General features: G+C 50.4%; 44 protein-coding genes and 2 pseudogenes. 16 read left to right on the top strand and 30 right to left on the bottom strand.

Annotated features, from left to right (window positions below):
* Nucleotides 1–338 precede the first annotated feature (338 nt).
* Genes B5F07_RS17500 through B5F07_RS17490 form a run of 3 tightly spaced genes read right to left on the bottom strand, consistent with a single transcriptional unit; the run spans nucleotide 339 to nucleotide 5,994 of the window.
* A complete protein-coding gene (locus B5F07_RS17500) occupies nucleotides 339–1,922 on the bottom strand; it encodes a sulfatase-like hydrolase/transferase (protein ID WP_087162495.1) in 1,584 nt (527 codons plus the stop codon).
* A 36-nt stretch (nucleotides 1,923–1,958) separates the two neighbouring features.
* Entirely contained in the window at nucleotides 1,959–4,463 is a 2,505-nt protein-coding gene (locus B5F07_RS17495) for a glycoside hydrolase family 2 TIM barrel-domain containing protein (RefSeq protein ID WP_087162494.1), read from the bottom strand.
* A 13-nt stretch (nucleotides 4,464–4,476) separates the two neighbouring features.
* The gene (locus B5F07_RS17490; RefSeq protein WP_087162493.1) at nucleotides 4,477–5,994 is read right to left on the bottom strand and encodes an MFS transporter; all 1,518 of its coding nucleotides are present in this window, start codon (nucleotides 5,992–5,994) and stop codon (nucleotides 4,477–4,479) included.
* Between the two features lie 212 nt (nucleotides 5,995–6,206).
* Between B5F07_RS17490 and B5F07_RS17485 the strand changes: the two genes are divergently transcribed.
* Nucleotides 6,207–7,289: a helix-turn-helix domain-containing protein gene (locus B5F07_RS17485; RefSeq protein ID WP_087162492.1), complete on the top strand. Its 1,083-nt coding sequence runs from the start codon at nucleotides 6,207–6,209 to the stop codon at nucleotides 7,287–7,289.
* A 10-nt stretch (nucleotides 7,290–7,299) separates the two neighbouring features.
* Here B5F07_RS17485 and B5F07_RS17480 read toward each other — a convergent pair whose 3' ends face one another.
* Together B5F07_RS17480 and B5F07_RS17475 are read right to left on the bottom strand one after the other, a co-directional pair.
* Entirely contained in the window at nucleotides 7,300–8,775 is a 1,476-nt protein-coding gene (locus tag B5F07_RS17480; RefSeq protein ID WP_162613163.1) for a family 43 glycosylhydrolase, read from the bottom strand.
* A 123-nt stretch (nucleotides 8,776–8,898) separates the two neighbouring features.
* Nucleotides 8,899–10,548 carry a GH39 family glycosyl hydrolase gene (locus B5F07_RS17475; RefSeq protein WP_087162490.1) on the bottom strand — a complete coding sequence of 550 codons (1,650 nt, stop codon included), beginning with the start codon at nucleotides 10,546–10,548 and terminating at the stop codon, nucleotides 8,899–8,901.
* Between the two features lie 44 nt (nucleotides 10,549–10,592).
* Between B5F07_RS17475 and B5F07_RS23735 the strand changes: the two are divergent.
* Nucleotides 10,593–10,700 (top strand): annotated as a pseudogene (locus B5F07_RS23735) (hypothetical protein); the annotation flags it as partial.
* 34 nt (nucleotides 10,701–10,734) lie between these two features.
* Here the strand turns inward: B5F07_RS23735 and B5F07_RS17470 are convergent.
* Nucleotides 10,735–11,454: pseudogene (locus tag B5F07_RS17470) on the bottom strand (alpha/beta hydrolase); the annotation flags it as partial.
* Between the two features lie 303 nt (nucleotides 11,455–11,757).
* Here B5F07_RS17470 and B5F07_RS17465 point away from each other — a divergent pair.
* Nucleotides 11,758–12,501, top strand: a complete 744-nt coding sequence (locus B5F07_RS17465; protein ID WP_087162488.1) for an Rpn family recombination-promoting nuclease/putative transposase — start codon at nucleotides 11,758–11,760, stop codon at nucleotides 12,499–12,501.
* A gap of 108 nt (nucleotides 12,502–12,609) precedes the next feature.
* Here the strand turns inward: B5F07_RS17465 and galE are convergent, their stop codons facing one another.
* The 3 genes from galE to B5F07_RS17450 all read right to left on the bottom strand — a co-directional run bounded on the left by galE (nucleotide 12,610) and on the right by B5F07_RS17450 (nucleotide 15,847).
* Nucleotides 12,610–13,626 carry a UDP-glucose 4-epimerase GalE gene (gene galE / locus B5F07_RS17460; RefSeq protein ID WP_087162487.1) on the bottom strand — a complete coding sequence of 339 codons (1,017 nt, stop codon included), beginning with the start codon at nucleotides 13,624–13,626 and terminating at the stop codon, nucleotides 12,610–12,612.
* A gap of 181 nt (nucleotides 13,627–13,807) precedes the next feature.
* Nucleotides 13,808–14,920: a phosphotransferase enzyme family protein gene (locus tag B5F07_RS17455; RefSeq protein ID WP_087162486.1), complete on the bottom strand. Its 1,113-nt coding sequence runs from the start codon at nucleotides 14,918–14,920 to the stop codon at nucleotides 13,808–13,810.
* A gap of 3 nt (nucleotides 14,921–14,923) precedes the next feature.
* Nucleotides 14,924–15,847 carry a nucleotidyltransferase family protein gene (locus tag B5F07_RS17450; protein WP_087162501.1) on the bottom strand — a complete coding sequence of 308 codons (924 nt, stop codon included), beginning with the start codon at nucleotides 15,845–15,847 and terminating at the stop codon, nucleotides 14,924–14,926.
* A gap of 269 nt (nucleotides 15,848–16,116) precedes the next feature.
* Here B5F07_RS17450 and B5F07_RS17445 point away from each other — a divergent pair, with 269 nt between their 5' ends.
* Nucleotides 16,117–17,070 (top strand): AraC family transcriptional regulator, encoded by a 954-nt coding sequence (locus B5F07_RS17445; RefSeq protein ID WP_087162500.1) that lies wholly within the window; start codon nucleotides 16,117–16,119, stop codon nucleotides 17,068–17,070.
* Nucleotides 17,071–17,145: 75 nt separating this feature from the next.
* Here the strand turns inward: B5F07_RS17445 and B5F07_RS17440 are convergent, their stop codons facing one another.
* The gene (locus B5F07_RS17440; RefSeq protein ID WP_087162499.1) at nucleotides 17,146–17,934 is read right to left on the bottom strand and encodes a sulfite exporter TauE/SafE family protein; all 789 of its coding nucleotides are present in this window, start codon (nucleotides 17,932–17,934) and stop codon (nucleotides 17,146–17,148) included.
* Between the two features lie 253 nt (nucleotides 17,935–18,187).
* On the opposite strand from B5F07_RS17440, the gene B5F07_RS17435 reads away from it, so the two are divergent.
* Both B5F07_RS17435 and B5F07_RS17430 read left to right on the top strand, forming a co-directional pair.
* A complete protein-coding gene (locus tag B5F07_RS17435; protein ID WP_087162498.1) occupies nucleotides 18,188–19,690 on the top strand; it encodes an arylsulfatase in 1,503 nt (500 codons plus the stop codon).
* A 213-nt stretch (nucleotides 19,691–19,903) separates the two neighbouring features.
* Nucleotides 19,904–20,728 carry an AraC family transcriptional regulator gene (locus B5F07_RS17430; protein WP_087162485.1) on the top strand — a complete coding sequence of 275 codons (825 nt, stop codon included), beginning with the start codon at nucleotides 19,904–19,906 and terminating at the stop codon, nucleotides 20,726–20,728.
* Nucleotides 20,729–20,747: 19 nt separating this feature from the next.
* Here the strand turns inward: B5F07_RS17430 and gnpA are convergent, their stop codons facing one another.
* From gnpA to B5F07_RS17400, 6 genes are all read right to left on the bottom strand, one after another.
* Complete coding sequence (gene gnpA, locus B5F07_RS17425; RefSeq protein ID WP_242972569.1) at nucleotides 20,748–22,910, bottom strand: 1,3-beta-galactosyl-N-acetylhexosamine phosphorylase; 2,163 nt, start codon at nucleotides 22,908–22,910, stop codon at nucleotides 20,748–20,750.
* A gap of 112 nt (nucleotides 22,911–23,022) precedes the next feature.
* On the bottom strand, nucleotides 23,023–23,901 hold the full coding sequence (locus B5F07_RS17420; protein WP_087162484.1) for a carbohydrate ABC transporter permease: 879 nt from the start codon (nucleotides 23,899–23,901) through the stop codon (nucleotides 23,023–23,025).
* Nucleotides 23,902–23,921: 20 nt separating this feature from the next.
* Nucleotides 23,922–24,815, bottom strand: a complete 894-nt coding sequence (locus B5F07_RS17415; protein ID WP_087162483.1) for a carbohydrate ABC transporter permease — start codon at nucleotides 24,813–24,815, stop codon at nucleotides 23,922–23,924.
* 70 nt (nucleotides 24,816–24,885) lie between these two features.
* Nucleotides 24,886–26,169 carry an ABC transporter substrate-binding protein gene (locus tag B5F07_RS17410; protein ID WP_087162482.1) on the bottom strand — a complete coding sequence of 428 codons (1,284 nt, stop codon included), beginning with the start codon at nucleotides 26,167–26,169 and terminating at the stop codon, nucleotides 24,886–24,888.
* Between the two features lie 229 nt (nucleotides 26,170–26,398).
* Nucleotides 26,399–27,523 (bottom strand): anaerobic sulfatase maturase, encoded by a 1,125-nt coding sequence (locus B5F07_RS17405; protein ID WP_087162481.1) that lies wholly within the window; start codon nucleotides 27,521–27,523, stop codon nucleotides 26,399–26,401.
* Nucleotides 27,524–27,624: 101 nt separating this feature from the next.
* Nucleotides 27,625–27,834 carry a hypothetical protein gene (locus B5F07_RS17400; RefSeq protein WP_087162480.1) on the bottom strand — a complete coding sequence of 70 codons (210 nt, stop codon included), beginning with the start codon at nucleotides 27,832–27,834 and terminating at the stop codon, nucleotides 27,625–27,627.
* 102 nt (nucleotides 27,835–27,936) lie between these two features.
* On the opposite strand from B5F07_RS17400, the gene B5F07_RS17395 reads away from it, so the two are divergent.
* Complete coding sequence (locus B5F07_RS17395; RefSeq protein WP_087162479.1) at nucleotides 27,937–29,484, top strand: MerR family transcriptional regulator; 1,548 nt, start codon at nucleotides 27,937–27,939, stop codon at nucleotides 29,482–29,484.
* A gap of 108 nt (nucleotides 29,485–29,592) precedes the next feature.
* On the opposite strand, the gene eno is transcribed toward B5F07_RS17395, so the two are convergent.
* The 6 genes from eno to B5F07_RS17365 all read right to left on the bottom strand — a co-directional run bounded on the left by eno (nucleotide 29,593) and on the right by B5F07_RS17365 (nucleotide 39,719).
* Entirely contained in the window at nucleotides 29,593–30,888 is a 1,296-nt protein-coding gene (gene eno, locus B5F07_RS17390) for a phosphopyruvate hydratase (protein WP_087162496.1), read from the bottom strand.
* Nucleotides 30,889–31,156: 268 nt separating this feature from the next.
* Nucleotides 31,157–32,266: a family 43 glycosylhydrolase gene (locus B5F07_RS17385; RefSeq protein WP_087162478.1), complete on the bottom strand. Its 1,110-nt coding sequence runs from the start codon at nucleotides 32,264–32,266 to the stop codon at nucleotides 31,157–31,159.
* Nucleotides 32,267–32,352: 86 nt separating this feature from the next.
* Nucleotides 32,353–34,995: a family 78 glycoside hydrolase catalytic domain gene (locus tag B5F07_RS17380; RefSeq protein WP_087162477.1), complete on the bottom strand. Its 2,643-nt coding sequence runs from the start codon at nucleotides 34,993–34,995 to the stop codon at nucleotides 32,353–32,355.
* A gap of 56 nt (nucleotides 34,996–35,051) precedes the next feature.
* Complete coding sequence (locus B5F07_RS17375; RefSeq protein ID WP_087162476.1) at nucleotides 35,052–36,686, bottom strand: glycoside hydrolase family 3 C-terminal domain-containing protein; 1,635 nt, start codon at nucleotides 36,684–36,686, stop codon at nucleotides 35,052–35,054.
* On the bottom strand, nucleotides 36,617–37,306 hold the full coding sequence (locus B5F07_RS17370) for an MFS transporter (RefSeq protein WP_087162475.1): 690 nt from the start codon (nucleotides 37,304–37,306) through the stop codon (nucleotides 36,617–36,619). Before B5F07_RS17370 ends, B5F07_RS17375 begins: the two co-directional genes overlap by 70 nt.
* 16 nt (nucleotides 37,307–37,322) lie before the next feature.
* Complete coding sequence (locus tag B5F07_RS17365) at nucleotides 37,323–39,719, bottom strand: glycoside hydrolase family 2 TIM barrel-domain containing protein (RefSeq protein ID WP_087162474.1); 2,397 nt, start codon at nucleotides 39,717–39,719, stop codon at nucleotides 37,323–37,325.
* Nucleotides 39,720–39,995: 276 nt separating this feature from the next.
* Between B5F07_RS17365 and B5F07_RS17360 the strand changes: the two genes are divergently transcribed.
* Nucleotides 39,996–41,069, top strand: a complete 1,074-nt coding sequence (locus B5F07_RS17360) for a helix-turn-helix transcriptional regulator (RefSeq protein ID WP_162613162.1) — start codon at nucleotides 39,996–39,998, stop codon at nucleotides 41,067–41,069.
* A 16-nt stretch (nucleotides 41,070–41,085) separates the two neighbouring features.
* Here the strand turns inward: B5F07_RS17360 and B5F07_RS17355 are convergent, their stop codons facing one another.
* Together B5F07_RS17355 and B5F07_RS17350 are read right to left on the bottom strand one after the other, a co-directional pair.
* Nucleotides 41,086–41,733, bottom strand: coding sequence for a flavin reductase family protein (locus tag B5F07_RS17355; RefSeq protein WP_087162472.1), 648 nt, complete (start codon nucleotides 41,731–41,733; stop codon nucleotides 41,086–41,088).
* 11 nt (nucleotides 41,734–41,744) lie between these two features.
* The gene (locus B5F07_RS17350) at nucleotides 41,745–43,391 is read right to left on the bottom strand and encodes a putative manganese-dependent inorganic diphosphatase (protein ID WP_087162471.1); all 1,647 of its coding nucleotides are present in this window, start codon (nucleotides 43,389–43,391) and stop codon (nucleotides 41,745–41,747) included.
* 183 nt (nucleotides 43,392–43,574) lie between these two features.
* Here B5F07_RS17350 and B5F07_RS17345 point away from each other — a divergent pair, with 183 nt between their 5' ends.
* Nucleotides 43,575–44,321, top strand: coding sequence for a S1 RNA-binding domain-containing protein (locus B5F07_RS17345; protein WP_087162470.1), 747 nt, complete (start codon nucleotides 43,575–43,577; stop codon nucleotides 44,319–44,321).
* Between the two features lie 137 nt (nucleotides 44,322–44,458).
* On the opposite strand, the gene B5F07_RS17340 is transcribed toward B5F07_RS17345, so the two are convergent.
* The 5 genes from B5F07_RS17340 to B5F07_RS17320 form a co-directional block, all read right to left on the bottom strand.
* A complete protein-coding gene (locus B5F07_RS17340; protein ID WP_087162469.1) occupies nucleotides 44,459–44,740 on the bottom strand; it encodes a DUF2325 domain-containing protein in 282 nt (93 codons plus the stop codon).
* A 127-nt stretch (nucleotides 44,741–44,867) separates the two neighbouring features.
* Nucleotides 44,868–45,440, bottom strand: coding sequence for an ATP-binding cassette domain-containing protein (locus B5F07_RS17335; protein WP_087162468.1), 573 nt, complete (start codon nucleotides 45,438–45,440; stop codon nucleotides 44,868–44,870).
* A gap of 19 nt (nucleotides 45,441–45,459) precedes the next feature.
* Nucleotides 45,460–46,245 (bottom strand): ABC transporter permease, encoded by a 786-nt coding sequence (locus tag B5F07_RS17330; RefSeq protein WP_087162467.1) that lies wholly within the window; start codon nucleotides 46,243–46,245, stop codon nucleotides 45,460–45,462.
* The gene (locus tag B5F07_RS17325; protein ID WP_087162466.1) at nucleotides 46,223–47,281 is read right to left on the bottom strand and encodes an ABC transporter substrate-binding protein; all 1,059 of its coding nucleotides are present in this window, start codon (nucleotides 47,279–47,281) and stop codon (nucleotides 46,223–46,225) included. Before B5F07_RS17325 ends, B5F07_RS17330 begins: the two co-directional genes overlap by 23 nt.
* A 203-nt stretch (nucleotides 47,282–47,484) precedes the next feature.
* On the bottom strand, nucleotides 47,485–49,746 hold the full coding sequence (locus tag B5F07_RS17320; protein WP_087162465.1) for a beta-glucosidase: 2,262 nt from the start codon (nucleotides 49,744–49,746) through the stop codon (nucleotides 47,485–47,487).
* A gap of 185 nt (nucleotides 49,747–49,931) precedes the next feature.
* Between B5F07_RS17320 and B5F07_RS17315 the strand changes: the two genes are divergently transcribed.
* A complete protein-coding gene (locus tag B5F07_RS17315) occupies nucleotides 49,932–51,209 on the top strand; it encodes a helix-turn-helix transcriptional regulator (RefSeq protein ID WP_087162464.1) in 1,278 nt (425 codons plus the stop codon).
* A 141-nt stretch (nucleotides 51,210–51,350) separates the two neighbouring features.
* Nucleotides 51,351–51,920: a flavin reductase family protein gene (locus tag B5F07_RS17310; protein ID WP_087162463.1), complete on the top strand. Its 570-nt coding sequence runs from the start codon at nucleotides 51,351–51,353 to the stop codon at nucleotides 51,918–51,920.
* A 140-nt stretch (nucleotides 51,921–52,060) separates the two neighbouring features.
* Here B5F07_RS17310 and B5F07_RS17305 read toward each other — a convergent pair whose 3' ends face one another.
* Complete coding sequence (locus tag B5F07_RS17305; RefSeq protein WP_087162462.1) at nucleotides 52,061–53,770, bottom strand: AAA family ATPase; 1,710 nt, start codon at nucleotides 53,768–53,770, stop codon at nucleotides 52,061–52,063.
* Between the two features lie 232 nt (nucleotides 53,771–54,002).
* On the opposite strand from B5F07_RS17305, the gene B5F07_RS17300 reads away from it, so the two are divergent.
* Genes B5F07_RS17300 through B5F07_RS17280 form a run of 5 tightly spaced genes read left to right on the top strand, consistent with a single transcriptional unit; the run spans nucleotide 54,003 to nucleotide 57,531 of the window.
* Nucleotides 54,003–54,854 carry an ABC transporter ATP-binding protein gene (locus tag B5F07_RS17300; protein WP_087162461.1) on the top strand — a complete coding sequence of 284 codons (852 nt, stop codon included), beginning with the start codon at nucleotides 54,003–54,005 and terminating at the stop codon, nucleotides 54,852–54,854.
* On the top strand, nucleotides 54,851–55,654 hold the full coding sequence (locus B5F07_RS17295; protein ID WP_087162460.1) for an ABC transporter permease: 804 nt from the start codon (nucleotides 54,851–54,853) through the stop codon (nucleotides 55,652–55,654). The genes B5F07_RS17300 and B5F07_RS17295 overlap by 4 nt, the downstream gene beginning before the upstream one ends.
* A complete protein-coding gene (locus B5F07_RS17290; protein ID WP_087162459.1) occupies nucleotides 55,645–56,019 on the top strand; it encodes a GntR family transcriptional regulator in 375 nt (124 codons plus the stop codon). The genes B5F07_RS17295 and B5F07_RS17290 overlap by 10 nt, the downstream gene beginning before the upstream one ends.
* Nucleotides 56,020–56,023: 4 nt before the next feature.
* Entirely contained in the window at nucleotides 56,024–56,887 is an 864-nt protein-coding gene (locus B5F07_RS17285; protein WP_087162458.1) for an ABC transporter ATP-binding protein, read from the top strand.
* Nucleotides 56,884–57,531: an ABC-2 transporter permease gene (locus B5F07_RS17280; protein ID WP_087162457.1), complete on the top strand. Its 648-nt coding sequence runs from the start codon at nucleotides 56,884–56,886 to the stop codon at nucleotides 57,529–57,531. Before B5F07_RS17285 ends, B5F07_RS17280 begins: the two co-directional genes overlap by 4 nt.
* Nucleotides 57,532–57,671 lie beyond the last annotated feature (140 nt).

The raw sequence follows: 57,671 nt of genomic DNA, 5'->3' as shown, positions 1-57,671 counted from the left end.
AAGTTGATAAAGTGTTTGTCATACAAATACCTCCGTTTGTCTGTGTGGTGTGTTGACGGGTTACGTTCATCGTCGGGGATATGCTCCGATACGGAAGCTCCGAAAATGAGAAGCCATAAAGCTAAAGTGATTACTGCGGATAGAGTGCCGCGGATATCAGTGAAATAAGAATACCATACGCAAAAGGAGTGGTCAAATAAACTTTTTCTAAACTGTTCTGATTATGCAAATTACTGAAACAAGAAAAAGAAGAGAATCTCTTAAATTCAGACTTCATAGCCTTGAATTTCTATGGAATTCTCTTCTTTTCATTTATAATACAGACAAAAACAGTATTATCATTCCTCTGGCTTTATATACCTCGCCAGCTGCTGTTTCATCAGATCAATCGCCTCCATGTACGGCACCCCGATACTGGGCATATTCGTAAAGCATTTCCGTCCCTCAGAATCCAGCCCATTCTTACAGATCTGACCGTTTCCGGTGTTATCGTCCTTTGTGGCGTCTTTACGCGGATCGACGTAGCGGACAAACCAGCTGTCCATCTGCCATTTCATACGATGTGCTCTCTCCTGGTACTCTGGGACATCGATCAGATTGATTTTTTCGTCCGGATCATTTTCCAGATCATATAACTCATTCTTTCCATGGGGATAGCAATGGATATACTTCCATTTCTTCGTGCGGATCATGCGGACGGGTCCGTATTCGCTGTAAATGATGACTGCTCTGTCCTCATCGGTCTCGCCTTCCCGGATCTCCTTTACAAAGCTTCTTCCCGGAAGTGCAGCAAGACGCTTTTTTTCCTCTTCCGTCAGCTTCAGTCCGAGAAGTTCCACCAGGGTCGGCATGAAATCATAGTGGCTGTACATGCCGTCCATGACGCAGCCGTTTCGTTTCTGGTCTGCATCGTAGAGGATGAAGGGGATCTTTACCGAAGTGTCGTACATATTCTGGGGATAGGTGCCGTTTCCTTTGCCCCATATTCCGTGATGTCCGGTGTTCATGCCGTTGTCGGAGGTAAATACTACGATGGTGTCTTCCAGAAGCCCCTGACTCTTTAGCTCTTCCAGAATCCGTCCGACGCCCCGGTCCATGGCCGCGATCGCCCCGAAATATCCGCTTAGCAGCTCCCTGCGCAGAGGCTCCACTTCCGTCGCTTCCGCCCCAAAGGCAAAATAGGGGGACTCGCAGGTAAAGATCGCATTTTCATGCATGGGTTCAAAAGGAACCGAATCAAAATTGCAGTCCTTATAGTACTCGTACCATTCCGGCGGCTGAGTCTTCTTTCCCCACGGACTATGGGGCGCCGTGTAGTGGACCGAGATATAAAAAGGCGCGTCATTTTCCTTGGACTGTACGCCCAGTTCCCGGATATACTCGATGCTCTTGTCCGTGATAATGTCTGTAATAAATCCCTTTCCCTGATAGACTTCCCCGTTCTCGATGAGCGGCGGATCTATATACGGGGAATGCCCCAGAGGGACCGTAAACCACCGGGTAAATCCGTGCTGCGGCTCCACACTGTTGCCCAGATGCCATTTTCCCGCAAGGGCGCAGGTATAGCCGTTTTCCCGGAGCAGATCGGTAAATGTCATCTGTCCCTCCAGATAATTGATGGCTTCCCGCTCCGACGCGTATGCGGGCGTGTTCGTCACTTCATACTTCCGTGCATCCAGATCCCCGCCGTCCAGCCAGTCCGTGATTCCGTGGGCGGAAGGGATATTTCCCGTAAATATGGAGGCCCGTGCCGGGGAGCACACCGGCGATACACAGAAGAAATTTTCAAAGCGCATTCCTTCTGCCGCCAACCTGTCAATGTTCGGGGTGTGCGCGTCCTTATTTCCCGCACATCCCAGCGACCAGTAGCCCTGGTCGTCGGTCATGATCATAACAACATTCTTTTTTCTCTTCTTTTCCATATCTGTTCTCACCTCACCGTTTTCTGTAAATAATCTCTACGCAAACTCCAGGGACATCCTCACCGGTTCCACCCCATCCGCCTCCACAGTAACCTCAGCCGTCCCGGTTTCTCCGGTGCTTCTAACATAGAATCCTATTCTTCCCTTCCAGGTCGTATAGCTGTTTCCGGTAAAAGGCTCTTCTGTCACGGGCTGCCCGCTGCCGACTGCAGCGAGTGTTCCGGCTCCTGTCACATGGACTGTAACTTTCCTGTCGGAGAGCATTTTTATAATCCCCTCCTCATCGGTCAGCTCCACTGCCACAAAAGTCATGTCGTCTCCGTCTGCTTTCAGGGCGGACTCCTCCGGTTTTACGGTGAGCACCGTCTTCTCTCCTGCCGTCTTCAGCTCTTCTTCTCCCAGAACTGCGCCGTTCTTATCATAGCTTACCGCTTTCAGAGTTCCCGGTCTGTAGGTTGTCTCAAATCTGGCGCAGGAGAATTCCAGAGGCTTTTTCCCCAGAGATCTGCCGTCCTGGAACAGCTCCACCTGAGCTCCTTCGCTGTACACTTCAATCTCGGCATTCCTGCCCTCACAGCCCGGCCATGTCCAGCTTGACACAGCGTCTGTTCCCCGCCATGTGCCGAAGAAATACTTTTCTCCGGAGTGGTTCACCGGACGGACGCCAATGTAAGGCTTATGGTACTGTCCCCAGGCCGCTGCCGCCTGGTAGCTTTCCGCCTCCCGGTAACCGATCAGATCAAGCACGCCGCAGCCGCCGCTGACACAGGGATAAGGACGGTTGAATCCGCCACGTGTTGTTCCGTAAAGGGGAACGCCGATTCCCGCCTCCCCCAGGTAATCCATGGCGGTCCACATAAAATCTCCGATAATATAAGGTCGTTTTTCGATCAGAGGCCAGCGCATGGCGACACTTTGCGGATAGGTCTCTGATCCAACCATAATCCGTTTCGGATCATATTCATGATGGGGCTCATAACAGTGATCCGCATAGTTGTATCCCACAATATCGATCTCATCGAAGCATGGCTTTAACAGCTTCTCCACCTTTTTCGGTTTTCCCATCATCTTGGAGATAAACGGCGCCGCCGTGGCGATCATATTTGCAAGAAGGCTTGCGGTGGCCTGGGCGTTCTTCGTCTCCTGGTAGGGATCCACCACATCATCCTTCGTCGTCTTCCCGTTGTTCAGCGCCCCGCCCATGGTGGAAACTACCGGGTTAATGCCGTTTGTAACCGGACGGCTGCCGTCCATTTCATGGCAGTATTCGGTGAGCATTCTGCTGATTTTCGCTCCGCTTTCCTTTCCGGTATCTGCAATCTCATTTCCAATGGAATATATCACAACGGAGGGATGGTTCCGGTCCTTGCGGATCATGGCTTCCAGATCCTTCTGCCATTCCTCGTCAAAGTACAGACCGTAGTCATAATCTGTCTTCTGCATCTGCCACTGGTCAAAGGTCTCATCCATGACATACATGCCCAACCGGTCGCAGGCTGCCAGAAGAGCCTTGCTGCACGGGTTGTGAGCGGATCGGATGGCGTTGAATCCGGCTTCTTTCAACAGCCGGATCTTCCGGTATTCTGCTTTGTCAAACGCACATGCCCCCAGAATCCCGTTGTCGTGATGAATACAGCCGCCCCTTAATTTCACCGTTTTTCCATTTACCTGCAGACCGCCCGCTGCGCTCCACGAAAGAGTTCGGATTCCAGTGACGATCTCCTGAGTGTCGCAGATTTCTCCATCTTTTTTCAGGTTCACTTTCACTGTATAGAGATTCGGATGTTCCGCGTCCCACAGCTTTGCCCGGGGCACTTCGATGCGGCAGGGATTTCCGGTTCCGGAGGCTGCAAGTTTCCGGTCACTGTCACTTTCTTTCCCCTGTTTGTCTTTCCTTTGATCTGCTTCCCGCTGATTTGCTTCCCGCTGATTCGCTTTACCGGCATCATCCGCTTTCCCGGCTTCGTAAACCTCTATCTCAACCTGGCATTCTTCCGCCTCTCTTGAAACTTTCACTGCCACCTCGATCACCGCCGGGGCTGAACCGGCGCCGACAGAAACTGTCCGCACAGAGATCCCGTCCGGCAGAATATGCCTCCTGTCGCCCACGATCAGATTTACATTCCGGTAAATCCCGCTTCCCGTATACCAACGGCTGTTCGGGGTCTGGGAATTGTCCGCCACCACGAGGATCTCGTTGTCTTCTCCGATTTTCAGGCGGTCTGTCAGATCCACGTAGAATCCCGTATACCCGTAGATCCAGCCTCCGATCTTCTCTCCGTTTAAATAGACGGAAGATTTCATATAGATCCCTTCAAATTCCAGGAGTACCGTCTTTCCCCGGTATTCCTCTTCCCCGAAAAGTTTCTTTTTATATACATATCTTCCTCCCGGGAAAAAACCTGCTGCCGCGCCGTTTTTCATCCCCGGGAGACGCTTTTCCGTCTGCATCGCATCATGGGGGAGATTTACCGTAATCTCCCCCGTATTATGTATGTCATTATGGAAAAGCCAGTTCTGATTCCATTTTCTGCAAATCATATATTGACACTCCTTACTGCTCCTTCAAGCTTCCATCTTCATTGAGCCCGTTCTCCACACGGAGTTTCTTAAGATCTCTCTCCAGATGGAAGAAACCAAACAGGATGATACAGATCACCAGGAAGATCAGCGGCATCCAGTTGTATGCAAAGTTGATGCCTGCAAGCGCATCGGACACGGTCTGCGCCCCGCCTTCCACATACTGTTCGAATCCTTTTGTTCCAAGAGCGGCCAGCTCTTCCCAGCTTGTGAAGTCATTATTTACCACTGCTGCCGTCAAAGCATCGAATCCGCTGACCGAAAGGATCACTCCGATCAGAAGGCTGCTCAGGCTCGTCGCCATCTTCTGGGCAAAGCTGACAAATGCGGAATACATTCCTTCTGCAATCACGCCTGTTTTATAACGTCCGTACTCCATCAGTTCAAAGTTGATCTGGGAGCCCACACATGCCACGAAGATATTGGGAAGGCTCACGCAGAGGTATCCGATGCACTGGGTCGGAAGAAGTCCCGGCACGAGAAGACGGATGATCACACCGATTACTGCGATAATCATGGTGAAACGGATCACCGCAGCCACGCCGAATTTCCTGCACAGCTTCGGGATGAAGGCGTAAAGAGGAAGCAGGATCGCCGACATCGCCATTACAATGGAAAATGTCCCCAGATTTCCGAATACATACTGGAAATAGTACTGTCCCGTGGTAAAGGAACTCATCAGGATAATCATGTAGAGGAAGTTAATGCATGTATACATCACCAGGTATTTGTTCTTTAATACGTCCTTTAAGAACTCTCCCACCGGCACCTTCTTCTGTGCCTCCTCCACATCATATCCGCCGAAAGCTGCCAGTTCTTCCTCAGTATATTCCGGACAGAGGAAGAAGCAGACGATACATGCGACAATTCCAAAGACTGCTGTCACAAGTGACATCAGAATAAATCCTGTCTGGGAGCCCTGAAAAATATTAATGATTGCCGGAAGTGCTATCTGAAGCACCAGTGATCCCACCGCGTAGATCACGCCGATAATCGTCAGTGTTTTAATTCGGTTCTCTTCCTTTACAATGGCGCGTTTGATATGAGTCTCATAAGCGATATTTACCATGGTGGAAAATACCGCACTGTGAAGTGCGCTGAATACTGTCAGGTAAATTACCATCCACAGATTTCTCTGATTCGCATCCAGTCCGTCAAACCAGCCTGTCGGTATGGCGAAACATGCCACCAGGGTAATCCACATCAGGATACCTGCAAGAATGTAGGGTCTTGCCTTTCCGTATTTCGTGTGGGTCCGGTCAACGATGGTTCCCATGATCAGGTCCGTCACCGCGTCCAGCGCCGTCTTAAATGCCACGCCTGCCGAAATCGCTGCAGCGGTCAGCGCCAGGCTGTTCGTTGCAAAGTAGGTAATCTCCCCGATCATCAGTCCCGCCAGAATATTTCCCAGCCTGACCAGGGAAAATCCCAGCGCTTTTTTGCCGGAAAATTTTTCATCGGCAATGTTTAATCTTTTTGTCTGTGTACTCATTTCCTGTACCTCCTTTATTTACATTTATTTTATATTTTCCGCCGGATTCTGAAAATCAACGGTATACATTCCTTTCGGCAGTCTGTGAATCTTTTTCATAAAATTTATCTCTCATGAAACAGATTTACTTCTTATACCTCATGAAACAAACTTGCTTTTTCCGAAGCCAGTGATTATACTGGTTATATCATCTCGGAAAGCGGGGTATACCAATGAAAATCACAGATGAAATGCAGATCTATCACATCCTCCAGAACCTGAACAGTCTGGAAATCTCTTATATGGAGTATTCCAGAGAGCCGAAAAATTTTGTGAAATACGAGACCTACATCGAATATTTTGACAACTATGTGATCCGCAGCCATAACCTGGCACGGTTTTATTTTCCCTACTCATTTACTCCCGATATGGTCATTCCCAAATATGTCACCGATCTGGAGGAGATTACGGATTCTGCCAACATCCTGACCGGATATGATTTTTCCGTGGCAAAGCAGTTTAATTTTCCCAACCCGATCCGGCACAAATGCAATTATTATACTGTGATCTACCTTATGGAAGGTTCCGGCAGTCTGGAGCTTGACACAGAATCATTCTCGTTAAATCCCGGCGATTTTTACATCGTTCCCCCGGAAGTTTACTATGCGCTTTTCACAGAACCGGAGAGTATCTGTGTCTGTCTGAACCTGCGACACTCCTATGTGTCCGCCGAATATAAGTCCATTTTTCTGGAGGATGCCGCCATCACTGCATTTATCACAAAGACACTGGAAAGCGGACACGCCATGACCTACCTTGCCGTCCACACCTCAAACCAGGAGCACCTGCGCAATCTTGTGCTGACGCTCTTTGCCGAGTATGTGAACCGGGACAAATACAGCAACAGCGTAATGAAGAACTATCTCTCCCTGCTCTTTGCCATGATGCTCCGGGATCCTCATGTGCAGATCGATTCTTCTGTAAAGGTGAGCCGGACTGACCGGCAGTATCAGGAAATATTGGATTATCTGAAACAGAATTACCGCACTGCAGACCTTACCTCTGCTGCGGAAAATATTCATTTCAGCAAACAGTATGTGTGCAGAATTATCAAAGAGAAGACAGGGGACACATTCAACACCCTGCTCATGAACATCCGCCTCGACATGGCACAGCAGTACCTTGCCGACACGGATTTTACACTGGAAAATATTGCCTATCTGTGCGGATTTACCGCCGCTTCGCACTTAAGCAAAGTCTTCAAGCTGCGAAACGGCGTCACTCCATCCGCCTGGAGAAAAGAACATCAGGGATAAAGGGATTCCGTCACGCCATCTCAAATGTGAAATCCAGAAGATCCACCGCGCCGGTTCCCCGGTAGGTCACGCCAAGAGAAACAATCCCTTTTAACTGCCCTCCGGCGCCTGGAGCCTCATTCGGAGTCCCGCCTGTGATTTTATCCCGGGTCATTCCTGTAATCTCCCCGGAAAATTCACTCCATTTTTCTGTGGGGGTGACCTCAATCCGGGCAAATTCTCTGTTTTCTTTCAGGTCACAGAGCACCAGCTCACCCTTCCCGTCTCCGCGGCAGGTAAAGCGGACAGTGTTCTCTGTCCCGTCAAAGGAAAAATAGCGGTAATCCGTCCGGGAACCATCACGGAAATTGGCGATATACTGGTTGACCGTACCCTCTTCCTGTGTCAGGTATGGGTCGTTTTCGTCAAATGCCGTAAACTGAAACGGCGCATAAGGCGCCATATTCTTTTTGCGCAGGTGGCATGCCGCATTGCAGCTGTAAGTCGCTTTTGCCGGAAGCACGCCTCTTAAACCGCCTGACGTCAGCTCTGCCTGCCGGAACGTTCCGTCCGTGTTCATGCGGATCTTTTCCGCGCACCCCTGCCGGTTCCATCCGGATTTATTCGTATGTCTGTGGTAGAAAACATAATATTCCCCGTTCACTTCCACAAGGCTGCCGTGATTGTTTCCCCAGTAGGTCAGAGCGTAAGTTTCTTCCTGTCCGTCAAAGATATCCGCATTCGACACCAGAACGCCCTGATAACGGAAATCCCGGTCCGGATAATCGCTGACTGCATAGCAGAGATTATGTACGTTCGGCAGGGGCGAATAAATGAAATAATATTTCCCGTTAAATTTCCGGATGGAGGAGGCCTCAAAAAAAGGGTTCTCCGCGAAGCAGTTCTCTCCGCCTGATGTGAGCAGCTTCTGTTCCGTCTTCATCGTCACCATATCCGGCTCCAGTTCACAGACAAAGGAACCCTTTCTGTTTCCCGGATCCAGTCCCGGCACCGGAAGACAGTTGCCGGAATACAGGTATACTTTTCCGTCATCATCTGCCAGAACTGCCGGGTCAAACTGGGAGGGATCATTCTCCCGCATTCCCAGCATCCTCCCCTCTTTATCCGACACATGTCCGAGAAAATGATATGCTCCCGCCGGTGTATCGCACACGGCGACAGAAATCACGCTGCTCTCCTCGATAGAATAATACAGATAATATCTTCCGTCCGGTCCCTGCACGGCGTCCGGCGCATAATAATTTTTATCTCCATCCGGATCCAGAGGGTCCTGACCCTTCTCCAGGATCACCCCCTCATATCTCCAGTCCGTCAGGTCATCCGTCGGTGCCGACCAGCAGACATATGGCTCCTGACAGTATCCGCTGCCGTTAAAGCGGTCATGGGAGCCGTACACATACAGCCGGTCTCCGAAAATGTGTGGTTCCCCGTCCGGGACATACTCTGTTCCCGGAAGATAAGGATTCATTCCAAGTTGGTTTTTCATCGTTTTTTCTTCCTTTCTCATCTATTTTTGTTCAGATTCTTTTATCCCGATCCGTCGTTTCCTTTTCCCATATCGAATCGTAATTTCAGAAGATTATCGTGATATCAACAAATTTCCGAGATATCAGCAGATAATCGTGTACATCCATACATCGTTTGTGCCAAGTTCGGCAGTCAGCGTAAGTTTCCCGTTCTCGTACACATATTCCGCCTTTTCTTTCTTAAGCGCTGACTTTTCAAGCATCTCTGCTTTCTGTGTCCGGTTTAACTCCTGGGGCGAACCCATCTCCTCCCAGAGCCGCAGCGGATTGCAGTGATCCTCATCAATTCGTTCCAGAAAAATGTCCCGGGGACGCCTGTCCAGTTCGATTTCCACGGTCACGCTCTCTTTTGGCAGAGGCAGATTCTTCATCTTCTGACGGTAGAGAAGAATCTGAATTTTCCCCGGTTGTTCGGGGGCATCCACAAAGGCAGCGACTTCGATACCATTTTCCGCCTTGCGCTGAATATTCTGTATGCTTTCATCGCCCGGCTCCGCGCTTCCGTTTTCTTCCGCTTCTCCGAGAACGATTCGATTGTTTCCAAGCTCTGCGAGCAGTTTCATCGCCTGATAAGCCGGTTTCGGTATTCCGCTGTGCGTCAGCAGGCCAAACCCGCCGTGGAATTCCTCGTGAATCTCGGAACACTCCTCAAAAATATCGGAAAAGCACCAGACGGAAGAACCTGTTACCAGTTTTTCCGTGTCAAGCGCCGCCTTCACAATATAAGCCGCAGGCTTGCGCGTGTCGTTCGTATAGGAGGAAAAGATCGCATTCTCGTTCCATTCGGTATAGTAAACCGGAAGTCCGTCTGCCTGTTTCTTCACAATCGCTGCATTTTTCCGGAAAGCATCTCCCGGCACATCAGTCAGCTCTGACTTGTCCGGCATTATCATTCTGAGCCCTTCCAGGAAACTGCCGCCTTCCGCTTTGCTGAAGATCTGTGCCATCACGGATAGGTCCGCCGTCACTTCCGACGGGTCCCGTTCCTCCTCCAGACTCTCCGACGCTTCAACTCCGCCAATGGGATCTCCTGCATACTGGTGTACCGAGATGAAATCTACAGGCACGTCATGCTCCCGGCAGTATTTCAGAAAACTTCCGACCCATTTACTTCCGGAAGCCGCAGGACCTCCCACCTGAATCTTCGGATCGATCTCTTTGACCGCCCTTGCCGTCACCTCATACATGTGATAATACTCTTCCTTCGTTCCCGCCCAGAACACAAAGACATCCGGCTCGTTCCACACTTCGAAAGGCCAGCTCTCCACCTCTTCGGCACCGAAACGCCCGATCAGATACTTCACAAACGACTGGATCCATTCTTTCCATGTCTCATCATCCTTCGGCGGAGCAATACATCCTCCATAGTACAGGGATGTCTGCGCATCCAACTTTCCCAGATGTTTCGGCATAAAGGACAGCTCTACGAAAGGCTTCACTCCACATGCCAGAAGATTTTCATAAACCATGCCGATCTTCCGGAAAGACACCGTGGAAAATCTCTCCGCGCCGGGAAGCGGCATCATGTCCGCCAGATTCATGTACACTTGCATATCATCGTGAAAAATACCGTGGAAACGGACTCTTTCAATTCCAAGCTCCCCGTGTACCTTCTTAAGCTGCTCCAGATAGTCCGCCCGCAGAGCCATGGAAGCATGCCCGCTCCCCACGCAGAACTGCCAGTGACGGTTTAATGGTTCGGTTTTCATGTTCTTTGTAATTGTCAGTTTCATGGTCTTGTCCTCCTGTTTTTATTTATTGCTTTTCCTTCGCTGACGTGCGGTTCATTTGCATCAGAGTGCCCCCACTTGCAGGTGCTCCTTCAAAAACCCGTCCACATCGTCATACACCTGAAACGCTCTTCTGCTTTTCAGTATCATCGTCGTCGTGTGCTGCCCGTAAAATATACCGGTGCTTTTGTAAAGTCTGTGAGGTATTCCAAGTTCCGTCATCTTCTGATCCAGAAGAAACGTGTTGGTACGGAGAGAATCCAGACTTCCGTAGATCAGAAGCGTGGGCGGGAAATTTTGATCCATATAAGTTATGGGCTCAATTTTAACCAACGCTTCTTCGCTCTCTCTCCGCGTGATTTCATCCGGCGTAAATCCCGTATACGCCCATACCATCAGTCCGGCGTCCGGAAATCCGCTCCGGATCATCTCCCGAAAAGAAACAGCCGCACAGTTGAGCATACATGCTTTTACGTCAAATTCGGTATGGCGCATCGGTTCCAGACCGATCTCCTGTAAAATATTTTTATTCTTTGCAATCGCAGTCAGAAACGCCGCATAATATCCCCCTGCCGATTCTCCGCCTACCGCGATACGGTCCGGATCAATACCGTACTCCTCCGCATGGTCCAGTATATAATCTGCCGCGTTCACACATTCGCGGACTGCTGTCGGAAATTTTGCTTCCGGAGCCAGTGTATATTCGATATTCACCACAAAATATCCGCTCTCCGCAAATTTTCCGCAGTAAATTCTCCTGGCTTCTTTCCGTCCGGCAATCCAGCCGCCTCCATGGATGTAGAACAGCACCGGCATCCTGCCTGTCCCCCGCTTTTTGGGATAAATCAGATCCAGCCGCTCTCTTTCTTCCGGACCGTAGCGTCTTTCTTCAACCACAACATTTTTCATAAACTCCTTTTTGGCAACACTCTGCGCCCAGGCGTCCTGCTTCTTTAATTTTTCTCTGTTATTCCTTACCTGATCTGTACTGTACATATTTTTCTCCTCAGTTTTCCTATCCTGTGTTTTATTTTAACTGAATCGGCAGGGAAAGGACATTTCCCTGCTACATAAACGCCTGATAATGATGAAACAGGAGTCCTGAATTTTTTCTCTCATGAAACAGAACAGAAAGAACAGAATATTGCAATGTCCCGAAACGGATGCTAGAATGAAAAAAAGGTAGAAAACCAGTCAGAAATTGATTATTCCATGCCCTTCCGTGTTCTGGAAATCGATTTCGTCAATTATGCCCGCCAGATGCGGATCATAAGAGACCGGCATGAGGCGGAATGGCGAGATTCCGAAGGCCATATGCATAAACCAGAAAATGTTACCCCTGGAGAATATCTGGGACGTTTTCTGAAAACAGACCGGATTGTCCGCTGCGTGACGCTTGTCGTCTACTGGGGCGAAAAGCCCTGGGACGGTCCGTTGAAACTGTCGGATCTTTTTGCAGGAGAGGCAGGGACATCACACACGGTGCAAATGGACATGAATTTTCTGGATGTGTGCCGTATGACAGATGAAGAGATCCTGGGATACACCAGTGAACTGAGGACTGTATTTGGTTTCAAAAAATATGCCAGAAATAAAGAAAAACTGAAAACATTTATTGACAGTAACCAGAAGTATTTCCGCAATGTATCCGAAACAGCGCTGAATGCACTGGACGAATTAACACATTCGCCGGAACTGCAGAAAATCAGAACATCAAAATATCAGACACCGGAAGGAGGGTTCGATATGTGCCAGGGAATCCAGGAAATGATTCAGGATGGTATTCAGGAAGGTAAAAGAGATGGTATCCGGGAAGGTGAAATAAAAAAAGCGAAAGAGATGTCTATCTCCCTTGCCGGCATGGGGCTGTCTGCTGACAAAATTGCTGAAGCAGCAAACGTAAGCGTACAGCTCGTTCAGGATTGGTTGTCGGAAAAATCGGAAAACGAAGGATAGCGTTTTTCGTTGGCGCCCCACACTTATTTACCCCATTTCGACAGGAAAGCCCTGCAGTTCACACGCCTGCAGGGCTTTCCTGTTATTTGATTCTGCTGCTTATTCTTTTTATCCTTCATATCCATTCGGATTCTGGCTCTGCCATCTCCAGGAATCCTCGCACATCTCTTCCAGGCCGCGCTCCGCTACCCAGTGCAGCTCGTTCTTCGCCTTTGTGGCATCGCAGTAGCATGTTGCGATATCGCCTGCGCGGCGGGGCTTGATCTCGTATGGGATCTCTTTTCCGCATGCCTTGCTGAACGCCTTCACCATGTCAAGCACGGAGTATCCGTTTCCGGTTCCAAGGTTGTATACGGAAACGCCCGCTTTTTCTTTCAGTTTCTCCACCGCGCGCACATGGCCGATGGCAAGGTCAACGACATGGATGTAATCGCGCACGCCTGTTCCGTCCGGAGTATCATAGTCATTTCCGAATACTCCCAGACATTTCAGCTTGCCGATGGCAACCTGTGTGATATAGGGGATCAGGTTATTCGGGATTCCCTTGGGATCCTCTCCGATAAGTCCGCTCTTATGTGCTCCGATCGGATTGAAATAACGGAGCAGCACCACATTCCACTCCGGATCTGCCGTGTGCAGGTCTGTCAGGATCTGCTCCAGCATCCACTTCGTCCATCCGTACGGGTTCGTACAGGTTCCCTTCGGGCACTCCTCTGTAATCGGGATAAACGCCGGATCCCCGTAAACTGTCGCAGAGGAACTGAAGATAATGTCCTTCACGCCGTGGTTTCTCATAACATCGCAGAGTGTGATCGTTCCGCCGATATTGTTCTCGTAATACTCAAGCGGTTTCTGAACAGATTCGCCTACTGCTTTCAGTCCTGCAAAATGGATTACAGACTCAATATCCTCTTTGTCAAAAATATCATTCAGTGCGTCTTTGTTGCGGATGTCTGCCTCGTAAAATTTCAGATCCTTTCCCGTGATCTGCTTTACCCTGTCAAGTGCCTTCTCTGAGGAATTATACAGATTATCTACAACAACTACGTCATATCCCGCGTTCAGCAGCTCCACACATGTATGGCTGCCGATAAAACCTGCTCCGCCTGTTACTAAAATTGACATATTTGATTTCCTCCTTCAACTGTTGAAATGTAAATCCCGCCGGATGACAACGAGAATCCTCTCCGGACGAACGCTGTACGTGTCCGCCGTTTCCCCGGCTACACTGACAGTATAACACAGCATTCCAAATATTGCTTTATAATTTTAGTTCATATTTTAGTAAAAATGTTGCAAAGCTTCCTTACTGATACTTCTTCACAATCTCCTGCATGGTGTCCCACTTGCCTTCCATATCCTCCACCAGCCTGAACTGGGTCCTGCACCGGTCCAGGTTGTGTCCTTCCCGGTGTACCTTGAAGTAGTGGTCCCCTTCCAGATAATCAGTGAGGAAACGCATGCCGCACTCGAATGTCATCACTTTCGCTCCCATGGGAAGGAGTTCCACTTCTTTCGGAGTCAGCTTCCCGCCGCAGCCTTTCAGGAATCCTTTCACATATATCTCAAAAAGTTCCATACTGCAGGAAACTTTGTCCAGATCTTTCTCATCCTCTGCCGCCGTGCTCGCCCCGAAACGGATAGAGTCTCCGAAATCGTGCATTGCCAGCCCCGGCATTACGGTATCCAGATCGATGACGCAGATTCCTTTTCTCGTGGTATTATCGATCATAATGTTGTTGAGTTTCGTATCATTGTGAGTAACGCGCAGCGGAATCTCGCCCTTCTCCAGAAGATCAGAGAATACATTGGCAATGTCCTCATGGGCAAGCACAAAATCAATCTCCTTCTGCACGGAAGCCGCCCTGCCCCGCACGTCCTGTTTCACCGCATCTTTAAATACCTGGAATCTCGCTTTCGTATCATGGAACCCCTTGATCGTCTCATGGAGTGTCTCCGCCGGATAATCGGCAAGGAGCCTCTGGAAATTTCCAAAGGAAACCGCACTCTCATAGAAGTCCTGGGGATTCTCCACCTGGTCGTAGCTGGTCGCGTCCGTGATGAAGATATAGGAGCGCCAGTAATCTCCCCTCGAATCCACATAATAGGGCTTTCCGTCCTTTGCGGAGATGACATTGAGCGTCTCACGGTAGGGATCTCCGCCGTCCTCGATGATCTTTTCTTTCAGATAGGAGGTGACGCCGATAATATTTTCCATCAGATCCACCGGATTCGTGAAGATCTCCCGGTTCATTCTCTGGAGAATCGCTTTGAGTATTCCCATCTCTCCCACCTCAAAAGTAAGGAGAAATGTATCGTTGATATGGCCGCTCCCATAAGGCCTGCGGTCCGCAAGGCGTCCTTCATAATTGAAATTGGCTATTGCTTCTCTAATCTGTAACTCTGATACGCGTCCCATTTTCTATTCCTCCCAAAGTTTCTGCGGATACACTCCCGCATCCTTTAATGACTGGATTGCCTCTACCACAACCGGTTTATCCTCTTTATATGTAACACCGTACCATTTGTCCTCGGACTCAAGAACTGCAACAGTTGCCCGGTTTTCTTCGAGAAGTCCGCTGACTACAGAAGGCAGGAAGTATTCGCACTTCAGCGGGTTCTCTTTGAGCCCTTTTTCCAGAAATGCCGGGAATCCGTCACGGATCTCATCCAGGATACTTCTTGTAAATCCCCACATATTCATGGATACCAGCGTATCGCCGTCCACCGGAACCCAGGTTGCCCCGTCGTCTTCCGAGTAGGCAATTCCGCCGTCCCTCTTCTCGATTCTTGTCCGTTCGGTTACTTTCACAAGTTCTTTGTCCGCATTGAGCTCGCAGATTCCTCTTGCCACATGGCCGTTGTCCGTAACCGTGTTTTTCAGGCGGTATCCCACCATGGTATAGCGGAACTTGTCATCGTCCTCATGTGTGGTCAGATATTTGTAAATCACATCGAATGCATGTCTTCCGTAATAGTCGTCGGCATTGATCACCGCGAAAGGTCCGTCAATCAGATCAATAGCGCTTAAGACTGCATGTGCGGTTCCCCACGGTTTTACACGTCCCTCCGGGACCTCAAAACCTTCCGGAATATTGTTCAGATCCTGGAACGCATAGGATACATCCATAACCTTCTCCATCCGGTTTCCCACTGCCTCTTTAAAGTCTGCCTCATTCTCTCTTTTAATAATGAACACAACTTTCTCGAAGCCGGCGCGTTTTGCATCAAACATGGAGAAATCCATAATAATATGTCCCTCTTTATCCACCGGGTCAATCTGCTTCAATCCGCCGTATCTGCTTCCCATTCCTGCTGCCATAATCACTAATACCGGTTTTTTCATAAAACTGTGACCTCCTGTCTCTTTCAGCCGCCGGAACTCTCTGAACTCCATGTCCGGGGCTTTCTGGTTCTTTCTCGTTTCTGATCTCATTTTAAGCCATAACTGTCGAAAAATCTTTGTCCGATATTGCCTTTGATTTGCACAATCTGCTTTTTTCTTTTGCATTTTTTGCGAGTGTACCGTATTATATAGATATCGTATTACACAGATCCCGCACTGATTATGCGCTGTATTATACCGATAAGAAAAACAGAAAGGCAGCAACCATCATGGCTTATCAGGGAATTGCATTAAAAGACGAACTCCACATTGAAGAGCTTTTTTCGCTCCACTATTTCGAATATATGAACAGTTTTTTCTTTCCGGGAGAATCCCATGACTTCTGGGAATTTGTATGCGTAGACAAGGGGGAAGTGACTATCGGGGCCGATGAAAAGACCCATGTATTGAAGCGCGGGCAGATTGCATTTCACAAGCCCGGCGAGTTTCACTGGGTGAAAGCAGGCGGCGGCATCGCGCCGAACCTTGTGGTGGTCTCGTTCTCCTGTACGGGAAGCCTGATGGATTTCTTTCAGGACAGGATCCTGCAGATCGATGAAGCGGAGCGGAGACTTCTGGCCAAAGTCGTTATGGAGGCCGGATATTTTCTGGAAGGCCGTCTGGATAATCCCTACCAGACTACCCTTCTTGCAAATCCTTCCGCCCCTCCTGCTTCGGGGCAGCTCATCCGTCTCTATCTGGAACAGCTTATCCTCAGCCTGTACCGGCGATTCCACGCGGAATCAGATGGAGCTGAACGGTCAACTTTGGAATCCGGCATTCCTCTGTCCGCAGGTTCCGGACGCCACGGAGGCGCCCTGGAGAAAACCATCAAGGAGAATGTGGACGCCGAGCTTTTCGCACAGATTACCGCTTATCTGGAACGGAATCTGAGCGCTCATGTCACAATTGAGAAAATCTGCAGGGAAAACCTGGTGGGCCGCTCCCGGCTCCAGAAGCTGTTCCAGGAGCAGACCCACATGGGGATCATCGAGTATTTCTCAAAAATGAAGATCGATGCCGCCAGACAGATGATCCGCAGCGAACAGATGAATTTCACGCAGATCTCGGAAAAGCTGGGCTATTCGTCCATCCACTATTTTTCGAGACAGTTCAAAAAAGTAACGGGAATGACTCCCTCCGAATATGCTTCTTCCATCCGCGCCATGGCTGAGAAGCGTTAAAAACCGGCGTTCCAGGACGCTTATGCATCTGTTCATGCATGTCCGCCTCCGGGACGCCGGTTCCATTTTCGGAATTTAAGCAAGTCCGAATTTAAACGCATTGTAAATATTGATAAAGACGATCACAAGCATCAGCATAATGAAAAGTTTGTTGACGCCCTCCTCGTCGATCTTTTTGTTGACCCGGCTTCCCAGGGTTCCGCCCAGAATGCCGCCGATCACCATGGCTGCCAGGTAAGCGATGCTCACGTCCGGTATGCTTCCTGTGACACAGGTCTGCACCAGGCTGGTAATCTGGGAAAACATAATGATATAAAGAGAACTTAAGGCTGCCTCCTTTGTACTCATGGAGAAGAAATATGCCAGCACCACAAGATTGATGGGACCTCCGCCGATGCCGAGGAAACTGGACATTACGCCGAGCGCCACGCCGATCAGCAGACAGAGCCAGATCTGCCGGTACTCCTTTGTCCGGATCTTCTTTTTATAAATCGTGTAAATCAGTGTGCCAAGGGTAATAATGATCAGAACAATGGCCTGCGTCATCCCGACAACATTCTCATTCCCCACCGCCGCTTTGAGCGACTCAAACATACTCTTTCCGACCACTCCCCCGGCTGCAGCGCCAACTGCAAGTCCCGTAGCTGTCCGGACATTCATCTTTGCCGTGCCGCTGCGGATGTTCTTATATACCGATACGACAGACATGGCAAGAACCGTACAGCCGGACAGGAAACTGATGCTGCTCACGCTCATGATCCCCGTGGCGTCAAGCACGGGCTTGATGATCACCCCGCCGCCGATTCCGCAGATCGACCCGATCGTCGATGAAAGAATGCTTACAATAAAAAAGACCACTGCCATTCCCATAATCTTCTCTCCCTTCCCCTTCCTGAATACATAGAAAAGCACGAAAAAAGTCTTTCCGTGTACAGATGTATTTACTATATCGCATTTTCTCTGCCAGTTCCAGCAATTTGTTGTCTTTTTTTATATATATCGTGTCTTTCCGGAGGTTGCAGCTTGCTTTTCCCTGTTAATTGTATTATTGTGAAAACAGATGAAACTATCTGTAAAAAATGAACCAAGGAGTGCGGGAGGACTTATTATGACAAGCATGAACAGTAAAGAGAATGGTTTCCATACCGTTTCACAAAAAGGGAAAACAAAGCAGCCCAACATCGTCCTGATCATGACGGATCAGCTGCGCTGGGACTGCCTGGGCTATGCCGGACATCCGGATGTGAAAACTCCATATCTGGACACTCTGGCTGCAAAGGGCGTGGTCTTTGACCATGCATACAGCGCATGTCCAAGCTGCATCGCCGCCCGGGCCGCCCTCCACACAGGCATGGAACAGAGCCATCACGGCCGCGTAGGCTATGAGGACAATATTCCCTGGGATTACGAACATACCATGGCAGGCGAACTGACCGCTGCCGGATACTATACCCAGTGTGTGGGGAAAATGCATGTGCACCCGCTGCGCAACTATCTGGGCTTCAACAATGTAGAACTCCACGACGGTTATCTCCACGCGGCAAGATACGGAAGCGTTCCCTACCGGGAGTCCCAGTTTGTGGCTGACGATTATTTCTACTGGCTCAAGGAAGAACTGGGCGTCTCCGCAGATGTGACGGATACCGGAATCGACTGCAACAGCTGGGTTGCACGTCCCTGGACCCATGAGGAAAAATACCACCCCACCAACTGGGTAACAGACCGGAGCCTTGATTTTCTCCGCCGCAGAGATCCCCGGAAGCCTTTCTTCCTGATGGCTTCCTATCTCCGTCCCCATCCGCCTCTGGATGCGCCGCAGCATTATTTCGATCTCTACAAGGACAAAGATCTCCGTCCTCCTTTTGTCGGGACCTGGGAAAATGACAGTTACCTGAAACGGGACGGCAGGATCTTTGACTCCAAAACAGGTCCCATCGATCCGGAACTTGCCCGTCAGGCTCAGATCGGGTATTATGCGTGCATCACCCATCTGGATCATCAGATCGGGCGTCTCATCATGGCGTTGATCGAACACGAGGTATATGACGACACGGTGATACTTTTCACCGCTGACCACGGAGAGGAACTCTGTGACCATCACATGTTCCGCAAATCGCGCCCCTATGAAGGCAGCTGTCATATACCGCTGATCGTTTCCGCCGGAAAAAATGTGCCGCTGGATCTTTGTCCGAACAGTGTATGCCACAATGTCACCGAACTTCGGGATATCATGCCCACGCTGATCGATATCGCCGGAGGGCAGATTCCCGATTCTGTTGACGGCAAAAGCCTTGTCCCGCTCATGGCATCACCGGATGATCCTTCCCGTTTTATACGTCCATGGCTTCATGGCGAGCACTCTTACGGCGAATTTTCAAATCACTGGATCGTCACGGAGACTGACAAATATATCTGGCACAGTGAGACCGGAGAGGAGCAGTATTTTGAGCTGTCCGAAGATCCTCATGAACTGACTGACCGGATCGCGGAACCGGCGGTACAAAAACGGATCAGCGAGCTTCGAGGATACCTGATCCGATCACTGAAAGGCCGGCCGGAACAATTTACCGACGGAACCGTGCTGATATCCGGAAGACCGTATCCTCCGACACTTTTATAGACAGCAGTCGGCTATTTATGCTTTGCTGTAATAAAATTGCTTTTCTTTTTATATTTGTTGCTTTTTATGTATACTTTGACTATAATGTCTTTATACCCAAAGCAATCATATGGGGTTGTCCGAGCGCAACAGGCAGGATGTTCTGTGTGAATATGACATCTTAGAACACTGCCTGGTACGGGCAGCCCCCGACTTATATCAGGAGGTATCAATATGGGGCACCGACAGTATTCTGTAAAAAATGCGGACACGCAGGATATGACTGCTACTCTTCTGTCCATCGCTCTGTCCAAGGATGAAAAAGACTGGAAAAGTCTGCTGCACACACATTACTTCACAGAGCTTTTTTATGTGGTAAACGGAAAGGGGAATTTTCTCTTTCGGGATGAAACCTATCCGATCGAGCCTGGAGATTTTGTCATTGTCCCGCCTTACACGGAACACACGGAGCAGTCTGCTTCCGGAAATCCGCTGGAATATTTTGTACTCGGCATTGACGGTGTGACTTTCCAACGGGAAAGTGAACAGGCAGGAAAACAGATATGCGGCAGCTTCAGTTCGACCCCCTTCATCACAGATCTTTTTGAACAGATGCTCTACGAAGTAAGGAGCAGCGAATACGGATCTGATGCAATCTGTCAGAAGCTCCTCGAGGTCCTTATCCTCAAGATCATCCGCTCCCTGCATGTGGTACCGGTTCCTGCCAATACTGTGCGGATGACAAAAGAATGTGCCCAGATAAAATCTTATCTGGACACAAATTATGCGGATCATATTACATTGGATACGCTGACCGGGCTGACCCATATGAATAAATACTATATGGCCCATTCATTTTCAAAATATACCGGTCTGTCTCCGATCCAGTATCTGAATGAGCGCCGTCTGGAAGTCGCATGCGGACTTCTCACCGAAACAGATCACTCTGTCTCGGAGATCGCCGCATCCACCGGGTTCTCATCCCAATCCTATTTCACGCAGATCTTTCGCAAGAAATACGGAACGACGCCCATTAAATACCGGCAGGAACGGAAATAACTCCGTCCGTAACCTTATTTCAGATTTCATACCATATAATCTCATTGGCGTCGAGATCCAGGTCAAAGCTTGTGCCGTCCCCCCTGTACACGGTTGTACTCTGGGGTTCATAGGTATTATTGACCACGCAGTATTTTCCGTTCTTTACATAGGCATGGACTTCCACGTTGAAGTTTGTGGAAAACCACTTGTGCAGGTTCTCCTCGTCGTGGGAGGACCAGATGATGGAACGGTAGAGGATCCGGCTGTTCTCAAAGCTGTAGGGCAGTCCGCTGATGTAGACGCAGCGTCCTTTTCCGAACTCCCTCACTGCCATCTGCACCTCTTTATCCCGCTGAACAAGGATCTCGGTGCCGTCCAGGGCATAGATGTTTTTCTTGCCCTCGCCGAAGTCGATATCCTTTGTGCAGTCTTCCTTAATGAAGTGGTCGTGCTCCTCCCAGTTGTACTTGTCCACGTTGAGAGTGAAGCCGGTCTCCTTCTCCACACCCATGACCGTGGCAAGCTGGAAGAAATGCCCCTCATACTGGTGCGCCGCAGGCTCGCCCACACCGATGAAACCGCCGCCATTGTAGATGAAGCGTTTCACTGCCTCCACGATCACCGGATCGGTCCAGTTCTCCCCGCCGGTATACGCGGTATCCGCATCCCCCACGTTCAGGATCACATCGATATCGTCCAGGATGGACGGGTCTTTGCGGATGTCATCAAAGCTGATGAACTTCACGTCAAAGGGCGCGCCGCTCAGTGCCTCGATGACTCCCGCGTAGGAGTAGTTCTGTTTATAGTAGATGGCATGGTGTACCATGTGGTTGCCCCATGCGCGCATCTTTCCCCAGCAGTTTAAAACTGCCACTTTCTTAATACAGTACGGCGTGGTTCCCTTGATGTTGTCATAGAGGGTGCGGAACTCATTGCATACGCTCTCCACGTAGTCGATGAAATCCGGGAACTCCATGGCAAGCTTCAGGTAACCGCCATAGCCGATGCGGTCGATGGGCTTCCTTAAGATGGCGCGCCTCGCTGTCACCCAGTTCACCTTTGCCTCCTTCACCGGGTCTCCGCCCTCGTGGAAGGTATCCGGGAAGAAGTAGGGAAGGAAACGCCCCTCTGTATATTTCACGCCCTCAATATCGCTGATCAGACGGAGGGTGCAGCCGTTTCCGACGCTTCCCACCACAGCGTCCAGTCCGATGTTCTTGAACTCATCCATGAATGGCTCCATGCCGATCCAGTGGTCACCCAGGAACATCATGGCCTCCTTGCCGTACTCGTGGGTGATGTCCACCATCTCTTTGGCAAGCTTCGCCACTTCCCTTCTCTGGAACGCCTGGAAGTCCTGGAACTCTTTGGACGGGATCCGGTAGGTATTGTTCATGTAGCCCTGGTCGATAATGAATTCCGGACGGAACTTATAGCCCACTTCCTTCTCAAACTGCTCCAGAATATAGGGGCTCACGGATGCGGAATAGCCGTACCAGTCCACGTATTTCTCCCTTGCCAGCTCGTCAAAAATCAGGGTGAACTGATGGAAGAAGGTGGTGTAGCGGAGCACATCCACGTAAGGATGTGTCTCGATAAATTTCCGCAGACGCTCCATGGAAAACTTGTGGGTCTTGGGCTGGCGCACGTCAAAGGTAATCTGCTTCTCAAAGTTGGTCCATCCGTTGGTCACAGCGTTGTACATATGTACCGGGTCCCACATGATGTAAGCCAGGAAGCTCACCGTATAGTCGTGGAACTGCGCCGCGTCATGGATGGTCACATCGCCGGTCTCATCACTGTAGTCCCACCGGGTCACAGGCACCACTTCCCCGGTGGTCCGGTCGATAACTTCCCACCAGCGGGTGATATCGTCGTGGCTGTTGACTTTCAACATGTCCGGGTAGAGGTGGTTCATCAGATGGATGGACAGGTCCTTCTCCACTGCCGTATAGAAGGGCGTCATGATGTACATCTGCTGGATCTCGTCCGGGTTTGCCTTTGCCCAGTCATTGTCCTTTCTCGTTGTATAGTAGGTGGAATACACTTTCGCATCCACGCTCTTTAATTCTTCCGGATAGTCCGTTCCGTCGCAGTCACGGATGGCATCCGCTCCCCAACGCTTTAAAAGTTCCAGTGTCTCGGGTACGACATCCAGATCGGTAGGGATTGTTACTCTTCCACTTGAATTCTCTTTCAAAACGATTCTCCTCTCTGATACATCAGGCTGATGCCATATGGTATCAGCCTGGAATTTTAATGTATTCTGATATGCCCCGGGCATGATCAGTATAATATTGCCATGCGGTGTACTAGCCTTTGACTCCGCCACCGGTAACACCTGCGATGATCTTCTCGGACAGGAATATGTACAGCAGGAATGTTGGAAGGAATACGATAATAACTGCTGCAAAAAGTCCGCCGTAGTCTCCGGAGTACTTCATACCATTTACGATCCGGAGAAGTCCCACGCCAACAGGAGTCATCTCTGCCGAAGACGCAAAGATCAACGCCATAAAGAATTCGTTCCATACGCTCAGGAAGTTAAAGATCGTCACTGTTACAAGCGCCGGCTGTACAAGCGGAAGCATGATCTGCCAGAATGTCTTGCCCGGTGTACATCCGTCGATCGCAGCAGCCTCCTCGTAGCTTCTTGAAAGGCTGGCAAAGAAGTTCAGAAGATAGGTCGTTGTAAACGGTACGCGGATACAGATATATAGGATGATCAGAAGGATCCTGCCCCTGATCTGGTATTCTGCAGTCAGAGCGTAAATCGGCATGATGATCATAACTTCCGGAATACTCATTGCCAGAATCAGACTTGTCTTGATCGGCTTGTTCCCAAGAAATGTAAATCTGGAAAGCACATAGGCTGCCGGTGCCGAGATCAGGATAACGACTACGCAGGAAACTACTGAATACAGCAGTGAGTTCCCAAAAAATACGGACACATTGCTGGTCGTCCAGGCATTGAGGTAATTTTCCCAGTGGAATCCTGTCTCAAACTTGAATACTGAACCTGAGAAAATCTCCCTGGTTGTAGAAAAACTTGCCGCCAGGATCCATATCAAAAATACCGCTGTAAATCCGATCCACAGCAGCACGATCAAATATCCGGGGATCAGTGCAGCTTCTTTTTTCCAGTTTATTTTTTCTTTATATACAACTTTTTCTTTACTGTTTTTACTCATTTTCTCACCCCATTCGCATACTAGAATTCCAGATCATCGTCTTTGAGGACTTTATTCATGATAAAGTAAACCAACGCCACGAAGATTGCCAGGGTAACACCGATCGCCGCACCGGCACCTGCATCTCTGTCCACATTTCCGGTAGTGCCGAATACAGTATCATACAGGTAGACGACCGGTACGATAGTAGACGCCTCGCTCTGGACAGGCGAGAACATCTTGGACCAGAGATAAAACGAGATACAGTTGACGCTCCAGAAAGTAATGTTTGTCTTAAAAATGCTTCGCAGAAGGGGCAGGGTAATTCTGCCAAACTGCTGTATTTTATTGGCCCCGTCAATCGTAGCCGCCTCAAAAAGGTCCTGAGGGATACGCTCGATGCCGCTGATAAAGATCAGCATATAATATCCGACCGCTCCGAATATGAAAGCACCGAGCATTGCCCAGAACTTCGTATCCGTCCCAAGCCAGTTTTTTCCTTCCAGGCCTAAGACTCCCAGTATCTGGTTCAGCAGCCCGTATTCCTGACTGTAGATGTACTGAACCCACATCGTTGCCAGGGCAACTGCACTGATTATATTTGGAAGATAGATTGCAGCCCGGAAAAACTTCTTAAACCGGATACCACTCGTCAGAATCACCGCAAACAAGAGGGCAAATGCCAACACTATAACGCCCCCCACGATCCAGATCAGAAACATGTTCGTCATCGCTCTCTGGAAAGTCGCGCTCTGGAAGATCTTCATGTAATTCGCCACTCCGTTAAAGGACCATTCCGATACATCTGCTGTTACGCTTTCGATTCCAAAGAAGCTCATAATCACAGTCCTGATAACCGGATAGAGATACATGGCGAGAAGTGCAATCGCGCATGGGAGTATAAATGGAATAATAAATGATTTTTTCTGTTTCATTTTCCTGTGTCACCTCTCTGAAAAAATGAGGTGACGCCGAATCAGCGCCACCTCCGGTTCTTAGTTAATCTTAGTATAAAGCGTCCAGAGCTGCTGCAAAATCTGCACCTGTAGCATATTTCCCTTCAAAGAGCTGGATAACAATATCTCTGATGGAAGCCTGAAGATCACCGTTCTGGTTCAGTCCCATATTCCATGTAAGAGGTGTTGTTGTTGCGTTCAGAAGCTCCTGTGTTCCATTCTGTGATGAAGGAACCGTATTGTTCGGATCTGCCGGCATCTGGTTCGCTGTGTCAGCCATATTCTGATCCTGCTCGCCTGTTACGATATACATAGCCAGATCAAACGCTGCCTGCTGATTCTCAGAATACTTAGTGATCGCAATCGAGTTAGCTCCCGCATACTCAACTCCTGTTGCATCGATTCCGCCTTCAACTGACGGATACGAGAACACACCCCAGTTCAGTTCAGACTGAGTATTGTTGTTTACTTCAGCTGTAACATAGTTCGCACACACAACCATGGCAACATCGCCGTTCAGACCCATAGCATTCTGGCTTGCCGGATACTCAGCCGGCGCTCCGTCTGCAAGGTAGCCCGCTTTTACAAAATCGATCATGTCCTGTGCAGCCTGAGCAACACTGGCATTACCGCTCCATCCTCCGTTCACCGCCAGATCAGCGACAGCCTCTTCACCGATGTATCTGGAAATATGATATCCGAACAGGAATGCTGCATATGCACTGTCCAGTGCGAGCGGCTGGATGTCATTCTCTTTCAGTGCCGCGCATACGTCCAGGAACTCTGCCCATGTGGTCGGTACTTCAACGCCTGCCTTCTCAAACAGATCCATGTTGTAGTACACACCGCCTACCTGCGGCTGCTCGGTAACGCAGGGAAGGAATCCCGCCCACTCTGTAGCCTTGTCATTGAATACGGCAAAACTGTTTTCCGCGTAATTCGCTGCTGCAGCCATATCGGTCAGATCCGCAACATAGTCCTTTAAGTTCACGGCAATTCTGTTGTAGTCGTCCTCAAAGAGATCGAACGGCTCCTGCGCCTCAAGGGAAGAGCTCAAAATATCTTTGATCTCACGGCCTTTCCACTCAATGTTGACTGTTGCGCCAGTCTCTGCTTCCCAGGCATCGACCGCTTCCTGAAGGGCCTGTCCCTGGGGCTCTGTGTTGCTCCACATGGACCAGTATGTAAGCTCTACGCCGTCATACTCGCCACCGCCGCCAGTCTGCTCTGAACCGTCGCCGCCATTTCCGCTTCCACCGCCGCTTCCGCAGCCTGCAACCAGACCTGTCACCATTACTGCTGCAAGCAGAACACTAATCACTTTCTTTTTCATATCGTATCCTCCTTTTCGATTCGTGTTAACTAGATTATAGTCTGTTGCCTGTCATAAAAGCAAGTACATTCTTGTTTTGTTTTTTATAATTATTGTCTATTTCACACAACATCTGACAATTTTAGCATTATTTTCTCATCATTTCATACAATATTTCAGAGGGCACTCTCCTTTTTTACAATGTATTTTTCACATTTTACTATCCTGCCGTCTTTTCCGGACTTTTCTGCTAACACGACCTTTCCCGAAGGAATTCCGCGATCTCCCGAAGCCTTTCTCCGCAGTGCCTGAAAAAATACCGGTACCCCTCACAGAAATAATCACGATACTGTCCGTCTTCCTTTTCCTTCCCTCTTCTCCTCCGGCATCCATTCCTGCATAACGTGTACCATTCGCAATCCCGGCACGTTATACTGATCTGCTGTGAGTCTTCCACAAACCTGCGCGCGGTCTCACATGTCAACATCTCGGAAATCCTGTCACTGTTGTAATTTCCCAGACAGTATTCATCCAGCACATAGAAATCGCAGGGATAGGCGCTTCCGTCCGCCTCCGCCACGCACTGCACGCTGCAGATGCCCCGCTGTTCGCACGCCTCCGGCGGATACCCCAGAAGGATCCCCACATAATTTTCAAACTGACGGATATAGGGCGCTTTCCCCCGCTTCCAGTCCCGGTCCCAGAGCCGGAAAAGCTCCACAAGGAACTGCCCGTATTTCTCCGGGGTCAGGGAGTATTCCATTTTTCCCGGTTCTTCATCCAGAGGATCCAGACAGATGATATACTGCTGGTATCCCCATCCGTTCCTTTTATACTCCTGATAGATCTCACGGATACGCTCTGCAGTCTGAGAGGTCACAACTGTGAGGATATTGTACTCCACACCGTACTGATCAAGCATCCGGATGTTTTCCCTGATTCTGCCATAGGTGTTCCCACCGTTTTTATCATGGCGGTAACGGTCGTGGATCTCCTGCGTTCCATCTACGGACACTCCGATCAGAAAATGATTTTCATGAAAGAAACGGCACCATTCTTCATTTAATGCCAGACCGTTGGTCTGAAGTGTATTCATAACACGCACCCGATTCCGGTTAAAACGGTTTTCGTACTCGATCGCTTTCCGAAAGAAATCGATTCCCCTTAAAGTGGGCTCTCCTCCCTGAAAAGCAAAGCAGATTTCCCGCTCCGCCTGAAACATCGCCTTCTTGATCAGATTCCTCAGCGTCTCCTCTGTCATCATCCCATAGGACGCAGTTTCGCGCCGCGCAGTCTCATCGCAGTAAAAACAGTAGTCGCACTGCATATTGCACAGACCGGAGGCGGGCTTGATCAGAATTGTATGTAATGGCATAATGATTCCTCCCTGAAGTCTTCGTATTATTTTATATATAGGGTATTATGGTATATAGAATATCACGCCGTCAAAAGTTAAGCAACGATTGACTTTTGAACTCATTTTGGGCTTGTCACATCCTGATATCCGATCTCTTCCCTCATAATTTCCCGGCAGAGTCCTTCCATCAGTTTTGCCGCCCTGCTACAGTCCTGCTTTGGAGTAAGGTGCATAAACTGCTTGCTCTTCGTCTGGTTCAGAATAGCCAGAGAAAGAAAATTCTGCAGTTCCGGCTGACCGATCCGGCGGATAAACGCATCAATTTGCATGTCCCATATCTGTTTTACATTATTTTTACAGAAATTCTCTTGACTGTAAAGTCTATTTACCCTTTATAATCAGACCAGACATCGGAATGAGGAGGTTTCATCATGACAATAAAGGAAACAGAAAAATTGACTGCAATGACCCGGGCTAATATCCGGTTCTATGAATCGGAAGGATTGCTCACTCCTTCGAGAGATTCCAACGGATACCGCAATTATACAGATGAAGATGTAAATATCCTGAAAAGGATCCGACTGCTGCGCACGCTCCACTTAAGCCTGGAAGATATCAAAGCAGTCAGCCGCGGCGAACAGACCCTTGCAGCAGCACTTAATCTGCATATAAAACATCTGCAGGACGAAACTGAAAATCTGCGGCAGTGCCGGGAAGTCTGCAGAGAACTCTGCCGGGACCGGGTGTCTTTCGACGATTTTGACGCCCAGACCTATCTGGAGCATTTAACTGCCCCGTCGCTTCAGTCTGCTCCGGAAATGAATACAGATAAAATAAAAAAAGTCACTGCTCCGTGGCGGCGTTTTTTTGCACGGTTGGCTGACTTTCTGATTTATTCCCTGCTGTGGAACTCGGTGCTCTCCATCGGTCTTCATATAAATATCATGGGGCCGGCGATGACCGGCGCGGCGGGTCTGATTGCTGATATTATTGCCGCTGACTGCCTGCTCCTTTTAATCGAGCCGGTACTGCTCTCCCTGACAGGCGCAACACCGGGGAAATTTCTCTTCGGTCTGCGCGTTGCCACCGAAGAAGGAGCCCGGCTCTCCCACCACGAAGCCCTGCTCCGGACCTGGGGCGTTCTTCGGAAAGGAATGGGATACGGCATACCTGTATACAATCTGTACCGATACTGTCAGTCTTACAAAGGATGCCAAAACGGTGAAGTACTCTGCTGGGAGGAGGACTCGGTCCTTCACCTGAATGAACGTTTCCTGCCGTTCCAGACTGCCGTATATATTTTCTGCCAGTGCCTGTCTGCGGTTCTGCTGTTCGTCATCTGGCAGTGCGGCACGCTTCCCTTAAACAGAGGAGAAATCACTGCTGCCCAGTTCTGCGAGAATTTTAACCGTCTGCAGGACTACTATAATATTGAAACACCCCTGAACATGCCGTCTGAGGGGGATCTTGCCGCGATCGTCCAGGTCGGGGGACACTCTCTTGCCATGGATCTCACAGAAGACGGCACCTGGGAAAGCGTAGAGGCGGTACTCGGCTCTGCCGGTGAAGAATACCCGCCCCTCCCCCGCTTTCAGTTCACGGAAGAAGACGGGATTCTGACCGGAGTCAGCTTCACGATTTCTTCCCGGAACAACGGGCAGTGGATTCCTGACTACCGGGAGCTTTTGTCCCTCTCTGTGCTCTCCCTTGTCTGCGCCCGGGACGACTATACGTTTTTCCCGGCGCCTCCATCTGTCATACGCAGGGAAATCGAAGAATACGCGGAGAACTTCGAGAGCTTTGATATCACGGAAGCCGGAGTCAGAGTAAACTGCAGCATGGATTACACCGGCTATTCCGACGTCCGCGGCTATCTCTCGGACTCCTGGACGTCGGCGTCTAATTTTCTCGTGCCGGATGTTGACGGAAGTGCTTCCTTTACGATGCAGTTTACAATGGAAGTCTTCGAAAATCTATGATCCAAATATATAACATGATAAATCTGTTCAAAACCCGGGGAAACATTTCACATTCTATGCTTTCCCGGGTTTTTATTTTCGCTTAACTTTTCTTTATATACTGTTTTTCTATCTCTTCACATTAAATGCCCCAAATCCCGGATACACTGCGCTGCCGCCCAGTTCTTCCTCGATCCGCAGGAGCTGGTTGTATTTTGCAACTCTCTCGCTGCGGCTGGGCGCGCCGGTCTTGATCTGGCAGGTGTTGAGGGCTACTGCCAGGTCTGCGATCGTCGTATCCTCTGTCTCGCCGGAACGGTGGGACGCGATTGCCGTATAGCCTGCCTTGTGCGCCATCTTGATAGCTTCCAGTGTCTCGGATACGGAACCGATCTGGTTGAGTTTGATAAGGATGGAGTTTCCGCAGCCGAGACTGATTCCTTTGGCAAGGCGTTCCGTGTTGGTCACAAAAAGATCATCCCCCACAAGCTGCACTCTGTCTCCCAGCTCTTTTGTCATCATCTGCCAGCCTTCCCAGTCCTCTTCATCCAGACCATCCTCGATGGAGCAGATCGGATATTTGTCACAAAGCTTCTTCCAGTGTTCTACAAGTTCTGCGGAAGTGAATTTCTTTCCGCATTTCGGGAGCACATACTCGCCTTTTGTGCTTCCCTTCCATTCGCTGGACGCGGCATCCATGGCGAGGACAAAGTCTTTGCCCGGCTCATAACCCGCCTGGCGGACCGCTTCCAGAATATATTCAATGGCTTCTTCATCGCTCCCCAGATCCGGGGCAAAACCGCCCTCGTCTCCCACTGCTGTGGCAAGACCTTTTGATTTCAGAAGAGACTGGAGTGCATGGAATACCTCTGTACACCATCTTAATCCCTCTTTAAAGTTCTCCGCGCCCACAGGCATGATCATGAACTCCTGCACATCTACCGTATTTGCCGCGTGGGCTCCGCCGTTTAAAATGTTCATCATGGGAACCGGAAGACGGTTGCCGCTGACGCCGCCGAGAAAACGGTAAAGCGGGATATCCAGTGCTTTTGCCGCTGCTCTCGCGGAAGCGATAGATACCGCCAGAATCGCATTTGCCCCCAGTTTTGATTTATCCTTTGTTCCGTCTGCCGCAATCATCGCCTGATCCACTGCATAGATGTCGCTGGCATCCATGCCGGTCAGCGCTTCACAGATCACTGTATTAATATTCTCCACCGCTTTGGAAACACCTTTTCCTCCAAAGCGTGCCTTATCTCCGTCTCTTAACTCCAATGCCTCGAACTCGCCCGTAGAAGCCCCGCTGGGCGCCGCGCCTCTCGCCACGGTTCCGTCCGCCAGATGTACTTCCGCCTCAACTGTGGGATTCCCTCTGGAATCGATAATCTCCCGTCCGATTACTTTTTCAATCTCTAAATAATCCATACCTTTTTTCGTCCTTTCCCTCGAAAACATCCCTGCCCCGGCTCAGGTAATACGGGGCAAAGGAGTTTCCATGATTGATTCACATATAGTTAGCTTTGACTAACTATATGTATCTTACCAGAATCAGGGATTGGATTCAAGAACTTTATTGAGAATGATTTTCATCGAAGCATCAGCTGTATTTTTCTTTCCGTTCATTCTGTCTCTTTTCCGGAAGTCTTCCCGGGAAAATCGTTTTTTATACCCGATTTTCCCTGCATTTCCCGGATCAGAGCTTCCACTCGTCCCTCCAACGGATCACCGGCTTCTCTCCTTCCCACTCAATGGGAAGCCATACATAGGTCGATTTGCTTGTATTTTCCGAATGTTTCAGCAGTTTCCCGGGAAGAGGCTCTGCCTTTCTCGGCGAGTAGTCCGGCTTATAGTCCGCAAAGTGCCGCTCCATTCCTTTGATCACCTGGGCGGACATCTTCATCGCCATTTTTCCCGGCATCCACCGGTCCGCGCAGGCGATATAGAGATCCTCCTGCTGCTCCGCTCCGGAACGCTTCACAGCCGCAAGCCTCTCCCCCGGAATCTTAAGCACACAGGTAATCTGGGAACTGAAAGAAGTATTTGTTGCATCACCGATATGGGGATTTCCCAGATCTTTATACTCTCCGTGATAGTCGTCGAAGACGCAGACCTGGCTTTTATTCGGATAATAGCCGCTCGTCCCGGAGGTGAAGAGATATTTCTTTCCGTTTCTCTCAAAATATGTGGGGGCTTCTCTCGTGTAAGGCGGCAGAAGCCCCTTGTAATGCTCCGAATATTCCCCGGAAACTTCCGTATATGTGTCGCTTAAGGTGGCTGTCACCAGTTCAAAGTGAGGACGCTCAAAGAAGATGTATGCCTTCTTCGTCTCCCCGTCCACATGCAGGGCGAAGTCCCCGGTATCCATCTCCAGAGGCTTATAGATTTTATGCACGAACTCATAGGGTCCCATAAAATCATCTGCCTGCATGACGGACATGAACTGGCTCACCTCCCCTGCCATGATCTTCAGCCACGCCACATATTTTCCCGTTTTCTCACAGTATATGATATGCGGGCGGTCCATACAGTAAGTCGGGTGAAGGGGCGAGGTCAGATCATCTGGCTGCGGCGGAATGATCAGCCCCCTGTCCTCCCAGTTATACAGATCTTTCGAGGTGTAGCACCGCACGCCCCAGTGCCACACTTTGTTGAAGAATCCGCCTTTTGTTTTCTCCTTATTTTCGCCGTACCAGTAGTACAGCCCGTCCTTTTCATTGTAAAACACAGAAAAACCATGTGCCTGGATCAGTTTTCTGTTTGTATCTCTCCATACCTCACCGGGCCTGATACCGGAATAAGTCATCTTGTTTCCCTCCTGATCCTGCTTTCTCCTGTTTAATCCTGATGTTCTGATTTCAGGTGTATTTCAATTTCAGATATATGCGCATTTTAGAACGATTCTGCAAATTCATAGCTTCCGCTCTCCACGTTCACCGTCTTTTCCCCGATCCGGATCTCTGCCGTCGTGTTTTCGGGAACCGTAATCTGATAATGGATTCCATCCTCCTTTTTCTCCCACCGGCTTGTAACCTGTCCGTAAATACTCCGGTACTCTGCTTCTGCATAAGTCAGGCTTCCGCCGGGAACCGGAGCGATAACGAAATGACATTCACCGTCCTGCCGGATGCCGCAGACGGTATCAAAAAGCCACTGGCACACAGCACCGGGGGAATAATGGTTCTGGCTCAGATTTCCTTCCCAGTTCTCCCACACGGTCGTGGCGCCTTCTTTTACCTCTGCAAGCCATCCCGGTTTCTCTGTATTTTCCAGCATCTTATAGGCTGTCTTTGCCTTCCCGGCTTCCGTCAGAACAGGAAGAAGGAAGGGCGTGGAGAGAAAGCCGGTTCCCACACGGTAACGGTACTCTTCCACTGCCCGGACGAGCTGCTCCTGCGCATCCTGCTTCTCTTTTTTGTGTTCCTCTCCGTCCAGAAGGCCGAGGGCGAGAGGACGGACCAGTTTTGCCTGCCGGTTTGTGTGAAGCGTTCCCGTCTTCACAAACAATCCGTTATAAGCCTCTTTGGCTCCGTCTGCATATTTTCTGCACTTTTCGGCAAATGATTTCTCTGCGGCAAGCCCGTTCCTGTCAAGGATACCGGCGATCTCCCCGATAATTTTCATTGCATAATACAGATATGCCGTACATTCCTCCGGATGTTTCGCCTGAGTTCCGTATACCTTGTCCCGGAACTCCTCAGGCTCCAGCCATTCGCCCAGATGGACGCCTTTCTCATAAGTATACTCATTCCAGGGATTGTTCTTCGCCTCTTTCTTATCTCTCATCCCCAGATTTTTCATCAGATATTCCGCATATTTCTTTATCATAGGCCAGCAGTTTTCCAACAGCTCTGTGTCCCCATACCGCAGATAATACCGGTACGGGACGAGATAGACGGCGTCCGCCCACCCCACGGAGGAACCGGTCACCTTGTACATCATTTCCACGCCCTGATAAGGCACTACCGCGGAGATCAGCCCGTTGTCATACTGGTCGTCCGCCATATCCCTCAGCCATTTGCGGAAAAATGCCGCCGTATCCATCATATAGGCTCCGGTATCAAAAAAGATCTGGGCATCCCCGGTCCACCCCAGACGCTCCCTGGTGGGACAGTCCGTGGGGATGTCGAGGAAATTGCCCTTCATGCTCCAGAGCGTGTTTTCATAGAAACGGTTCACCAGTTCACTGGAACAGGAAAAACTTCCCGTCTGTGCCATATCCGAATAGACCGCCACTGACTCAAAATCATCCGGAATCACCGTTATCTTTTCCCCCGGTGCCGTCAGGATCTCAGCATAGCGGAACCCGAATATGGAAAAGCTGTTCCGGAACTCATCCACACCGCCGCTGCAGATAAAACGGATCTCCTGCTTCGGCGTCATAACCACGTCGCCTTTGATCTGCGCGCCGAGAAGCTTTTTCACCAGGGAAAGCTGGCTCCATCCCTTTTTCGGCTTTGACTCCTGAATGCCGGAAAGATCCACCCTTCCCTTCCGGTCCAGTACCTCTCCGCAGACGATGCGCAGCTTCTGCCCGGGCTTTCCCTGGATATGAAAATGCAGCATTCCCGCAATATTCTGCCCGAAGTCCAGTACCTGCGTCCCATCTTCCGCAATCAGAAGTTCCGGCGTAAAGCGTTCTTTCTTCCTGACCGGCACATTGTCGGAGGCGGCGGGGATGACCGCGTTCTTTTCTTTTTCCTTCAGAAGCCGGGCCTTCCCGCCGAATCCGGGTTTCATCCGGGCGTCGTAAGCCTCCCCGTCCTTGAGGTCCGCGAAACGGACCGGCCCGTCGCAGCACCAGGAAAAGGACTCATCCGTGCCGGTAACCGCTCTCGATCCATCTGCATAGACAAGTTCAATCTGTGCCAGAAGAGCCGTCCTCATGCCGAAGACATACTCTGCGCTGTATGCCGCCACACAGCCACGGTACCAGCCGTCTCCAAGCCGGAAGATAATCTCATTGTTCTCCCGGATATCTTCCGTAATATCATAGACCTGATACTGCAGCCGTTTCCGGTAATCCGTCACTCCCGGCGCAAGCACGAAATCTTCGATATGCCGCCCGTTGATCTCCACGTCATAGACACCGTGTGCTGTGGCATACAGACGGGCAGAGACCACTTTCTTTTCTGCCCGGAACTCTTTTCGGAAACAGTCCACAGGATACCGCATCTTTTTCTTCGGATTATAATCCCCCGTGATCCAGGACGCGCTCCAGTCAGAGGGATTCAGAAGCCCCATCTCAAAACGCCCGGAAGCTTTCTCTCCTTCCCTGCCGTTCTCATCCCAGAGTTGCACCGTCCACTCCACAATATCGCGGCTTTCCAGTGTTTTTCCTTCATAGCGGATATGAGTCATGGAACCGGAAGAGACCCTGCCGGTATCCCAGATCATCTCATTTCCTCTCACCGCAGTGATCCGGTAGGCGCTCTGCCGCTTTCCCCCGCTGCAGTTCCAGGAAAACCGGGGCTTAAGGATACCAAGCCCCAGCGGATTTTTCAGATATTCTGTGCGCAGATGTACTGCCTTCATGTTTCTCTCTCCTTCTTCATCCAAAATATATAAATCATGTCACCGTCCCCGGTCTTTTATTTCTGCCCGTTCAGCTCTGCGATAAGCCCGTCCAGCTCTTCTCTTTTCTCCTGAGGAAGGAAATTATAGAGGATTCCGAGAGACTGGCTCATCAGCGTGTCCACACCGTCGTTTCCTGTGGCGTCCGCATTCATCCGCTGTCCCATCATGCGGATCACGTTCAGATTGATTCCGCCGGGGATCTTGTCCAGCATTTCCATGGCTTCCGCCGGAATGAATCCTGCCTGTGCCATTCCCAGAACCATATATTTTACATTTTCGTCAATGAACCGGAAGCCTTTTGTGGTCTTTACAAACTCTCCCATGGGGGTGCCTGTCGTATACCCTCCCGTTGGAGGGAGCGGCTCTGCATCCATCTTCATAGCTTTTTCCAAAAGGACTTTTTCCGCGTTCTCGCAGATCTGAATCCGGAACGTCCCCTTCTCTGTCCACCAGTCGTGGATCTGTTCGCTCCAGTACTGGAATGCCCGGGCAGGAAGGGTAAGGGTGATTTCCTTTTCTTCGCCCGGCTCCAGGTCTGCTTTCCGGAATCCTTTCAGCTCCCGGGCAGGACGGATCATCTCCACATGATCCGGTGAGACATAGAGCTGCACCACTGCTTTCCCGGCACGTTCTCCCGTGTTCTTCACCTTTACCCTGACTTCCAGAGAATCTCCGGCTTTCATGGCGTCCTTATCAAGGTGCAGATCTGAATACTCAAATGTGGTGTAGGACAGTCCGTGTCCGAAGGGGAAGAGCACCGGCTGCTTCTTTGTCGTATAGTACCGGTATCCGATAAAGACACCTTCCCGGTAATTCACTTTTCCATTCTCTCCGAAATAGGAAAGATAACTCGGATTGTCCTCCAGACGCAGAGGGAAAGTCTCCGCCAGATGTCCGGATGGGTTCACCTTTCCATAGAGAAGATTTATCACAGCCTCCCCCACGGCCTCTCCGCCGAGATATGCGTCCAGGACAGCTTTCGGTCTGTCGATCCAGGGCATCTCTACCGGACTTCCGTGATGGAGCACCACCACGGTATTTGAATTCACACTGCACACTTCCCTGATCAGACGGTTATGTCCTTCCGGCATATACATATGTCTCCGACCCACACCCTCCGACTCCATGGATTCCGGAAGTCCGGCAAAGACCACCGCCACATCCGCTGCCGCTGCTGCCTCTTTTGCCTCCGCGATCTGCTCCTCTGTCGCCTCACCGGTCCGCAGGTCATATCCCGGGGCATAGAGGATGTCCAGATTCTGCTGCCGTGCCGCTGCAAGAGCGTCTGTCACCGTTCTGCTTGTCACATGGCTGGAACCGCCGCCCTGATACCGGGGCGTTTCAGCAAAAGCTCCGATAAATGCTGTCTTTTTGGCCGGGCTCAGGGGAAGGATCTGATCTTCATTTTTCAGAAGAACCATGCTTTCCTCCGCGGCCTTTCGTGCCAGGGCATGTCCTCTCTCATAGTCAAAAGCGACGCCTTTCTTCTGATTTTCCGCAGCACGGAAAGCAAGCTCCAGAATCCGCTCGCAGCATACATCAAGATCCTCTTCCGTGATCGAGCCTTCCTCTACTGCCTTTACAAGCACCTGATCCGTGTTCTCTGCCGGCATGGTGAGGTCACAGCCTGCCAGGTCATCATGATCCATGTTCCCTGGGAATCCTCTCCCACGCCGAAGGCATTGATCATAATCGGCAGAATAATCGTCACCATCAGACCGGGAAGCATGGTTGTTTCTGTGCTGGTGAGCATGGCAAGCCCGTCTCTCTGCTTTGTATTTCTTGTGGAAAGAGGCACCATCAGGCAGTGGCTCATGTTATAGATGGTAAATGCAAATGCAAAGAACAGGTTGTAGCTCACGATGATCCAGGCGATCTGCACCCCATAGGAAGAACGCGGCACTGTGTAGAGCAGGATCCCTGTCACAGCCATGCAGATTCCGGAAATGAGAATCCATGGTCTTGCCTTTCCCTGCTTTGTACGGGTCCTGTCAATGATCCGCCCCATGACCACATTGGTAAACGCGTCAAATATCTTGGAAAACAGGGGCATGAACGTAAGGAACACTCCGCTTAATCCCAGGACATCAGTATAGAACTGAGTCAGATAACTTCCCGCCACCGCATAATAAACCAGATATACGAGACACGGTCCCGCGAAATATCCCAGCCACATCTCGCTTTTCTGGGTGTTTGCCGACGTTACTTTTGAATCAAATATTCTGTTTGAAAAAATCTTTGCAAGTACTCCCTGATTTTTATTTTTCATCCTTCTGGTTCCTCCTTTATCTCATTTCCTTCCGGCTCATTTTTCTCTGCTCTTTTTCTTCCTTTTCACAGCGGATCACCGCCGATGCTTCCGGCAGGCTTTTCCCCCTCACTGTCACCGTGATCTCTCCCGGCTTCTCCGCAAGGATCACTGCCTGCGCTCTTCCCCGGTATGTGGTGTAAACGCCGGTATCAAACCGCTCCGCTGTCCTTGGAGCTGCGCTTCCGAGCCCGAGCAGGGCGCCCCCAGTCGCTTTCACCGTAAGAGCTGTGTCCGCATTCATCTCGGTCTCTTTGTTTTCTCCGGCAAGGGCGATGTCCACATAGACAATCCCGCCGCATTTTACCGTCTCTTTCTCTGGCTTCACCTGAATATGCAGCTCTCCCCGGGCACTGACAAGCCGGTTCCTTCCCCGCTCTCTTCCTCCTGCGTCAAAGGCTGCTGCCTCCAGAACTCCCGGCTCATATTTCACTTTAAATACTGCCCGGCAGTATTTTGTCTTCTTTTTCCCGAGAGACTTTCCGTTGAGAATCAGCTCTGCCGTGGGGTGACGGGTGTAGACTTCCACCACCGCCTTCTGTCCCTCACAGCCCCGGAAACTCCAGGACGGAAGTGCATTGGTTCCCCGCCATGTAGCTTTCACCAGTTTTCTTCCCGAGGGATCCATGGGCTGCACGCCGATCAGGGGCGTATCTTCCTTTTTCCAGGCCGCTCTCGCCCACAGAGCCTCGCCGGTGGGATTCCCCAGGATATCGAAAGCTCCGGTATCTGCAAGAAGCCAGGGATAGGGCTTTTCGAATCCTTTCGCATCGTTCTCAAAGGACCATGCGCCGATTCCCGCCTCTCCCAGATAATCCCAGGCCGTCCACATGAAGTCCCCCACAAGATAAGGCAGCTGTTCCACCATCTCCCAGTTCTTCGCCAGATCCTGCGGGAAAGTCTCGCTTCCGAAAATCAGGCGGTCCGGGTGCAGTTTTCCTTCTCCCTTGTAGCGTCCGGAGGCGTAATTGTATCCGGCGATATCCAACACGTCCAGAACCGGAGAAACCGCCTGGTCCACCTTCTTCCCATTCGCCGCTTTGTTCATCCCGGTTCCCACCATGGAAGTGATCAGGTTAAACATGGTGCTGTTCATGCCTGACACCTTCTTTTCACTGGAATCATTCCGTCCGCCGTCTTCTTTATATACAGATTTTCCTTTTGCAGCATTGGCAATGATCATCAGGTTGAACCCCCCGGTCACCGGTCTTGTGTCATCCAGACGGTGGAAGAGATCCGTCATCTCCCGGGCCAGATCCACGCCCCGCTTTTCCGCCGGTTCGCTGACCTCGTTTCCGATAGAATAGAGGATCACGGACGGATGGTTGTAGTCCCTCCTTACCACTGCCTCAATATCGGATCGGTAATTTGCCTCAAACTCGCAGGCATAATCATAGACATTTTTCTTCCGGTACCACATGTCCCACATCTCATCCATCACATACATCCCAAGCCGGTCACAAGCGCGAAGTACCGCTTTGGAACAGGGATTGTGAGAGGAACGCACGGCATTGAAGCCGTTCTCCTTTAATATCCGGATCTTTCTCTCCTCGCTCTCGTCGAAAGTGCAGGCGCCCAGAATGCCGTTGTCGTGGTGGATGCAGCCGCCCCGCAGGAGAGTCTCTTTTCCGTTCACAAAGAGTCCCCTGCTGCTCCAGGCAATCTGCCGGATTCCGAAGGTTTCCTCAACCGATTCGACCTCCCTGCCGTTTTCCGCAAGGATGACCCGTGCGGTGTAGAGCTGCGGGTTCTCAGCACTCCAGAGGACGGCATCGGGAATTACGATTCCGGCGCAGTTTCCTTTTCCTTCTGCAATTTTCGTCCCGTCCTTTAAAATATGTACCGCGACATCTCCTCCCTGATGTTCCGTCTTCACCTCAATTTTCGCCGGATTCAGGGATACCGTCCGAATCCGTATGCCCTCCGGTTCAATATAAGTCCTTTCCTGCACATGCATCCACACAGGACGGTAGATTCCCGCTCCGGAATACCATCTGCTGTCCGGCTGCCTTTCATTGGACATCTCCACGCGGATCACATTTTCCCCCGCTTTCAGGAGACCATCCGCACAGACATAAAAGGGGAGATAGCCGTAGGAGCAGCCGCCTGCCTCCTCTCCGTTGATCTGCACCTGCGCATTCCTGTATACTCCTTCAAACTCAAACGTGACATGCTTCTCCTGTATATCTGAAGGAAGATCAAATACTTTCTCATAGACATAGCTTCCTCCCGGGAAATAGCCGGAAGCTCCTTTTCCCTCTGCTTTCGGACTGCGTTTTTCGGTCAGCATGGCATCGTGGGGCAGACGCACATCCTGCCAGATGTCATCCTTCTTTCTGCAGAATCTCCAGCCCTCATTAAAATCTCTTCGCATGGTCTGTCTCCTTTCCCATATTCTGTACATTCATAATAACAGCATCCCCGCTTTTTGCTTATCAGAAATTTGCTATAATTATCAATTATTTGATATGTTTTTAATTTGCATCTATTTTTTTATAATTTAGCCGAATTCTTGATAATTTTGCCTTTTTCTGTTATGATCGGATACAGGATAATTTCAATTCAGGTAATAAAATCGGAAAATAATCGAACACTCTGCCCGGACGAAACTGCCATCGGCTCTTTCCTGCGGGTGGAGCGCTCCCACGAGATGATCCTGGAATATGCGAAGGATAACGACATGCCCCTGATCATCACCAGCGCCATCCGTCTCATGTGGACAGCCGCTTTCCGCAGGGAAAACGGTATTCTGAAAAACATATACATTCTGGGACCTTATTTCATCGATGACAACTCTCCCCATAATATCGAGAACCGCCTGAGAAATATGGAACTTTCCACCACATTCCGCAGGAACTCGGTGCGCTTTATGCATTCCCTTCCCGTAATATCCTTAAACCGGATCATGGAGTACAGCATTATGTTCCACTATGCAGTGACAGAAGAAGAGATCTCCATCAGTGACATTGCCTACCGGGACAGTGACACATCTTCTCCCGGAAACAGGCACGCCGCTTCCGCGGAACAGCTCTCCGGGGAGGAAACTCCCATGATCCACGGCTCCTACGCGGCGGAACAGGAGATGCTGCGCATGGTGCGCGAAGGGGATCTTTCTTTCATATCAAAGAAACAGAAACTCGCTCTCAGTGGGAATATCGGCAGACTCAGCAACAGCAACGACGGAAGGCAGTTCAAGAACGCTGTTCTTGTCTGCATTGTCCTCTTCTCCCGGGCAGCTATCGAAGGCGGTCTTTCTCCCGAGGTCTCCATGACGCTGACCGACCATTATTTCCAGAGTGTGGAGGCATGCACTTCCATCATTGAATTAAAAGAGATCAGTGAGACCATGCAGAAAGACTTCATCCAGAGAGTCCACAAATGCCGGCAGAACGCGGGGCTCTCCAAAGCCATCCGCAAATGCTGCGACTATATCGACCTTCATCTGGAAGAGCCCGTCCGCCTGGAGACACTTGCCGGGGAACTGGGCTATTCAGAATATTATCTGACAAAAAAATTCCGGCAGGAAACCGGAAAGACATTAAAAGAGTATATCAGGGACAAACGGATCGGGCGGGCAAAGTTTCTTCTCACCACAACAGACTTGAGCATCCATGACATCAGCGAGCGCCTGCAGTTTGGCTCCCAGAGCTATTTTGCCGAGACATTCCGAAAGGCGGCAGGGATACACCCCACCGCCTTCCGGGAACAAAATCACCGTATTTAACCCAAATGTGCAGCATTTAATTTTTATGTGCAGCGGAGCGTATGCGCCGTTTCTCCGGGCTTTTTTTCTTCCGCTGCAGTGATTTTTGCCTTCCCGCAGGCTTCTTTCTCACGCTGTACCCGAACGTGCCGATCTTCTCCCCCAGTCCCAGGTATTCCCCGTGGGAATAGGCGAGAAGCCCGGTGCTGTTTAAGTCGAACCGGTTATTCTCATCCATATACGCCTCATCCGCCGACACAGAGACCACCTCCGCCAGAAACATATGGTGGCTTCCCAGTTTTTCGATCTTTACCACACGGCACTCGATATTTACCGACGCCTCCGCGATGGCAGGGGCATACTGAAGTACAGCCGCCTTCTGCGGTGTCAGGGAGCACTCCTTCCACTTGTCCACATCCCGCCCGGAACGCACGCCGCAGTAATCCGTAGCGCGGGCAAGCTTTTCCGTGGTAAGGTTGATGACGAATTCCTTTGTCTCCTCGATCATATGGTAGGAATACCGCTCCGGCCTGACCGAAATATAAGCCATGGGCGGATTGGTACACACCGTCCCCGTCCACGCCACAGTCAGGATATTGCTGTTTCCCTCCCTGTCAGCCACACTCACCATAACCGCCGGCAGGGGATAAATCATATTTCCTGCCTTCCACACCTGCTTTGCCATACTCCATCCTCCTACTGCTGCAGGGCGCCCACCAGGGTAGGAACAAGCTGCTTCTTCCTGGACACGACCCCTTTTAACATCAGTTCTTCCGTATCGTCCGCCAGATCATAGGCACTTAATATTTTCTCCCGCGCCTCCGGACCGCAGCAGAGCAGTTCCGAGGACTCGGTAATAATATTGGTCAGCATGAAGAAGATCATATTAAGTCCGTGGTTCTGGCGCGCCTTCTCCAGGTGAGGAAGGACAATATTTTTGATCTCTTTGAGTTCCTCCGCGCTCATGGAGTTCACCTGCCCCACGCCGAACACGGTATCGTTTACCGTGAACTGCTTGAAGTCCAGGAAACAGATCTCTTCTGCACTCTTTCCTCTTAAGTTGCTTCCCGCATTGAACATCTCCTGGGCAAAGGACTCGATATCGATTCCGGCAATTTCCGCCAGAGTCCGCGCCGTCCTTTCGTCCAGCGGCGTACAGGTAGGCGAGCGGAACATCAGGGTATCCGAGATAATGGCCGAGCAGAGCAGCGCCGCATTGGTGGAATCCACTTCCACTCCCGCCTCCTGATACATCTGGTAGACAATGGTTGCAGTGCATCCCACGGGCTGATTGCGGAAAAACACCGGACCCATAGTCTCAATACTGCTTAAGCGGTGATGGTCGATGATCTCCAGGACATCCGCTTCCTCCACGCCGTCCACCGCCTGATTCTTCTCGTTGTGGTCCACCAGGATTACCTGCTTCTTTTTCACATTGAGAAGACGCCGTCTGGAAATCAGCCCCAGGAACTTTCCTTTTCCGTCCACAATCGGGAAATCCCGGAACCGTTTTCTTGCCATGACTTCTTTTACATCGTCCACATAATCCCGCATCTTGAATGTCACCAGATTCTCCCTGGTCATAAAGTACCGCACCGGAATGCTCTGGTTGATATGCTGCGCCGCTGTAAATGTATCGTGGTGTGTGCGGATCACGACAATCTGCTTTTCTTCCGCCTGCCGGATGATCTCCTCGGAAACCGGAGCGTTCTGGCAGACCACCATGCAGCTTGCATTCATGTCCACTGCGCACTGCTGCGCGTCTTTGCGGTCCCCCATGATCACAAGGTCGTTTCTGCTGATGGAATCGGACATCAGGATCCGGCTGGACGCCGCGATCACAACTTTTCCGTCAAGGAGATAGCTGTGTTCATTTCCGGTGAGCACCTCTCCCTCCACAGCCCGGGCAATATTGCGGTACTGGGTTCTCGCCTTGGAAAGAATCATGCTGTCATAGACATCCATATACGTCTTGGCGATATCACCGATGGTGATGACGCCCTCCAGCTTTCCGTCCCGGATCACCGGCATGGTATGAATGTTGGACTCTTTCATCTTCTCCCATGCCGTGCGGATGGAGACGCTTCCCTTAAGCCCCTCTACTTCTTTGAGCTCCACATCTTTTATCTGTTCGCGCAGGTCCGACAGAAGCGACGGAACCTTCACGTGAAAATGCTCCAGGACATACTGCGTCTCCTCATTGAGCTGTCCGGCCCTGCGCGGCTCATGGATCCGCCCCGTCACCTTCGTCTTCAGGGAAGCGTAGGCGATGGCCGAACAGATGGAGTCCGTATCCGGATTCTTGTGTCCTACAACATATACTTTTCTTTTTTCTTTGCTCATTGCTGATCACTTCCTTCATATTATGGAATCTTCCATTAGTAGATTGCCATTTTTTTGCAGATTCGTCAACAGAAATTTCATCAATTCACAGAGAACAATTTTAACAGGCTTATTGTTTTTTAGCCCTCATGTATGGTATACTATGAATATTGAACAAAAAGAAATAAGTTGAGGTGCTGCACAATGAGTGAAGAAATCATCAAAGAAGAGGTACAGGAAACTGTAACTCCCGAAACAACAGAAGAAACAAAAACAGAGGAACCGAAGGCTGAAGAAGCTGCGGCTGAGACAATGGCTGACTACGAGGAACACTTTGACGACGCCAATCCCTGGAACAGGGTTCAGGAATATATGGACAACAAGACGATTCTTCCTGTAAAGGTTGAGGGTGTTGTCAACGGCGGTGTAATCGTTATGGTAGAGGGACTGAGAGGATTCGTTCCTGCCTCCAAGCTTTCTCTCAGCTATGTTCCGGATCTTGAGACCTATCTGTTAAAAGACATCGAGGTACGTGTGATCGACGTGGATCAGGCGAACAACCGCCTCGTCCTCTCCGCCCGCGAGATTCTCAAAGAAAAAGAGAAGAAAGCCCGCGAGGAGCAGATCGCGAACCTGAAAGTCGGCACAGTTCTCAAGGGAACCGTTGAGACACTGCAGAACTACGGAGCATTCGTGAAACTTGAAAACGGCCTGTCCGGTCTTGTTCACGTATCCCAGATCTCTCAGAAGCGCGTAAAGCTTCCTTCTGACGTGCTCAATGTAGGGGACGAAGTAACAGTCAAAGTCATCGGCATCAAGGACGGCAAAGTAAGCCTGAGCATGAAAGCTCTTGAGGAAGTGAAGGAAGAGCCGGAAGAAAAGGTTGTCATTCCGAAGAGCGAGAGCATCGGAACAAGCCTGGGAGATCTCTTCAAGAATCTGAAGCTGTAATCCCGGCGGAACCGGTCAAAAGATAAAAGAGAAAGAAAACGTGTGCCGGCAGGCACACATGAAAAAAGCGTATCACACAGAGGATGGTTAAATAACCCGTGTGTGATACGCTTTTTTCCTGCGATCATGCAGCCGTTTCATGCGCATACGCTTCCGAGAATTTCTTCCAGAGCATTCCTGCTGCTCGTATGGCAGCGGATCACATCTGCATTGCACCGCTGTGCCTCTTCCACCGCACACCGCACCATTTTATGGGACACGGTGTTTGTAAAGAGGACGATCAGATCCGGGGTGCCGATCTGTTTGCTTAAGTTTGCCGACATCTGGGTGAATACTTTTGCCTTGCAGTTGAACTGTCTGCAGACTTTCTTATACTGACATACCATTCTGTCATGACCGCCGATAATAACTACACTCATATATGACCTCCTGCTGTGAACAATGTGTAAAATACTTTTTGCAAGTTAGTTAGCTTTGTCTAACTTATGTTAGTATAATACACCATTCATTCGGAAATAGCAAGAAATCTATCGAGATTAATTCTCATTATGACAGTCTGATCACCTGAACCGCTCCGAGCATTCCGATATCCTCCTGGTCGTGGGTGACACAGATCACCGTTTTCCCTCTTGTATGCTCACAGAGAAATTCCGCGGTTTTCTGCCGCATCTCCTCATCCAGGCCTTTCAGAGGCTCATCCAGGAACAGAACATCATACTCTGCCCACAGCGCCCTCAGAACAGAAACTCTCTGGCGCATTCCGCCGGAGTATTCCCGCACGGGCTGATCCATACTCTCCCCAAGTCCGAGATAATACAGCCACTTTTCGATCTCCGCGGGATCCTTCTCCGGACATACCAGACGGATATTCGTCCATGCCGTCAGACCGCCGCACAGACGGTCCTCCTGAAATACGGCACTCTTCCTCTGCGGCACTCCCTCCACGGTTCCGCCGTCCGCCTCTTCCAGGCCGAGAAGGATCCGAAGGAGCGTGGTCTTCCCGCACCCGGAAGGTCCCATAATGCAGGTTGTCTCTCCTTCCGGGAATACAGCATCAAAATTCTCAAGCACCGGATGCTCTCCATATGATTTTGTGAGATGGCTGATTCTGATGTCCATAGCTCTTATCCTTCCTCTTTCATCTGCCCTGCATCTGTTCCACCCGTTTTACCAGCCGGTCAATCAGCCACAGGAAAACATGTTCAAACAGAACGCTCACCGCAACGATCACCAGCGTCCAGGCAAACAGATCCGGCGTGTTCAGATAGATCTTTGCATTGTACAGGTTCTCACCGATGGTGTGGTCCGGCAGTCCGATCACCTCTGCGGCAATCCCCGATTTCCAGCACAGCCCCAGGGCAAGAGAACATCCGGCGCGGAAAAACGGGAGTACCTGGGAAACGTAAATGTAGCGAACCCGAAGTCCTGCGGGGATCCGAAACACCACTGCCATCTCCGTCAGTTTCCGGTCCATGCTCCGGATTCCGTCCTTCACATTTGTATAAATCACCGGAAATACCATAAGGAATGAGATGATCACCGAAAGGTTCTCCGGCGACACCCAGATTAATACAAGAATGATAAATGACGCCACCGGAATGGCCTTGACCGTCTGGACAAAAGGCTCCAGAAACTCGTCAATGCGCCTTGACGCCGACGCCGCGCCGGCCGCGGCTGTTCCCAGCACTGTTCCGAGAAGGAAGCCCCCAAGGATACGGAAAAAGGATCCGGCAAGAGACTGCCAGAATTCCACTGTGCAGATCAGTTTCCCCAGCCGCAATACGACAGAGACAGGAGATACCAGAAGGATCTCCTGTCCGATGCACATGCTCGCCGCCTGCCAGACGACAAGCCAGAGAATGACTGCCCATACTTTTATTCCGGAACGTTTTTCTGATCGTTTACTGAATATAGTAGAAATCATCTCCCGGCAGTGCTCCTCCTACAGATTCCGGATTCTGGTCGTATAAGACGGTCAGATATCCGGAGAGCTGCTCTTTCATATCAGCTCCGCTGATGCACACGATATTGCACTCCGGAATCGCCTTTACGGCAACTTCCTCAGTGACGATATCATATTGTCCTACCAGCTTCGCAGCATCTTCCACATTGTCATTGACATACTTCACAGAATCCGCGTACCGTTCCATGAAATCCGCTACTGCCTCCGGGTTCTCCTCGGCAAATTCCCTGCGGACAACTACGACTCCGGTCAGAAGGCGGCTCTGCTCTTCCTCGTTCTCCATGACCTTGTCCCACTCTTCTGTGAGATCCAGGGCAACTTTCAGGTTCGGATTGTTCGCCTGTGCCGTAGTCACAAAAGGCTGGGGCAGCATGGCGATACCTTCCGGATCCTGGGCAAGAGCAGCCACACACTCGGAGTGTTCGCTCTTCCACTCAATGGTCACATCCTTTGCCGGATCAAGCCCGTTCTTTTCAAGGATAAAATTCAGGGCATATTCCGGTGTGGAGCCTTTCCCGCTCGCATAGATGGTCTTACCGGCCAGGTCAGCCACTGAGGAAACAGAATCCCCGTTCTCCACAATATAGAGGACGCCCAGGGTATTGATGGCAAGCACCTGGATCTGTCCCTCGGTCCTGTTGTAGAGAACAGATGCCAGATTTGCCGGAACCGCCGCGATGTCCGCTTCTCCCTGAACCAGTTTCGGTGTTACCTCATCGGCAGACGCTGCAATCTCAAAACTGTAGTTCTCTGTATCCACATTTCCGGAATCCACTTCGTTCATCAGCTCCACCATTCCCATTGCCGTAGGGCCTTTAAGCGCCATGACATTTACATCCACAGGTGCAGCCTGGTTTTCCTGTTCTGTGCTGTCCTGCTCCTCCGTCTGTCCTTCCGTCTGTGCATCCGTACCGCTGTCTTTCCCGGAGTTTCCGCATCCCGCCAGCAGTGCCGCAGAAAGCACGAACGCCATCATCAGTGATAAAATCTTCTTCATGTTAATCTCCTCCTGTCAGTCTTTTCGGACGTTCCTCCGCCCTTTATCCCGCCGGTAATGCTCTTCTCCCGGTAAAACGAAAAAAAAGAGCACATCCTGCCGGATACACGGAGAACTTTTTTCGTCCACCACGTATTTTAGCAGAGTGTGCTCTGTATGTCAAAGTATCAGATGTTGAACATGGATCAGCTGCTGAGCATATATCAGCTGTTGAGCATCGCAATCAGGGCATCGAGCTGCTCCCAGGTCATCCTTCCGAAGGATACGATGGACCGGAGAGGCATCTCCACCATCATGCTCTGCGCTATCTTCTCACTGCCCTCGCCCATATGCCTCAGGTTTTCATCTTCCACTTTGGCCTGTCTGTCAGCAGATGCTCCCATCATTTTCTGCATGAACGCTCTTCCCTTTTCCGTTTTCATCAGTTCTCCCACCGTGGAAGTATAGGTAAAGGTAATCGGGATTTCTTTTGTGCCCGTCACCTCCACCGGCAGCTCTGCCCGGATGTCACGGCTGGATGAACCGATCTCGATATGGAAGACTCCGCTCTCCACAAACCAGTCCTGAATCTTCGGCTCATAGTATGCAAAGGCACGTTTGTCCAGGGTAAAGGTTACTTCTTTCTCCTCGCCCGGCTCCAGTTCCACCTTGCAGAATCCTTTCAGCTCCCGCACCGGTCTTCCCACCGTGCTCTCCTCGTCTCTGACGTAAAGCTGAACCGCTTCTTTTCCTTTCCGGCTTCCCGTATTTTTCACACGCATACTTACAGTCAGAGTATCGGTATCCTGCATGGCTGCCTTGTCCGCCTTTATATCGGAATACTCAAAGGTTGTATAGGAAAGTCCGTATCCGAAGGGGAATCTCACATCCATCTTTTTCTTGTCATAATAACGGTAACCGATGTAAATTCCCTCCCGGTATTCCACAACACCGTCCTCGCCCGGGAAATTCAGGTAAGACGGATTGTCCTCCAGGCGCAGCGGCCATGTCTCGGCAAGCTTTCCGGAAGGATTCACATCTCCGTAGAGAAGATTCACCGCCGCAGCTCCGGTCTCCTGTCCGCCCAGATGCATATGGAGGACAGCGGACACCTTGTCAAACCAGGGAAGAACCATGGAAGATCCGCCGTGAAGAACCACAATGGTGTTGGGCTGAACCGCGGCAACCGCCCGGATCAGCTCGTTCTGGGTTTCCGGAATATTCATATGTTCCCTGTCACCGCCCTCGGACTCATATGCGTCCGGCAGCCCGGCAAAGATCACAGCTGCATCTGCTTCTTTTGCGCGCTCCACAGCTTTTTTCATAAGCTCTTCCCGGCTTTCATCCTCATGGACAAGATATCCCATCTCAAAGGATACCGGACAGCCCGCCTCTTTTGCACAGGTAAATGCGCCTGTCACATGAGGAACATTAATATGGCTTGATCCGCCGCCCTGATATCTCGGCTTCTCCGCAAACTCACCGATGAACAATACGTTCTTCTCCTTTGCAAGCGGAAGTATGCCGTCATTTTTCAGAAGAACCGCGCACTGCTCTTCCAGCCTGCGGCTGATCTGCGCATATTTTTCCCGGTCTGCTGTCGTCTCCGGTTTTCTCTGCTCCATATAATCGGATACAAGACGGAGCACATTCTCCACCGCCTGATCCAGTTTCGCCTCATCCAGAGTTCCGTTTTTCACGGCATCCACAATCGCCTGGTCCTGTACTCCGGCGCCTCCCGGCATCTCCAGATCCAGTCCTGCCTCAATTCCTTTGACCCGGTCCTTTACCGCGCCCCAGTCCGTGACCACCATGCCGTCGTACCCCCACTCATCGCGGAGGATATCTGTGAGAAGCTTCTTGTTTTCTGCACAGAATACGCCGTTGATGCCATTGTAGGCGCACATGATTCCTCTTGTTTTTCCCTTCTTCACCACAGCCTCAAAAGCAGGAAGATAGATCTCGCGCAGTGTCCGCTCATCCATATTGGATGTACCGGACATTCTTCTTGTCTCCTGATTGTTCGCCGCGAAATGTTTCGCGCATGCGGCAACGCCTTTGCTCTGAAGTCCCTGCACATAGGCTGCCCCTACTTCTCCTGCCAGATAGGGATCTTCCGAAAAATATTCAAAGTTCCGTCCGCACAGAGGGCTTCTCTTCATGTTAAGGCCGGGCCCCAGAAGCATGCCCACATCCTCCGCCTGGCACTCCTCTCCGAGAGCCTCGCCGAGTTCGGTCAGCACCTCCCGGTCAAAAGACGACGCCAGGGCAGACGCTGTCGGATAGCAGACCGTCTCGATACTCTCGTTGATTCCCAGATGGTCGCCTTCCCCCACCTGTTTGCGCAGTCCGTGAGGTCCGTCGCACATCATCATGTCCGGCACGCCCAGGCGCTCCACCGCCTTTGTGTGCCAGAAATCCCTTCCGGAACAAAGGGATGCTTTCTCTTCCAGTGTCATTTCTGAAATAATTTTCTTGATATCCATGTCCTTTCCTCCTCGAATGATTCCACATTTTCTTATGAGTGATTTCCTATATGTCTGTTATATCATGAAACCGCATCTTCCCGTTATCCCATTTTAAGGAAAACTGTCTGCTTTTGTAAAAACATTCTGGATTTTTTCCCCTTTCCGGATTATACTCTACTATATACAGTCAGGGAGGTGATACCATGTGGGACGAAACGTCAAAAGTCTCTGTCTTTACGGAAATGATGTCCTGTATCAAGAATCTTTTTGTGTGGCACTACAGCCCGGATCTTAAGCCGGCCGGCACATCCTGCCCGGATCCTGAATACTGGGAGCCCGTATTCTCTCAGGGGAACGCCGGAAAGCAGGCTCTTGAACACTGCCGGGACAGCCGGTTTCCCGTTCTGGTCGGCAACGAACTCCATCTGCTCTGGATCGCTGCCCCGCACTGCTGTGGAGAGACGGAAAAGGACACGCTCACAGACATTTATGTCCTCGGTCCGGTCTTTTTCTCTGTCCAGGCAGAGAGCCTTATCCGCCAGGCCGTGACGAAAGCGGAAATTCCCGTCCGTTTCCGCAGGGAACTTGTAAGCCGCCTGAGAGATCTGCCCGTCATCACCCAGACCTCTTTCCTGCAGTTTGGCACAATGCTGCACTGCTGCCTGTCCGGCAGACGGATATCCATATCCGATATTGCAGTTGTCCCTGTTGATCCCGGTTATAATGCGCTCAGGAAAGACGCTGTTTCCAAAAAGGGTGCGCGGAAAAACGGCATTTCTTCCGTGGAAACAGACACCGGTGAGTCCCCTCATGGCGGCGGTGCATACGAGGCTCTTCTCCTGAATCTGATCGAGGAGGGAAATCTGAATTATAAAAATATCCTTGAGTCCGCCTCTTTTTCCCACGGCATTGTCGGGGAAATGGCGTCCGGAAACTCCCTGCGCCAGTCCAAAAACGAGGTCATCACCGCAGTTACCCTCTTCTCCAGGGCGGCCATCCGCGGCGGTCTCTCCCGAGATCTGGCGCTTACCATCTCCGATTATTACATCCAGTCCGTGGAGTCCGCCCAGAGCATCCCCGAGACCTTCCTGATCATGCAGACCATGCAGGAGGATTATATCCGCCGTGTCCACAGACACCGACAGACAAAAGAATTCTCCGCTCCCGTCCGGGCATGCCTGGATCTGATAGAAAGCAATGTCGAGAGTCCCCTGACGATCCGTGAACTCGCAGAGAAATCAGGCTATTCCGGTTACTATATCTCCTCCCTGTTCCGCAAAGAGACAGGCAGCGGCATCGGAGATTACATCCGGCAGCAGAAAGTGGAACGGGCAAAGCTGCTCCTTGCCGATACCCGCCGTCCGGTATCAGATATTGCGGCGTCTCTGTCTTTCTCGACACCCAGCCGCTTCACTGCTGTCTTTCATAAACTTACGGGCATGACCCCCAGGGAGTATCGGGAGCAGCTTACCTTAAGGTAAGTATCTTACAAAAATGTCCGTACTTGTAATTTGACCGGTATGGGAATATTATTATTAATGCAGAACGCATTGCTATCAGAAAATGTGTTTTTTTCTGCAGGAAATATTTCAGAAAATGTTTGATCGAATGGAGGAATCGTCATGAAAAAAGACCTTGGAGTAAAACCTTTTGTATTTCCGATGCCGGTACTGATGATCGCTACATACGGCGAGAATGATACGGTAGACGTAATGAACATGGCATGGGGCGGAATCAGCGCAAACAATATGGTTGCCCTGAATATCACAGAGTCCCACAAAACCTCAAAGAATATCAAGGAGCGCGGTGCCTTTACCCTGAGCATCGCAGACGTGGACCATCTGGCAGAGGCAGACTTTTTCGGCATTGCAAGCGGGAACAAGATGGAGGACAAATTCGAGCGCAGCGGACTCCACGCTGTAAAGAGCAAAAACGTGGACGCTCCGGTAGTGGAGGAATTTCCGCTGACACTGGAGTGTAAAGTTGCAGAGCTGCAGCACGATGCAGGCGGTTTCCGTGTTCTCGGTGAGATCGTAAATGTGATTGCCGATGAGAAGGTACTGGATGAAAATGGGAATGTAGATCCCACAAAGCTGAATGCTTTTGTGTTCGACCAGTTCCAGAGCGGATACTACAAGATCGGCGAGAAAGTCGGACAGGCATGGAGCAGCGGGAAAAAGTTCATGGAGTAAACTGATACATGTAATAATTCAGCCCGTTTTCATATGGTAAAAATAAAGAGGCGTATCATAGAGGGAATAAGCCGCCGTTCAGGTGGTCTGTTTTCCTTCAGTGATACGCTTCTTTTACCGCTTTTATTTTTTATCCTGCTTTAACTCTTTTCATTTGTCTTTTCACCGATCAGTACCTTCTTCCCCTGGAAGGCGAATCCGTACTCGCGGATCTGCTCCGGAGAAAATCCTTTTGCCAGAAGTCCTGCCCGATACCCCTTCTCCCGGATCTGGCAGAGAGCTGCCTGTACTGTCTCGCAAAGATCCTTTTCCTTTGTGCCCTGGACCTTGAATTCCATGAGGATTGCCGGATCTTCGGGATCTTTCGGCTCCATCATAACGTCATATCTGCCAAACCCGCTTTCTCTGTTTGACATTATTATATAACGGTCTTCCAGATCCACTATCAGACCGAGCACAAAACCATGATAAAAGCGTTCCGGTTCATTTCCTTCCACCGAACTGCTTCCGCTGTCAAAATAACTGAATGTTGCAAGAGCAACACGGTTCATATATACGTTCATCGCCTCGATATCATCATCAAGCAGCGCCTGAACGAAACCATTGTAGCTCGATGCAGCCGATGCGAACCATTCCCTCACCATGCCGCGCAGCATTACTCTGACTTCAAAATTTGTAACCCGCAGTCTGTATATCTGTTTCCAGTCTCCATAGTCTTTCTCTTCGGCTTCCACAGCGTCCACTTTCAGATACCCCGAGGCAAGCATCAGGCTCCACACTGCATTTTCATCCAGATCCAGCTGATCATAGATAATCTGCTCGTCAATTTCTGTCGTGATCGTCCCGCCTGCAAGTAATTTTTCAAATGTCTCCTTTACCTGCCTTGTTCCTTTCTGAATTACTCTGGCAATCAGAGTATTGCTGCTCGTATGGGTCCAGTACGGTCCGACTGTCTTTTTGTCCAGAAAATTAATGACAGACCAGGGATTATATATTCCATCCAGGTCGCCAAAACGGAAGCCATCGTACCACCGCTTTACTTCCTCTTTCCGGTCCTCGAGCCCATATTCCGCAAGAGCTGCGTCCACTTCTCTTTCTGTAAATCCAAACGTATCCGCATATTTCCTTGAGGTTGCTGTCACCACCTCAAGATTATTAAGGTCTGAAAAAATTGACTCCTTACTTACTCTGGTGATACCGGTCATAATTGCACGCTCGAGATACCGGTTATCCTTAAACGTGGCATTAAACAGGCTCCGCACAAACGCGGTCAGCTCATCCCAGTATCCGTTCTCATAAGCTTCCTGAAGAGGGGTATCATATTCATCCAGCAGAATGATAACCCTTTTTCCATAATAGCGGTAAAGATATCCCGACAGCTGCAGAAGGGACAGAGATGCCTCATAATCCTGCATATCGGCTGAGACCCTCTGAAAATCCTCCCTTTCGCCCGGTGTGAGGAAATCCTTTTCAAGCAGAAAACTGTACTTTCGGTATAAAAGCTGAATCAGCCTGCAGATCTTCCTTTTTACTTCAATATAAGAGTTTTCTTTCACACTGGAAAAGCTAAGTGCAATCACCGGATACGTTCCCTGAAGACTTCGGTACTCTTCATAATTCCAGATGTTCATTCCTGCAAAAATATCCGTTCCGGCATATTCCGTAGAAAAAAACTGCTCCACCATACTCATTGTCAGTGTTTTCCCGAAACGTCTCGGACGTGTGATCAGCGTCACATCATCCTTCTTCTCCCACCACTGTCTTATAAATTCTGTCTTGTCAACGAGAAATATGTTTTCTTTTCTTATCTTTTCAAAATCCTGCAGACCAATGCCCACTGTCCTCGCCATATTTTCACCTGCCTTTCTGCCCTGTTTTCTCTCATGGTATCACGGGTGGAAAAGCTTTTCAAGAAAATCAGAAAAATTTCAAAAACTGTATATATTAGATATTGACAGTATATGCAATATATGATAACCTGTACATGTCAGATAAGTACAGTAGTTACAAATCACATATCAAAACCCTTTTGATATCAGAAACTCTTTTGATATCAGAATCCCTTTTGAAAGGAGACGAACCATGAACCAGGAATATATCACTGTTTCGCACTTATCAAAAAAATTTGCCCGGAAAGAAGTCTTAAAAGACGTAAACGCCATCCTACACAGGGGCGAGATCCTCGGGTTCTTAGGGCCAAGCGGCGCCGGGAAGACTACCACGATCAAGATCCTCACCGGACAGCTTAAACCCGACTCCGGCACGGTCCGGATCCTCGGAACCGACTGCAGCCGGATCGACGAATCCCTCTATGAACAGATCGGCATCGTCACGGACACCAGCGGCGTCTATGAGCGGATGACTGTATATGACAATCTGAAATATTTTGCCCGTCTGCTTGGCGCGCCCCTCTCCTCCATCGATCCCCTGCTGAAGCGGATCGGTCTGGAAGAGCAGAAGAAACAGCCCGCCGGAAAGCTTTCCAAAGGTCAGACCCAGAGGCTCATCCTTGCCCGGGCTATCCTGCACCGCCCGAAGATCCTCTTCCTCGACGAACCGACCAGCGGGCTGGATCCGACCACAGCCCTGGAAGTACACCGTCTCCTTCTGGAATTAAAAGAGGAGGGTATGGCGATCTTCCTCACCACCCACAATATGGAGGAAGCCACAAAACTCTGCGACCATGTGGCTCTGTTAAATGAGGGTGTCATTGTGGAGTACGGCACGCCGGAAGAGATCTGCCTCAAATACAATCAGGTCAAGCGTTACCGGGTGCAGCTGAAAGGCGGCGTCCGCCACACACTGACGCACTCCCCGGAAAATGCGGGGAAAATCTCACACTGGCTTGAGGAGAACGAGATCGAGACAATCCACTCCTGCGAGCCCACACTGGAAACTGTATTTCTGGAAGTCACAGGGAGGGAACTGCAATGAAAAACAACCAGTCAGCTGCAAATAATCTGTTGGGAAACAAAAGTTTTAAAAATGTACATTTAAGGAAACTCACCGCCATCATGGAAGTGAAATGGAAAACACTGTTCAGCAAGAACTTCATCATCATGCCCGTTTTTTCACTTGGGTTTACTTACCTGATGAAGGTCATCTATGACACCATCTCAGAAGGAGCTGTGGACATGAGCGCCTATGCCCTGTCCCTGGGCGTACTTATGAATATCTGCATGACCGGGATCTACTGTGTGGCGGCGTCTCTGGCGGAAGAAAAAGAGAAAAACACGCTGCGCACACTGATGACATCCTCGGTCAGCGGAATGGAATTTTTCCTGGGCAGCCTGATTCCGGTGATCGCCATGACAACGATCGTCAATGTGCTCTGCGTTTTCCTGAGCGGATTTTCCATGAACGCCGCCGGATGGGTCAGCTATGTGCTGATCACTCTGGTCAGTTCGGCAACCGGCGCGGTGATCGGCATGATCTTCGGAATCTTTGCCAGAAACCAGATGTCCGCAGGCACGATGACCACCCCCGCCCTGCTCATCTTCATGATGATTCCCATGTTCTCTTACCTGAACGAGACTCTGGAAAAGATATCCGGATTTTTCTTCACCGGGATCGTCTCCGAAGCCATTGCGAACATCGGCAGCGGCACAGCAGTGATTGATATGAAAGGCGTCCTGATCCTCGCAGCAGAGTTTCTCGTCTCCGTCGTCATTTTCCTGCTCCTTTACCGCAGGAACGGATTCGAGTCGGAAAGCCGGGTGATGGCATGGAAATAATCTTAAGCAACGCAAGCGACCGTCCGATCTATGAACAGATCACCTCACAGATCAAGGAACTGATCATGAAGGGGGAGTTAAAACCCGGCGAAGCCATGCCCTCCATGCGGAAACTGGCGAAAAGCCTGCATGTCAGCGTCATCACGACACAGCGGGCATACGACGATCTGCAGCGGGACGGATTTATCGTCACCATCCCTGCCAAAGGGACATTTGTCTCCACCCAGAACCAGGATTTTATCCGGGAGGAGAATCTCCGCAGGATCGAAAGCCTTCTCTCCGACGCCGCGGCGCTCGGCAGAGAGAACGGTCTTTCCCTCGAAGATCTGAAAAACACACTGGAAATTGTATATTCGGAGGACTGACAGCATGGAAAATGCAGTAGAAATAAAAAATCTCACAAAAAGGTATAAAGATTTCGTTCTTGACCATATCTCCCTCACCATTCCCGCCGGGACCATCCTCGGCGTGATCGGAGAAAACGGAGCCGGGAAAAGCACGCTCATCAACTCCATTCTGGGCGTCACGGATTCGGATTATGAGCAGGTCCGTATCCTCGGATACGACCTGAAAACACAGGCGAAAGAGATCAAAGAGCGGATCTCCGCAATTTTCAGCGATGCCGGATATGACGAGCATCTGACCCCTCTCGTCCTGGGAAAAATCCTCTCCGGCGTGTATGCATCGTGGAATCAGGATAAATACCTCTCCTACCTGGAAAAATTTTCGCTTCCGCCGAAGAAAAAAATAAAGACATTCTCCACCGGAATGCAGGTAAAGCTCAAGTTTGCCGCGGCTTTGAGCCACAACGCGAAACTTCTCATTCTGGATGAAGCGACAAACGGACTGGATCCGGTTTTCCGGGATGACATTCTCGATATCCTGCGCGAATTTACCGAAGATGAGGATCACGCTGTACTGATGTCCTCCCATATCACGAGCGACCTGGATAAGATCGCCGACTACATCGCCTACATTCATGAAGGGAAGCTGATCTTTGTCATGACCTGCGATGAGATCCGCAGCGACTACGGCATCATCAGCTGCGGCCGCGAGCTTTTCGACAGCTTAAGCCGGGACGATATCGCGGCATACCGGAAGGAAGAATACAGCTACCGGGTCCTTATCAAAAACCGCCGGGAAATCCGCCGGATCTTCCACGACATTCCCATCGAGAACGCTTCCGTGGAGGACATTATGCTATTTTACACAAAGGGGGAAACATTCAAATGAAAGGCATTATCTACAAGGATCTCTATGAGACATTCCGCATCAAAATGCATCCGGCGAGTTGGATTTTTTCCATCATGCTCATCCTGGCATCCGCTTTGATCTTCCGCTCCAGATATATTTTTATCCTGAATGCACTGCTCACCCTGCCCTCGCTCGGCGTCGCCGCACTGGAATACTCAACTGAGCAGGACGAAATTGCCCGCTTTGACCGGATACAGACCACATTTCCGGTTTCGGTCCATGAGATTGTCCTGGCCAAATACTTTTCCGGAATCCTTCTGACCCTGATGGGTGCTTTCGTCTCTCTGCTGTTCCTCCTGCTCTACGTGTATGTATTCAAATTGATCAGCATGGCGGAAGCTCTGCCCGTTCTGTGGCTTGGGACCATCATCGGACTGGTATTTCTCTCTGTCGGCTATGCAGGATACTTCCTTATGGGATACAAACGCGGAACCGTCCTCTATATCTGTACGCTCCTTGTTCTGGCAGCGCTTTATATCATACTGTTCTTTCTGTTCGGAACTGACGACCTGATCCGTTTCAGCGGGGCAATGCCGCATATTGTGGGGATTCTTCTGGCGGTTGGGATACTGCTGGGGAGTTTTAAAATCTCGTGCGCGGCATATAAGAGGCGGCACGGGTAGGCGGAGGTTTTGTTCCGCTTGACATCTTCCGGAAAATTCTGCACAATAATGGTATCAGAAACAAACTGGAGGCATGGCTGGCTTTCCTAAGCTGCGACGAGCCGGAGATGATCCTGAAACTGATTCAGGAATACCCGCAG

The sequence above is a fragment of the Lachnoclostridium sp. An169 genome, from assembly GCF_002160525.1.
GTDB classification, from domain to species: Bacteria; Bacillota; Clostridia; order Lachnospirales; family Lachnospiraceae; genus Mediterraneibacter; species Mediterraneibacter cottocaccae.
Note: the sequence above shows the minus strand (reverse complement) of the source record. Positions and strands in the feature narration are given on the sequence as shown.

Coding starts and splice junctions, on each gene's coding strand:
- B5F07_RS17285 (WP_087162458.1), top strand. CDS start 56,024: ATGGAAAATGCAGTAGAAATAAAAAATCTCACAAAAAGGTATAAAGAT.
- B5F07_RS17295 (WP_087162460.1), top strand. CDS start 54,851: ATGAAAAACAACCAGTCAGCTGCAAATAATCTGTTGGGAAACAAAAGT.
- B5F07_RS17455 (WP_087162486.1), bottom strand. CDS start 14,920: ATGGGACGCGTATCAGAGTTACAGATTAGAGAAGCAATAGCCAATTTC.
- B5F07_RS17355 (WP_087162472.1), bottom strand. CDS start 41,733: ATGGCAAAGCAGGTGTGGAAGGCAGGAAATATGATTTATCCCCTGCCG.
- B5F07_RS17395 (WP_087162479.1), top strand. CDS start 27,937: ATGACAATAAAGGAAACAGAAAAATTGACTGCAATGACCCGGGCTAAT.
- B5F07_RS17440 (WP_087162499.1), bottom strand. CDS start 17,934: ATGGCAGTGGTCTTTTTTATTGTAAGCATTCTTTCATCGACGATCGGG.
- B5F07_RS17325 (WP_087162466.1), bottom strand. CDS start 47,281: ATGAAGAAGATTTTATCACTGATGATGGCGTTCGTGCTTTCTGCGGCA.
- B5F07_RS17500 (WP_087162495.1), bottom strand. CDS start 1,922: ATGGAAAAGAAGAGAAAAAAGAATGTTGTTATGATCATGACCGACGAC.
- B5F07_RS17450 (WP_087162501.1), bottom strand. CDS start 15,847: ATGAAAAAACCGGTATTAGTGATTATGGCAGCAGGAATGGGAAGCAGA.
- B5F07_RS17365 (WP_087162474.1), bottom strand. CDS start 39,719: ATGCGAAGAGATTTTAATGAGGGCTGGAGATTCTGCAGAAAGAAGGAT.
- B5F07_RS17435 (WP_087162498.1), top strand. CDS start 18,188: ATGAACAGTAAAGAGAATGGTTTCCATACCGTTTCACAAAAAGGGAAA.
- B5F07_RS17420 (WP_087162484.1), bottom strand. CDS start 23,901: ATGAGTAAAAACAGTAAAGAAAAAGTTGTATATAAAGAAAAAATAAAC.
- B5F07_RS17385 (WP_087162478.1), bottom strand. CDS start 32,266: ATGACTTATTCCGGTATCAGGCCCGGTGAGGTATGGAGAGATACAAAC.
- B5F07_RS17430 (WP_087162485.1), top strand. CDS start 19,904: ATGGGGCACCGACAGTATTCTGTAAAAAATGCGGACACGCAGGATATG.
- B5F07_RS17280 (WP_087162457.1), top strand. CDS start 56,884: ATGAAAGGCATTATCTACAAGGATCTCTATGAGACATTCCGCATCAAA.
- B5F07_RS17445 (WP_087162500.1), top strand. CDS start 16,117: ATGGCTTATCAGGGAATTGCATTAAAAGACGAACTCCACATTGAAGAG.
- B5F07_RS17350 (WP_087162471.1), bottom strand. CDS start 43,391: ATGAGCAAAGAAAAAAGAAAAGTATATGTTGTAGGACACAAGAATCCG.
- B5F07_RS17310 (WP_087162463.1), top strand. CDS start 51,351: ATGAAAAAAGACCTTGGAGTAAAACCTTTTGTATTTCCGATGCCGGTA.
- B5F07_RS17480 (WP_162613163.1), bottom strand. CDS start 8,775: ATGAAAAACCAACTTGGAATGAATCCTTATCTTCCGGGAACAGAGTAT.
- B5F07_RS17495 (WP_087162494.1), bottom strand. CDS start 4,463: ATGATTTGCAGAAAATGGAATCAGAACTGGCTTTTCCATAATGACATA.
- B5F07_RS17340 (WP_087162469.1), bottom strand. CDS start 44,740: ATGAGTGTAGTTATTATCGGCGGTCATGACAGAATGGTATGTCAGTAT.
- B5F07_RS17485 (WP_087162492.1), top strand. CDS start 6,207: ATGAAAATCACAGATGAAATGCAGATCTATCACATCCTCCAGAACCTG.
- B5F07_RS17375 (WP_087162476.1), bottom strand. CDS start 36,686: ATGGATCATGATGACCTGGCAGGCTGTGACCTCACCATGCCGGCAGAG.
- B5F07_RS17335 (WP_087162468.1), bottom strand. CDS start 45,440: ATGGACATCAGAATCAGCCATCTCACAAAATCATATGGAGAGCATCCG.
- B5F07_RS17410 (WP_087162482.1), bottom strand. CDS start 26,169: ATGAAAAAGAAAGTGATTAGTGTTCTGCTTGCAGCAGTAATGGTGACA.
- B5F07_RS17370 (WP_087162475.1), bottom strand. CDS start 37,306: ATGAAAAATAAAAATCAGGGAGTACTTGCAAAGATTTTTTCAAACAGA.
- B5F07_RS17490 (WP_087162493.1), bottom strand. CDS start 5,994: ATGAGTACACAGACAAAAAGATTAAACATTGCCGATGAAAAATTTTCC.
- B5F07_RS17400 (WP_087162480.1), bottom strand. CDS start 27,834: ATGCAAATTGATGCGTTTATCCGCCGGATCGGTCAGCCGGAACTGCAG.
- eno (WP_087162496.1), bottom strand. CDS start 30,888: ATGGATTATTTAGAGATTGAAAAAGTAATCGGACGGGAGATTATCGAT.
- B5F07_RS17300 (WP_087162461.1), top strand. CDS start 54,003: ATGAACCAGGAATATATCACTGTTTCGCACTTATCAAAAAAATTTGCC.
- B5F07_RS17320 (WP_087162465.1), bottom strand. CDS start 49,746: ATGGATATCAAGAAAATTATTTCAGAAATGACACTGGAAGAGAAAGCA.
- B5F07_RS17405 (WP_087162481.1), bottom strand. CDS start 27,523: ATGCCATTACATACAATTCTGATCAAGCCCGCCTCCGGTCTGTGCAAT.
- B5F07_RS17475 (WP_087162490.1), bottom strand. CDS start 10,548: ATGAAACTGACAATTACAAAGAACATGAAAACCGAACCATTAAACCGT.
- B5F07_RS17330 (WP_087162467.1), bottom strand. CDS start 46,245: ATGATTTCTACTATATTCAGTAAACGATCAGAAAAACGTTCCGGAATA.
- B5F07_RS17415 (WP_087162483.1), bottom strand. CDS start 24,815: ATGAAACAGAAAAAATCATTTATTATTCCATTTATACTCCCATGCGCG.
- B5F07_RS17290 (WP_087162459.1), top strand. CDS start 55,645: ATGGAAATAATCTTAAGCAACGCAAGCGACCGTCCGATCTATGAACAG.
- B5F07_RS17360 (WP_162613162.1), top strand. CDS start 39,996: ATGATCCTGGAATATGCGAAGGATAACGACATGCCCCTGATCATCACC.
- B5F07_RS17345 (WP_087162470.1), top strand. CDS start 43,575: ATGAGTGAAGAAATCATCAAAGAAGAGGTACAGGAAACTGTAACTCCC.
- B5F07_RS17305 (WP_087162462.1), bottom strand. CDS start 53,770: ATGGCGAGGACAGTGGGCATTGGTCTGCAGGATTTTGAAAAGATAAGA.
- B5F07_RS17380 (WP_087162477.1), bottom strand. CDS start 34,995: ATGAAGGCAGTACATCTGCGCACAGAATATCTGAAAAATCCGCTGGGG.
- B5F07_RS17465 (WP_087162488.1), top strand. CDS start 11,758: ATGCCCTTCCGTGTTCTGGAAATCGATTTCGTCAATTATGCCCGCCAG.
- galE (WP_087162487.1), bottom strand. CDS start 13,626: ATGTCAATTTTAGTAACAGGCGGAGCAGGTTTTATCGGCAGCCATACA.
- B5F07_RS17315 (WP_087162464.1), top strand. CDS start 49,932: ATGTGGGACGAAACGTCAAAAGTCTCTGTCTTTACGGAAATGATGTCC.